This window comes from Plantactinospora endophytica (genome assembly GCF_016862915.1).
Classification (GTDB): domain Bacteria; phylum Actinomycetota; class Actinomycetes; order Mycobacteriales; family Micromonosporaceae; genus Plantactinospora; species Plantactinospora endophytica.
Window position 1 is genome coordinate 461,372 of record NZ_BONW01000016.1, and the last position, 56,443, is coordinate 517,814.

52 protein-coding genes (2 of these 52 cut by a window edge) are annotated in these 56,443 nt (G+C 72.1%); 29 read left to right on the forward strand and 23 right to left on the reverse strand.

Annotation, left to right across the window (positions count from 1 at the left end):
* The 5 genes from Pen02_RS17875 to Pen02_RS17895 form a co-directional block, all read left to right on the forward strand.
* Window positions 1-1,106 carry the 3' portion of a glycosyltransferase family 39 protein gene (locus Pen02_RS17875; RefSeq protein WP_203867178.1) on the forward strand. 454 nt of this gene lie to the left of the window's left edge, so the window shows 1,106 of its 1,560 coding nt (coding positions 455-1,560); its start codon lies off the left edge, out of view; it ends in the stop codon at window positions 1,104-1,106.
* Window positions 1,107-1,306: 200 nt separating this feature from the next.
* On the forward strand, window positions 1,307-2,329 hold the full coding sequence (locus Pen02_RS17880) for an efflux RND transporter periplasmic adaptor subunit (RefSeq protein ID WP_203867179.1): 1,023 nt from the start codon (window positions 1,307-1,309) through the stop codon (window positions 2,327-2,329).
* Complete coding sequence (locus Pen02_RS17885) at window positions 2,326-3,267, forward strand: ABC transporter ATP-binding protein (protein WP_203867180.1); 942 nt, start codon at window positions 2,326-2,328, stop codon at window positions 3,265-3,267. The genes Pen02_RS17880 and Pen02_RS17885 overlap by 4 nt, the downstream gene beginning before the upstream one ends.
* Window positions 3,267-4,583, forward strand: a complete 1,317-nt coding sequence (locus tag Pen02_RS17890) for an ABC transporter permease (protein ID WP_239140932.1) — start codon at window positions 3,267-3,269, stop codon at window positions 4,581-4,583. Before Pen02_RS17885 ends, Pen02_RS17890 begins: the two co-directional genes overlap by 1 nt.
* 298 nt (window positions 4,584-4,881) lie before the next feature.
* A complete protein-coding gene (locus Pen02_RS17895) occupies window positions 4,882-5,349 on the forward strand; it encodes a hypothetical protein (protein ID WP_239140900.1) in 468 nt (155 codons plus the stop codon).
* Window positions 5,350-5,387: 38 nt separating this feature from the next.
* Here the strand turns inward: Pen02_RS17895 and Pen02_RS17900 are convergent, their stop codons facing one another.
* The 5 genes from Pen02_RS17900 to Pen02_RS17920 all read right to left on the reverse strand — a co-directional run bounded on the left by Pen02_RS17900 (window position 5,388) and on the right by Pen02_RS17920 (window position 8,543).
* Window positions 5,388-5,600 carry a ferredoxin gene (locus Pen02_RS17900; protein ID WP_203867182.1) on the reverse strand — a complete coding sequence of 71 codons (213 nt, stop codon included), beginning with the start codon at window positions 5,598-5,600 and terminating at the stop codon, window positions 5,388-5,390.
* Window positions 5,601-5,608: 8 nt separating this feature from the next.
* A complete protein-coding gene (locus Pen02_RS17905) occupies window positions 5,609-6,787 on the reverse strand; it encodes a cytochrome P450 (RefSeq protein ID WP_203867183.1) in 1,179 nt (392 codons plus the stop codon).
* A gap of 114 nt (window positions 6,788-6,901) precedes the next feature.
* Window positions 6,902-7,891, reverse strand: coding sequence for an NAD(P)-dependent alcohol dehydrogenase (locus Pen02_RS17910; RefSeq protein ID WP_203867184.1), 990 nt, complete (start codon window positions 7,889-7,891; stop codon window positions 6,902-6,904).
* Window positions 7,888-8,121, reverse strand: coding sequence for a helix-turn-helix transcriptional regulator (locus Pen02_RS17915; RefSeq protein WP_203867185.1), 234 nt, complete (start codon window positions 8,119-8,121; stop codon window positions 7,888-7,890). Before Pen02_RS17915 ends, Pen02_RS17910 begins: the two co-directional genes overlap by 4 nt.
* A gap of 2 nt (window positions 8,122-8,123) precedes the next feature.
* The gene (locus Pen02_RS17920) at window positions 8,124-8,543 is read right to left on the reverse strand and encodes a hypothetical protein (RefSeq protein ID WP_203867186.1); all 420 of its coding nucleotides are present in this window, start codon (window positions 8,541-8,543) and stop codon (window positions 8,124-8,126) included.
* Between the two features lie 249 nt (window positions 8,544-8,792).
* Here Pen02_RS17920 and Pen02_RS17925 point away from each other — a divergent pair, with 249 nt between their 5' ends.
* The gene (locus Pen02_RS17925; RefSeq protein WP_203867187.1) at window positions 8,793-10,082 is read left to right on the forward strand and encodes a hypothetical protein; all 1,290 of its coding nucleotides are present in this window, start codon (window positions 8,793-8,795) and stop codon (window positions 10,080-10,082) included.
* 48 nt (window positions 10,083-10,130) lie between these two features.
* On the opposite strand, the gene Pen02_RS17930 is transcribed toward Pen02_RS17925, so the two are convergent.
* Together Pen02_RS17930 and Pen02_RS42575 are read right to left on the reverse strand one after the other, a co-directional pair.
* Window positions 10,131-10,721 carry an N-acetyltransferase gene (locus Pen02_RS17930; protein ID WP_203867188.1) on the reverse strand — a complete coding sequence of 197 codons (591 nt, stop codon included), beginning with the start codon at window positions 10,719-10,721 and terminating at the stop codon, window positions 10,131-10,133.
* Window positions 10,718-11,314 carry a class I SAM-dependent methyltransferase gene (locus Pen02_RS42575; RefSeq protein ID WP_203867189.1) on the reverse strand — a complete coding sequence of 199 codons (597 nt, stop codon included), beginning with the start codon at window positions 11,312-11,314 and terminating at the stop codon, window positions 10,718-10,720. The genes Pen02_RS17930 and Pen02_RS42575 overlap by 4 nt, the downstream gene beginning before the upstream one ends.
* A 21-nt stretch (window positions 11,315-11,335) precedes the next feature.
* Between Pen02_RS42575 and Pen02_RS17940 the strand changes: the two genes are divergently transcribed.
* Window positions 11,336-11,530 (forward strand): hypothetical protein, encoded by a 195-nt coding sequence (locus Pen02_RS17940; RefSeq protein ID WP_203867190.1) that lies wholly within the window; start codon window positions 11,336-11,338, stop codon window positions 11,528-11,530.
* A 258-nt stretch (window positions 11,531-11,788) separates the two neighbouring features.
* On the forward strand, window positions 11,789-12,760 hold the full coding sequence (locus tag Pen02_RS17945) for a sugar phosphate isomerase/epimerase family protein (RefSeq protein WP_203867191.1): 972 nt from the start codon (window positions 11,789-11,791) through the stop codon (window positions 12,758-12,760).
* A 110-nt stretch (window positions 12,761-12,870) separates the two neighbouring features.
* Here the strand turns inward: Pen02_RS17945 and Pen02_RS17950 are convergent, their stop codons facing one another.
* Window positions 12,871-13,698 (reverse strand): FkbM family methyltransferase, encoded by an 828-nt coding sequence (locus Pen02_RS17950; protein ID WP_203867192.1) that lies wholly within the window; start codon window positions 13,696-13,698, stop codon window positions 12,871-12,873.
* Between the two features lie 252 nt (window positions 13,699-13,950).
* On the opposite strand from Pen02_RS17950, the gene Pen02_RS41860 reads away from it, so the two are divergent.
* Entirely contained in the window at window positions 13,951-15,381 is a 1,431-nt protein-coding gene (locus Pen02_RS41860; RefSeq protein ID WP_239140901.1) for a hypothetical protein, read from the forward strand.
* A 56-nt stretch (window positions 15,382-15,437) separates the two neighbouring features.
* Window positions 15,438-15,815, forward strand: coding sequence for a hypothetical protein (locus tag Pen02_RS17960; RefSeq protein ID WP_203867193.1), 378 nt, complete (start codon window positions 15,438-15,440; stop codon window positions 15,813-15,815).
* A 16-nt stretch (window positions 15,816-15,831) separates the two neighbouring features.
* On the opposite strand, the gene Pen02_RS17965 is transcribed toward Pen02_RS17960, so the two are convergent.
* From Pen02_RS17965 to Pen02_RS17985, 5 genes are all read right to left on the reverse strand, one after another.
* A complete protein-coding gene (locus Pen02_RS17965) occupies window positions 15,832-16,887 on the reverse strand; it encodes a nucleotidyl transferase AbiEii/AbiGii toxin family protein (protein WP_203867194.1) in 1,056 nt (351 codons plus the stop codon).
* Window positions 16,888-16,964: 77 nt separating this feature from the next.
* Complete coding sequence (locus tag Pen02_RS17970; RefSeq protein WP_203867195.1) at window positions 16,965-17,615, reverse strand: LysE family translocator; 651 nt, start codon at window positions 17,613-17,615, stop codon at window positions 16,965-16,967.
* 75 nt (window positions 17,616-17,690) lie between these two features.
* Window positions 17,691-18,083: a DUF4180 domain-containing protein gene (locus Pen02_RS17975; RefSeq protein WP_203867196.1), complete on the reverse strand. Its 393-nt coding sequence runs from the start codon at window positions 18,081-18,083 to the stop codon at window positions 17,691-17,693.
* Complete coding sequence (locus Pen02_RS17980; protein ID WP_239140906.1) at window positions 18,076-18,531, reverse strand: helix-turn-helix domain-containing protein; 456 nt, start codon at window positions 18,529-18,531, stop codon at window positions 18,076-18,078. Before Pen02_RS17980 ends, Pen02_RS17975 begins: the two co-directional genes overlap by 8 nt.
* Before the next feature lie 161 nt (window positions 18,532-18,692).
* Window positions 18,693-19,715, reverse strand: a complete 1,023-nt coding sequence (locus Pen02_RS17985) for an SMP-30/gluconolactonase/LRE family protein (protein ID WP_203867197.1) — start codon at window positions 19,713-19,715, stop codon at window positions 18,693-18,695.
* Between the two features lie 132 nt (window positions 19,716-19,847).
* On the opposite strand from Pen02_RS17985, the gene Pen02_RS17990 reads away from it, so the two are divergent.
* From Pen02_RS17990 to Pen02_RS18000, 3 genes are all read left to right on the forward strand, one after another.
* Window positions 19,848-20,204 carry an ArsR/SmtB family transcription factor gene (locus tag Pen02_RS17990; RefSeq protein WP_203867198.1) on the forward strand — a complete coding sequence of 119 codons (357 nt, stop codon included), beginning with the start codon at window positions 19,848-19,850 and terminating at the stop codon, window positions 20,202-20,204.
* Complete coding sequence (locus Pen02_RS17995; protein ID WP_203867199.1) at window positions 20,201-20,689, forward strand: SRPBCC family protein; 489 nt, start codon at window positions 20,201-20,203, stop codon at window positions 20,687-20,689. Before Pen02_RS17990 ends, Pen02_RS17995 begins: the two co-directional genes overlap by 4 nt.
* 70 nt (window positions 20,690-20,759) lie before the next feature.
* Window positions 20,760-21,170 (forward strand): VOC family protein, encoded by a 411-nt coding sequence (locus Pen02_RS18000; RefSeq protein WP_203867200.1) that lies wholly within the window; start codon window positions 20,760-20,762, stop codon window positions 21,168-21,170.
* Between the two features lie 182 nt (window positions 21,171-21,352).
* On the opposite strand, the gene Pen02_RS18005 is transcribed toward Pen02_RS18000, so the two are convergent.
* Both Pen02_RS18005 and Pen02_RS18010 read right to left on the reverse strand, forming a co-directional pair.
* On the reverse strand, window positions 21,353-22,555 hold the full coding sequence (locus Pen02_RS18005; protein ID WP_203867201.1) for a putative manganese transporter: 1,203 nt from the start codon (window positions 22,553-22,555) through the stop codon (window positions 21,353-21,355).
* Between the two features lie 109 nt (window positions 22,556-22,664).
* Window positions 22,665-23,498, reverse strand: coding sequence for a manganese catalase (locus tag Pen02_RS18010; protein WP_203867202.1), 834 nt, complete (start codon window positions 23,496-23,498; stop codon window positions 22,665-22,667).
* A gap of 315 nt (window positions 23,499-23,813) precedes the next feature.
* Between Pen02_RS18010 and Pen02_RS18015 the strand changes: the two genes are divergently transcribed.
* From Pen02_RS18015 to Pen02_RS18025, 3 genes are all read left to right on the forward strand, one after another.
* Entirely contained in the window at window positions 23,814-24,698 is an 885-nt protein-coding gene (locus Pen02_RS18015) for a fructosamine kinase family protein (RefSeq protein WP_239140908.1), read from the forward strand.
* A 190-nt stretch (window positions 24,699-24,888) separates the two neighbouring features.
* On the forward strand, window positions 24,889-26,049 hold the full coding sequence (locus tag Pen02_RS18020; RefSeq protein ID WP_239140910.1) for an epoxide hydrolase family protein: 1,161 nt from the start codon (window positions 24,889-24,891) through the stop codon (window positions 26,047-26,049).
* A gap of 178 nt (window positions 26,050-26,227) precedes the next feature.
* Window positions 26,228-27,046 (forward strand): enoyl-CoA hydratase/isomerase family protein, encoded by an 819-nt coding sequence (locus tag Pen02_RS18025; protein WP_203867204.1) that lies wholly within the window; start codon window positions 26,228-26,230, stop codon window positions 27,044-27,046.
* Window positions 27,047-27,326: 280 nt separating this feature from the next.
* Here Pen02_RS18025 and Pen02_RS18030 read toward each other — a convergent pair whose 3' ends face one another.
* Complete coding sequence (locus Pen02_RS18030; protein WP_239140911.1) at window positions 27,327-28,274, reverse strand: sensor histidine kinase; 948 nt, start codon at window positions 28,272-28,274, stop codon at window positions 27,327-27,329.
* On the opposite strand from Pen02_RS18030, the gene Pen02_RS18035 reads away from it, so the two are divergent.
* The 3 genes from Pen02_RS18035 to Pen02_RS18045 all read left to right on the forward strand — a co-directional run bounded on the left by Pen02_RS18035 (window position 28,257) and on the right by Pen02_RS18045 (window position 33,001).
* A complete protein-coding gene (locus Pen02_RS18035) occupies window positions 28,257-28,874 on the forward strand; it encodes a response regulator (protein ID WP_239140913.1) in 618 nt (205 codons plus the stop codon). The genes Pen02_RS18030 and Pen02_RS18035 overlap by 18 nt on opposite strands.
* Before the next feature lie 198 nt (window positions 28,875-29,072).
* Window positions 29,073-30,410 (forward strand): SWIM zinc finger family protein, encoded by a 1,338-nt coding sequence (locus Pen02_RS18040; RefSeq protein ID WP_203867207.1) that lies wholly within the window; start codon window positions 29,073-29,075, stop codon window positions 30,408-30,410.
* Entirely contained in the window at window positions 30,407-33,001 is a 2,595-nt protein-coding gene (locus Pen02_RS18045; RefSeq protein WP_203867208.1) for a DUF6493 family protein, read from the forward strand. Before Pen02_RS18040 ends, Pen02_RS18045 begins: the two co-directional genes overlap by 4 nt.
* Window positions 33,002-33,232: 231 nt before the next feature.
* On the opposite strand, the gene Pen02_RS18050 is transcribed toward Pen02_RS18045, so the two are convergent.
* The 4 genes from Pen02_RS18050 to Pen02_RS18065 all read right to left on the reverse strand — a co-directional run bounded on the left by Pen02_RS18050 (window position 33,233) and on the right by Pen02_RS18065 (window position 40,554).
* Window positions 33,233-34,606, reverse strand: coding sequence for a TrpB-like pyridoxal phosphate-dependent enzyme (locus Pen02_RS18050; protein WP_203867209.1), 1,374 nt, complete (start codon window positions 34,604-34,606; stop codon window positions 33,233-33,235).
* Between the two features lie 165 nt (window positions 34,607-34,771).
* Window positions 34,772-37,717, reverse strand: a complete 2,946-nt coding sequence (locus tag Pen02_RS18055) for an AfsR/SARP family transcriptional regulator (RefSeq protein WP_203867210.1) — start codon at window positions 37,715-37,717, stop codon at window positions 34,772-34,774.
* Between the two features lie 419 nt (window positions 37,718-38,136).
* Window positions 38,137-39,015, reverse strand: a complete 879-nt coding sequence (locus Pen02_RS18060) for an AfsR/SARP family transcriptional regulator (protein ID WP_203867211.1) — start codon at window positions 39,013-39,015, stop codon at window positions 38,137-38,139.
* Window positions 39,016-39,216: 201 nt separating this feature from the next.
* Window positions 39,217-40,554, reverse strand: coding sequence for an asparaginase (locus tag Pen02_RS18065; RefSeq protein WP_203867212.1), 1,338 nt, complete (start codon window positions 40,552-40,554; stop codon window positions 39,217-39,219).
* A gap of 218 nt (window positions 40,555-40,772) precedes the next feature.
* On the opposite strand from Pen02_RS18065, the gene Pen02_RS18070 reads away from it, so the two are divergent.
* The 6 genes from Pen02_RS18070 to Pen02_RS18095 all read left to right on the forward strand — a co-directional run bounded on the left by Pen02_RS18070 (window position 40,773) and on the right by Pen02_RS18095 (window position 45,785).
* Window positions 40,773-41,348, forward strand: a complete 576-nt coding sequence (locus Pen02_RS18070; protein WP_203867213.1) for an RNA polymerase sigma factor — start codon at window positions 40,773-40,775, stop codon at window positions 41,346-41,348.
* Window positions 41,345-42,256, forward strand: a complete 912-nt coding sequence (locus tag Pen02_RS18075) for an anti-sigma factor family protein (RefSeq protein WP_203867214.1) — start codon at window positions 41,345-41,347, stop codon at window positions 42,254-42,256. Before Pen02_RS18070 ends, Pen02_RS18075 begins: the two co-directional genes overlap by 4 nt.
* Window positions 42,257-42,419: 163 nt before the next feature.
* Window positions 42,420-43,145 (forward strand): hypothetical protein, encoded by a 726-nt coding sequence (locus Pen02_RS18080; protein ID WP_203867215.1) that lies wholly within the window; start codon window positions 42,420-42,422, stop codon window positions 43,143-43,145.
* A gap of 2 nt (window positions 43,146-43,147) precedes the next feature.
* A complete protein-coding gene (locus Pen02_RS18085; RefSeq protein ID WP_203867216.1) occupies window positions 43,148-43,987 on the forward strand; it encodes an ABC transporter permease in 840 nt (279 codons plus the stop codon).
* A gap of 31 nt (window positions 43,988-44,018) precedes the next feature.
* Window positions 44,019-44,879 (forward strand): ABC transporter ATP-binding protein, encoded by an 861-nt coding sequence (locus Pen02_RS18090; RefSeq protein WP_203867217.1) that lies wholly within the window; start codon window positions 44,019-44,021, stop codon window positions 44,877-44,879.
* A 165-nt stretch (window positions 44,880-45,044) separates the two neighbouring features.
* On the forward strand, window positions 45,045-45,785 hold the full coding sequence (locus Pen02_RS18095; RefSeq protein WP_203867314.1) for a VOC family protein: 741 nt from the start codon (window positions 45,045-45,047) through the stop codon (window positions 45,783-45,785).
* Between the two features lie 91 nt (window positions 45,786-45,876).
* Here Pen02_RS18095 and Pen02_RS18100 read toward each other — a convergent pair whose 3' ends face one another.
* Both Pen02_RS18100 and Pen02_RS18105 read right to left on the reverse strand, forming a co-directional pair.
* On the reverse strand, window positions 45,877-46,428 hold the full coding sequence (locus tag Pen02_RS18100) for a GNAT family N-acetyltransferase (protein ID WP_203867218.1): 552 nt from the start codon (window positions 46,426-46,428) through the stop codon (window positions 45,877-45,879).
* The gene (locus Pen02_RS18105; RefSeq protein WP_504739744.1) at window positions 46,425-47,753 is read right to left on the reverse strand and encodes a helix-turn-helix transcriptional regulator; all 1,329 of its coding nucleotides are present in this window, start codon (window positions 47,751-47,753) and stop codon (window positions 46,425-46,427) included. The genes Pen02_RS18100 and Pen02_RS18105 overlap by 4 nt, the downstream gene beginning before the upstream one ends.
* Before the next feature lie 375 nt (window positions 47,754-48,128).
* Between Pen02_RS18105 and Pen02_RS18110 the strand changes: the two genes are divergently transcribed.
* Entirely contained in the window at window positions 48,129-48,386 is a 258-nt protein-coding gene (locus tag Pen02_RS18110) for a hypothetical protein (protein ID WP_203867220.1), read from the forward strand.
* A gap of 8 nt (window positions 48,387-48,394) precedes the next feature.
* On the forward strand, window positions 48,395-48,928 hold the full coding sequence (locus tag Pen02_RS42985; RefSeq protein WP_372445621.1) for an Imm1 family immunity protein: 534 nt from the start codon (window positions 48,395-48,397) through the stop codon (window positions 48,926-48,928).
* Here the strand turns inward: Pen02_RS42985 and Pen02_RS18120 are convergent.
* Window positions 48,835-49,404 carry a GNAT family N-acetyltransferase gene (locus Pen02_RS18120; RefSeq protein WP_203867222.1) on the reverse strand — a complete coding sequence of 190 codons (570 nt, stop codon included), beginning with the start codon at window positions 49,402-49,404 and terminating at the stop codon, window positions 48,835-48,837. The genes Pen02_RS42985 and Pen02_RS18120 overlap by 94 nt on opposite strands.
* 424 nt (window positions 49,405-49,828) lie before the next feature.
* Here Pen02_RS18120 and Pen02_RS18125 point away from each other — a divergent pair, with 424 nt between their 5' ends.
* On the forward strand, window positions 49,829-52,474 hold the full coding sequence (locus tag Pen02_RS18125; RefSeq protein WP_239140915.1) for a proprotein convertase P-domain-containing protein: 2,646 nt from the start codon (window positions 49,829-49,831) through the stop codon (window positions 52,472-52,474).
* Window positions 52,475-52,641: 167 nt separating this feature from the next.
* Window positions 52,642-56,443: the 5' portion of an RHS repeat-associated core domain-containing protein gene (locus Pen02_RS18130; RefSeq protein WP_203867223.1), read on the forward strand. 2,525 nt of this gene lie beyond the right edge of the window; the window shows 3,802 of its 6,327 coding nt (coding positions 1-3,802); its start codon is at window positions 52,642-52,644; the stop codon falls past the right edge of the window.

The following is a 56,443-nucleotide window of genomic DNA, read 5'->3' on the forward strand; positions in this document are numbered from 1 at the left end:
CCGGCCCCGACCTGGTGGTCTGGCTCGGCATCGTGCTCTGCGCCGCCCGGGCCCTGCTGCGCGACCAGCCGCGCTGGTGGCTGGCGGCCGGGGCGGTGCTCGGGGTCGGGCTCTACAACAAACTGCTCGTCGTACTGCTGCTGGTCGGCCTCGGCGCCGGCCTGCTCGCCGTCGGCCCGCGCCGGGTACTGGCCAGTCGCTGGCTCTGGGCCGGTGTGGCGCTCGCCCTGGTCGTCGGCGCGCCGAACCTCGTCTACCAGTTCACCCACGAACTGCCCCAGGCAGACATGGCCGGCGCGATCGCCGACAACAAGGGCGCCGAGTCCCGGAGCACCTTCGTGCCCTTCCAACTCCTGCTGATCGGGCCACCACTGGCGGCGGTCTGGCTCGCCGGCCTGGTCGGGCTGCTGCGCCGCCGGCCGTGGCGACCGGTACGCGCACTCGCCGTCGCGTACCTGACGGTCTGCGTACTGGTGCTGGTCAGCGGTGGTCAGCCGTACTACACGTACGGGCTGCTCGGCGCGCTCTTCGCCGCCGGCTGCGTACTGCTGGAGGGGTGGCTCGGGCGGGGGCGTCGGCGGCTCCGGGCCACCCTGACCGGTACGGCGTTCCTGGCCAACGTGCTGGCGAGTGCGGTGATCGCCCTGCCGCTGCTGCCGGTCGGGATGCTCGGCGACTCCCCGGTGCCCGGGATCAACGTCACCGCGGCGGACTCGGTCGGCTGGCCCCGCTACGTCGACCAGGTGGTCCGGGCGTACGACGAACTGCCGCCCGCCGACCGGGCCGCGGCGGTGGTGCTGACGGCCAACTACGGCGAGGCCGGTGCGCTCACCCGGCTCGGCGCCGACCGGCTCCCGGCCATCTACAGTGGACACAATGAGCTGGGTTACTACGGCCCGCCACCGGAGTCGGCAACGGTGCTGGTCGGAGTCGGAATAGGCGAGCCCGACGAACTCGTGCGGTACTTCGGCGGTTGCCGGCTCGCCGCACGACTGGACAACGGCGTCGGCGTCGACAACGAGGAACAGGGCGTACCCGTCGTGGTGTGCCACCAGCGCCGACTGTCCTGGGCCGAGATGTGGCCCCGCATCCGGCACTTCGACTGACCGTGGGCACGGCCCCGATGGCTCGGGACACTACCCGGGCGACGGTTCTGGTTTGATACGGCGGTAGCGGTGCGGATGCCACCGCACCGCCACCTTGCCGGTCGTTTGCCGCAAAGTCGTACCGTCCACATGGCAACCAGACAGCGGCAGGTCGCGTCTTGTCAGTTGTCGGTCCGGGATTGGGTCAGTGAGGGGTGCCGGTGCGAAGGCGACTACTGCTGCGTTCGTGCGTGCTCGTGATGGTCGCCGCCGCCGGTGCGGGTTGCAGCGCGTCGGATCCGGCGACGCAGACACCCGGTCTCGCTGCCCGGGACACCACCCTGACCACGACGAAGCCGACCCGGCAGGACCTCGACAACCGGTTGAGCCTGGTCGGGAGGGTCACCATCAACCCGGTCTTCGGGGTGGTCGCCCCGGTCGCCGGGCAGGTCCGCTACCGCGACGTCGACGTGCCGGAGAGCACCCCGACGAAGCCGACCCGGGTGGCCAGCATCTGGGCCAAGGGCAAGTCGCACCGCGTCGACGTACCGGCCGGTGCCGTCTTCGCCGGGCGACTCGTCGACGACCGGTCGAACGTCACCGTCGGGATGCCGGTGGTGTCGGCCAAGCGGATCGGGTACGGGCTGGTCGCCGAGATCGACGGCGCGCAGGCGTACCAGATCTCGGACTCGCTGGCGACCGTGCGGGCCCAGATCAAGAACGGGCCGGGGCCGTTCGCCTGCAAGGTCCTCGGCACCATCGCCGCGTTGCCGGCCGGGACGATCCCCGACCCGCCGGCCCCGGAGCCGTCGACCAACCCGTCCGCCGACCCGGCGGCGCAGGTCGCACCGGTCGGCCCGCCACCGGACCAGCGGCAGCCCGTCACGCCGTCGGAGCCGACCGGGATGCGTCTGGTCTGCACGGCCCCGTCGAGCGTCAAACTGATCAACGGTGCCACCGCCACCCTCGAGGTGGTGACCGCTCGGGCCGAGAAGGCGCTGGTGCTTCCGGTGGAGGCGGTCGCCGGCCGGCAGGGCAGCGGCAAGGTGGACGTGGTCGGCCCGGACGGCAGCCGGGAGACCCGGGACGTGGTCCTCGGACTCAGCGACGGCAAGGTCGTGCAGATCAAGTCCGGGCTGACCGGAGACGAGACGGTCGCCCTACCGGGGCCGAACCTGCCGCCCGGAAAACCGGCCGAGCCGGGACAGCCCGGTGGGCCCGCCGACCCGATGGGCGGGAAATGACGGCACTGCTGGAACTGCACGGCATCACCAAGACGTTGAAGGGACAGCGCACGCCCCGGACGATCCTCGACGGCGTCGACCTGACCGTCGAGCCGGGCGAGAGCGTGGCGATCCTCGGCCGGTCCGGCTCCGGCAAGAGCACCCTGCTCAGCCTGATCGGCCTCTTCGACCGTCCGGACGGCGGCCGGTACCTGCTCGGCGGCCGGGACATCACCCGGCTCTCCGAACGCCGGGCGGCGGCGCTGCGCAGCGCCGAGTTCGGCTTCGTCTTCCAACGGTTCTTCCTGCTCAAGCACCTCACCGCCGCGCAGAACGTGGCGATGGCGCTGGTCAACGGGCAGGGCTGGCTGCCCCGCCGCAAGCGCCGGGCCCGCACCATGGCGGCGCTCGACCAGGTCGGCATCGCCCACCTGGCAAAACACCGTCCGGCCCGGCTCTCCGGCGGCGAGCAGCAACGGGTGGCGGTGGCCCGGGCCCTGGTCCGGGAACCACGCCTGCTGCTCGCCGACGAGCCGACCGGCGCGCTGGACACCGAGACCGGAAACCTGGTGATCGAGGTGATGCGTGCGGCCACCGACCGGGGCTGCGGACTGATCCTGGTCACCCACGACCGGGACCACGCCAACAAGATGCAACGCGTGCTGCGGCTCACCGACGGGCTGCTCCAGCCGGTGGACGCCACTCCGGACGAGGCGTGGGCGCCGGCATCCGCGCCGGCCGGTGCCGTCGGATTCGAGGGGGACACCGAGTTGTCCGAAGGCGGTGCCGTCACCTCCGACGGCGACAGCGTTCCGACCACGATCGACACCGTTCCCGCTGCGAGCGGCAACGGTCCGCCGCGAAGTGCGGCCGTCCCGTCCGGGGGCGGTCCGCAGGCGAGCGTGGCCGCCCCGTCCGGCGGCGGAGCGGTTGCCGAGCCGGACGAGGTCGTCCGGTGATGCGGCTCTCCGGGCGGTTCCGGTCCGCGCTGATCATCGGTGTCCAGGGCATCCGGGCCCGCAAGATGCGTACCTTCCTGTCGATGGTCAGCCTCTTCCTCGGGGTACTCGCCGTGGTGGTGGTGCAGGCCGGGGCCGAGACCCTCGAACAGGCCCGGCTCGCCGACCTCGAACTCCAGGTGGGCAAGGACGGCACCCGACAGGCGTACCTGCCGGGGAGCGGGAACAGCGTCCAGGTCAGCAACGACACTCTGCTCGGCCGTACGGACGGCGTCGCGATCGCCACCCGCCAGGCGATCGTGGGCGAGCCGGGAGTCGCACCGCTCAACCCGGGCGGCGCCCCGTTCGACCAGCCCGGCGGGTACGGGCCGGGCAGCGGCGGGATGTACTGCGACCAGTACGGCTGCCGGCCGATGCCGCCGCCCGACGGCACCGAGGTGCCCGTACCCGGTCAGGCGATCGAACTGAGCCTGAGTTCGCTGACCGGTGACATCCGCCGGTTCAAACCCTTCCGGCGGGTCTCCGGAGAGTGGCTGGACTTCACCTCGGCGCCGTCCCTGGCCCCCCGACTGGTGCTCAACCTGGCGGCGGCGAAGGGCTTCAACCAGCACCAGGTGCCGGCCCGGCTACGGTTCGACGGGGCGACCGCCAACCCGACGCCGCAGATCATCGGCGTGGTCGACGACGGCATCCCGCATCCGACGGCGTACTCCCGGGCCGACGAACTCGCGAACTGGACGCCCCCGGCGGCCGGCACCGGCGACTACGGTCCGGGACTCCAGGTGATGATGGCCCCGGCGGCGGGCGAACTGGAGCGGTTGCTGGTGCTGCGGCTCGTCGCGACCGGAATACCGGAGGGCGAGATCCGGTTCGAGACGATCCAGGCCCGCAAGGACATCGCCCGGGACCTGGCGCTGATCCGCTGGATCTTCCTCGGGATGGCGAGTCTGGTCCTGCTGATCGGGGTCGCCGGAATCCTCAACGTCGGGCTGGCCACCGTGGGGGAGCGGGTCGAGGAGTTCGCGCTGCGCCGAGCGGTCGGCACCTCCCGGATGCTGCTGGCCGGAATCGTCCTCGCCGAGACCCTGCTGACCGGGCTGCTCACCGCCGCCGCCGCGATCGCGGTGTCGGCACTCGGGCTGAGCGCGGCCGGCAGCCTCTTCGCCGGCCAGGCGCCGTTCCTGGTGGACATGGTCTTCCCCTGGCGGGCGGGGGTCGCCGGTGTCATCGCCGGCCTGGTGGCCGGACTGCTCGGCGGTCTCATCCCGGCGATCCGGGCCGCCCGGATCCCGATCGCCACCGTCATGCGGGCCTGACCACTCCCCGCTACCAGACGAGGCCGCCACCGCCTGGCGTACGCCGATCCCGAAGCGGCCCTGCGCAACCGTTAGTCCGCTTCTTGTCCGCTCTCGCCCGGTTGCGACCCGTATCCGTGCGCTTCCGCCCCGGGGCGGACGGTCCGCCAACTGTCTACCCGACAGGGGCTCGACCGGGGAAGGAGAGATTCCTTCTCGCTCGGCGGCATGTCCGGCGCCCGGCCGGGAACGGCACACCCGCCGGTACCGGCCCAGCCCGGTCGACCGGCAGGACGACCCGTCGGCGAGGGTGGTGGGGATGAGCGCGAAGAAGCGACCGGTGGACCAGGACGCGGGTGCCCAACTCGGGCCGACCGGGCGACCGGACGGCGGTCCGACAGGGCCGGACGGGGCGAACCGTGGCCCGCAGTCGGTCCAGCCGTGGGGGACCACCGGCGGCACCGAGGACCGGGACGCGCCCTGGGGCGAGGCCGGGAACTCGCCGCTGGACGAGGGGAGCGAGGAGACCGGCCTCCCGCCCGCCCGCCGTGGTGAACGGCGTGCCGACGAGCAGCAGTCCCAACCGTGGACGCCCGGCGCGGGCAAGCACGGGTTCGGTCCGGTCGAGCCGACCCGTACCCCGGAAGCGGGCCCGGGTGGAGCGCCGTCGGACCCGGGTCCGGGCCGCCGGTTGTTCCCCGACGACACGGCGCTCGACGACCTCCGGAACAATCCGCTGGAGGAGGAGACAGGCATGCACTCCGAAGGTGTCAGCCGGCACGAGTAACGCCCCCGGCGCCGCGATCCGCCCCGGTTGCCGGAGGATCAGGGCGTCGAGGTGGGCTCGGCGAGGGTCAGGGCCCGGCTGGGGCAGAGGTGCACCGCCTCGCGTACCCGGTCGATCGTCTCCTCGTCCTCCGGAGCGCCGTCGATGACGACCACCGTGCCGTCGTCGTCGCTCTGGTCGAACACGGCGGGCTCGGTGAGCACGCACTGGCCGGCCCCGACACAGCGGTCCAGGTCCGCCGTTATCCGCATCGCGTCTCCTACCAGGTGACCGGAAGGGAGTGCAGGCCGTAGACGTCGGAGTCGTCCTTGAAGGACAGCTCGTCGGCCGTCACGGCCAGCCTGAGTTCCGGGATTCGGCCGAAGAGGGTGTCGAAGACGATCTGGAGTTCGACCCGGGCAAGGTTCTGGCCCAGGCACTGGTGGGCGCCGAAGCCGAACGCGACGTGGTGCCGGGCGGCACGCCCGATGTCGAAGGTGTCGCCGTCGGTGAACGCGGCCGGGTCGCGGTTCGCCACGTTGGCGAGGGTGATGACGCCCTCGCCGGCCCGGATCAGCACCCCGCCGAGCTCGACGTCCGCCACGGCGATCCGGGAGGTGACGTACTCGGCGATCGTGAAGTATCGCAGCAGTTCCTCGACGACCTGTGGCGTGACCGTCGGATCGGCCTTCAGCCCTGCCAGCGCCTCCGGCCGCTCCAGCAGCGTCATCGTGCCGAGGGAGATCATGTTTCCGGTGGTCTCGTGCCCGGCGAGCAGCAGCAGGAAGCCGAGTCCCGCCAGTTCCTCCTGATCGGCCCCCTTGGCCAACTGCCGGCTCAGCAGGTCCTCGGCCGGGTTCTTCGCCTTCTCCGCGATCAGTGTGGCCATGTATTCGCGGATGTCGTTGGCCGCCGCGAATCGTTCCTGCGGCGGGACCGAGCGGAGCAGCAGCCTGGCCGAGCGGTCCTGGAAGAAGTCGTGCTCGGCGTACGGCACGCCGAGCAGTTCACAGATGACCAGCGACGGCACCGGCAGGGCCAACGCCGATACGAGGTCGGCCGGGCGCGGTCCGGCGAGCATGGCGTCGACGCGCTCGTCCACGATCTGCTGGATCCGGGGGCGTAGCGCGTTCATCTGCTTGATGGTGAACTCGCCGACGACGGCACGCCGGGCCGCACCGTGCTCCGGTGGGTCGAGGCCGATCAGCGTCGGCCGTTCCGTGGCCCGGCGCGGCGGTCCGGGCGTCTGCAACGGGTAGCCCTCGCGTCGCCGGTCGGAACTGAACCGAGGGTCGGTGAGCATGGTACGGATGTCGTCGAGGCGGCTCAGCGCCCAGGCCGACGAGCCGTCCGGGAGCCTCACCCGGGTCACCCGCTCCTGCCGTTGCAGTGCGACGTGCTCTGCCGGCGGCGCGTACGGGCAGGTGCGCTTCAGGGGAAGGGTCGGAGAAGCGGTCATCGTGCCATCTCCCATCGCGAAGGATGACTAAGCAGACGAAGGTCTCCCAACCGGCAAGCGTACCGTGGTGGTGGCATACGACCGTCCACTTTGGCCAGTGCTGGAGCGGCCGGGTCAACTGGCCGGCGGATCGGCCGGGCCGGGGATGGTGAGGATGATGTTGCCGTACTTGCCGCGATCCAGGTGACGGTGCGCCTCGGCGATCCGCTCCAGCGGATAGCGGTCGGCGATGACCGGCCGGATCCGACCGGCCGTCGCGAGTTCGGTGACGAGGGCGAGGTCACGACCCTTCTCCGCCGGCTTCCGCAGCCCGGTGAACGCGATGACGGCCTTCCGGCGACCGAACGCCGCCGTCCAGGGCATCTGGAACAGGATCGCCGCCGACGGCACGGTGCTGAGATAGATCCCATCCGGGTTGAGCACCCGCCGGCAGCGGCCGAACGAACTCTTCCCGGCGGCGTCGAAGACGACGTCGTAGGTCTGACCGGCGCGGGTGAAGTCGTCCGTGGTGTGGTCGAGGACGGTGTCCGCGCCGAGGCTTCGGACCAGGTCGAGGTTGGCGGTGCCGCACACCCCGGTGACCCGCGCGCCGAAGTGCTTGGCGAGTTGCACGGCGGCGCTGCCGACACTGCCGGAGGCGCCGTTCACCAGGATCGTCTGGCCGGCGCCCAGCCTGGCCTTGTCGCGCAGGAACGCCAGCGCCGTCCCGTCGGCGAGGGCGACGACCTCGGCGAAGTCCAGATCGGCCGGCTTGGCGGCGAGGGCGGCGTCCTGGTGCACCCGGACGTACTCGGCGTGTGCGCCGAAGTCGGGCCCGGTGACGCCGACGACCTCGTCGCCGACCCGCAGCCGGGTCACGGCCGGCCCGACCGCCTCGACCACGCCGGCAAACTCGGATCCCAGCACCGGCCACTTCGGGCGGCGCAGGCCGAAGAAGAGTCGGGAGAATGCGGGCGAGCCGCGCCGGGCGGTGGCGTCGGTGACGCTGACGGTCGCGGCGTGTACCCGGATCAACACGTCCTCGGCGTCGGGGGTGGGTGTCGGGACGTCCTCGACCCGGACGACCTCGGCCGGACCGAACGTGCGGTAGACGGCGGCTCTCATGGCTGCACACCTCCGGGGTTGGGGTACTGGAACACGTCGTCGAGCGGTACCCCGAAGACGTGGGCGATCTGGAAGGCCATCTCGAGCGAGGGGCTGTAACGCCCCTGCTCGATCGCGATGATCGTCTGGCGGGTCACCCCGATCCGCTCGGCGAGCTGCGCCTGGGTCATCTCGCCGGTGGCGAACCGGAGGGCGCGGATCGAGTTGGTGACCCTGGTTGGTTTGACCACGGCTAGAGACCCCTGCGGTAGGCGACGAGCTTGACCACCGAGCCGACCACCGAGGAGGCGACGAACCCGAGGTAGAGCAGGTTCGCGATCCAGAAGTGGTCGGCCTCGAACAGGGCCAGGCCGAGCGCCGCCAGCGCGCTGGCCACCAGCAGTTGCTGGCCGATGCGCTCACCGAGTCGGTGGATCTCCCGGTCCCGGACGTCGCCGGAGTGGCTCTCGCTCGGCCGGGCGATCTCCACCGCGATGCGGGCGACGATCGACACGACGATCGAGATGCCGATGGTCAGCAGCAGCGTCGACACGTAGTGCACGTCGGAGACGGGTGTGCCGGCCAGTCGACCCAGCACGACCGCGAGGTAGCCGAGGTAGACCGCGACGGCGACCACCAGGGCGACCCAGGTGCCCTTTTCCTCGTACGACATTGGCGTCACCTTCGAGAGGTAAAGAATTCTTGACATGTAGAGAGTAAAGAACCCCAGACACCGTGTCAAGTTTTCTAGACATGGCGACGGTGTCTCCGTCGTCGATGCCGGACATCGACTTTGGTCCACCGGAAATCGCCCAAGGACGGCTACCCGCAGGGCACCCGACCCGGAACCGTGGTCGGTGCGGCCACGCCGTGCCCCCGCCCCCGCCCCAAGCCGGCAGGTCCGGCAACGAGGAGCCCAGATATGCCCGACGAGCAAGCAGTTCCGGCCACCGGCGCCCCGGCGGTACCACCCGCCTCGGCGGAACCGGCCGCCCCGGACCCGCCGCCTACTCCGGCTGGTCTGGAGGCGGAACTCCCCGGCGCGGGACCGGATTGTCCCGCGAGGTCGTCCCGGTGGCGCCGGATCGGGCCGGTCGTCGCGCTCTGGCTGCTCGCCCCGTGGGCCGCCGAATGCTCCTGGGGCGGCTTCACCGTCGACGACTACCTGATGGTCGTGGTCTTCCTTGGCCCGCTGTACGGCGGGGCCGCGCTGCTGATCCGGGAGACCGCCCGGCGGACCGGTGGCGGATGGCCGGCGATGGTGCTGCTCGGCGCGGCGTTCGGGATGGTCCAGGCCGGCCTGGTCGACCAGTCGCTGTTCAACGACGCCTTCCTCGACGACACCGAGTTCGCCGAGGCGGCCGCCTCCGCCCGGGCGACGATGCTGCCCGGCCTCGACTTCAGCGCCCAACAGGCACTCTCGTACCTCAGCGGCCACGTCGTGCTGAGCATCTGCGTCCCGATCGCGATCGTCGAGTCGTTCGTTCGACGGGACCGGCGGCACCAACCGTGGCTGGGACCGGTCGGCCTGGTCGTGACGGGCATCCTCTACCTGCTCGGCAGCCTCCTGATCTTCTCCGACGACAGTGGCCGGAAGGACTTCCTGGCCAGTCCACTCCAGTTGTCGTTCGCGGCGTCGACCGTGCTCGTCCTGGTGGGCGCCGCTCTGCTGCCCCGATGGCGGCGACGGCGCCGGGCGCTGGCCGTCCGGGCGCCGCATCCGGTCTGGGCCGGGCTGGTGGTGCTCGGCGCCCGGCTGGCCGTCGACGTCTCGCCCACCTGGTTCGGCGTGGCGCTGGGCGTCGTGGCCAGTGCGCTGGCCGGAGTACTGATCGTGAGGTGGTCCCGGCGTACCGGCTGGGGCCAGCGGCACGTACTGGCCGCCTGGGGGGTCGGGCTGGTCGTGGCGGCGGTCGGGGCGTACCTGTCGCCGAGTTACGTCGCCGCCTCACCGACCGCGGCGCTGGTCGGCGACGTGACGGTCAGCCTGCTCACGCTGGCGTTGCTCGGCGGGGCGTTCTGGCGGCTGCGCACCGAACGTCCCGAACCGGCGACCTCGCAGCCCGCCGGGGTCGCGCCGCAGTCCGGTCCGGCGGCATCGCAGTCGGTCGGAGTGCCGCCGCAGTCCGGCCCGGCGGAGCCCCGGTCCGGTGGGCTGACACCACGGTCCGACCCGGCGGCACCGCGCTCCGGTGACGGGTCAGCGCGGTAGGGGCCGGTTGGTGTAGACGGTGATCCCGTAGCCCGTGCCGGTGACGGGTCAGCGCGATAGGGGCCGGTTGGTGTAGATGGTGATCCCGTAGCCCGTGCCGTGCCGGATCCAGCCGGCGGCGTCGTAGAAGTCGGTGGTGCCGGCGACCGTCGGGACGGTCAGCAGCCACGCCGGTCGGTCGGCGGTCAGCTCGGCCAGCAGCCGCCGACCGAGCCCCGCCCGCCGAGCGACTGGATGAACGGCCAGTTCGGCGACCTCCAGCCAGTCGGAGAGCGTCTCGACGGCCGGCCCGAGAAGTCGACGTACCTGCCCGTAGGCGCGGTCGGCGGGGAACGGGGCGGGGGTGGGCAGGCCGAGCGCGAAGCCGGTGACCGGGGCACCGTCGGCGCCGGTCCCCCTGCCTGCGGCGTCGGTCTCCCTGCCTGCGTCGTCGGCCAGTACGGCGACGAAGCCCGGTTGCCGGGCCCACCCGTCGAGCAACTCGGCGAACCGGACGGCTCGTGCGGGGGAGTCGTCCCACGGCGGCGCGCAGAACACCGCCGTGTACGTCTCGACCAGCCGGTCGCGTACCGCGGGCACCTCCGCCCCGCCGAGCCGGCGCAGCACGGGTACGCCTCCGGCCAGGTCCCGTCCGGTCACGCGGCCGGCCGATGGGCCCGGACCAGGGTGTCGATCGCCTCGCGGTCGGTGCCGGCGACCTGGCGGCGTACCCGCTCGGCCCGGTCCACCCACAGCCCCGGCAGCCGGTCGACGATGCCCTCCGGGGTGTACAGCACGGCCGGGTCCTGCGGCCCGCCGACGCCGTGCCGGAGGTTCTCCGCGTCGTGCCCGACCACCAGCAGCACCCCACCCGGGGTGAGCGCCCGGCGGGCCCGCTCCAGCACGGTGTCGAGCTGCTCGGGCGGCAGTTGCAGGTACGCCATCAGCACCAGGTCGAACCAACCCGGCTCCGGTGCGTGGTCCAGCAGGTCCGCCACCATCCAGGTCACCCCGACCCCTGCCGACTCGGCCAGCCGGCGCCCCTTGTCGATGGCGACGGCGGAGAAGTCGACGGCGGTGACCCGCCAGCCCCGGTCCGCCAGCCAGATGGCGTTGCGGCCCTCACCGGCGGCGAGGTCGATGGCCCGGCCCGGTGGCAGGTCGGCCAGCTCGTCGTGCACGAACAGGTTCGGCGTGGCGCTCCAGAGCAGCTCTGCCGCGGCGTAGCGGCGGTCCCAGTCCGAGGCGTCCACGATCCGGCAGCCTACCGGCCGGTGCTGCCGGCGTCCGGCCAGACCGCCGGATCGGATCTTCGGGCGGTCCGGCGGGCGTCCTCGCTCGGCCCGAGCATCCGCCCCCGCCAGCAGCGCGATGGCGGCAGGGGATCCACCGGCATTCGTGCGACCGCGAACGAAACGTTCGATGCCGAAGATCGGAAGAAGGTTTACAGCTTTGAAAAGCTTCGATAGCTTAGGCATAACTTTCGGTTCGGCGGCCAAAAGTTGCCAGGAGACGGGCCAGGCGAGGGCGCAACGGGCGCCCCGACCCCTCGCCAGCCGGCTCGACCTCGGGATGACCACCGTGGCACCAGCGAGGTGATCAGTTTCCGCAGCACCCGGATGCCGAACGACGCCGCCGCTGCCCAGGACGGCGATCCCGGCCCCCGCGTCCGTCGTTGAACGGACCTGCTGTCGAGACGGATTCGCTGTTCAGAAGGGATCGGAACGATGGGTAAGCACAGCATCGACCGCCGGGCGTTCCTGCGCGGGCTGGCCGGCACCACCGTCGCGGTCGGCGCCGCGACCCTGACCGAGGCACCGGCGCTGGCCGCCGGCGACGGCCGGGGTGGCGGGGGACGGCTCATCCCGAAGGGGCGGACCGGCATCCAGCTCTACAGTGTGCGGGACAAGATCGCGGAGTACGGCTTCGCCCGGGTGTTCGAAGAGCTGTCCCGGATCGGCTACCGCGAGGTCGAGTTCGCCGGCTACACCCAGGGCAGCGTGGGCGCCATCACCCCGCAGCAGATCCGGCGGCTGCTCGACTGCAACGGCCTGCGCGCCTCCGGCAGCCACCGGGGACTCGGCGACTTCCGGACCAACCTCGACCAGGAGTTGGACATCGCCCGCACCCTCGGCATGCGCTACCTCGGCACCGCCCAGGCACCGACCGAGGACCGCACTGTGGACGGTTACCGGGCCGCCGCCGAGGAGTTCAACGGCTGGGGCGAGCGGGCTGCCCGCCGAGGCATCACGATCTACCAGCACAACCACACCATCGAGTTCAGCTTCGCCACCGACCAGCCGGCCGTACGCCTTTACGACGTCTTCCTGGAGCACACCGACCCGCGACTGGTCGCGCTGGAGATGGACATCCTCTGGGCGTACGGCGGGGCGCGGAAGTATCCCGGGTTCCGGCCGGTCGACTACGTCAACGCCCACCCGCACCGTTATCCGCTGTTCCACGTCAAGGACGGGGTGCCGCTGCCCGACCCGCAGCAGGGCAACTCCTACGCCGACGTGGAGTTCGGTCTCGGCGAGATCCCGTTCGCCGAGTTCTTCGGCGCGCTGCGCGGGCACGGCCGGCACGGGTACCTCTGGGAGCAGGACACCGCGCCGAACGTACAGCCGAATCCGCCCGGCTCGATCGGCGCGGCCGAGCGCAGCTACCGACGCATGGGTGAGCTGCGCAGACGTCGGTGAACGACCCGGCGCGAGCGGGACGAGTCGCGCCGCTCCCGGAGTCCCACGCCGGTATGTCACGCTGACCGGGCTCGTCCCGACCGGCGCAACGGCGCGGTCGTCGAGGGCGGCTAGGCCGTCGAGGGCGAGGGCGTCAAGGGCGGTGATGGCGGTGAGGGTGGACTCTCACCGCCATCGCGGTCCGTCGTGACCGGCAGGTACGCGTAGACGTCGCCGGAGCGGCCCAGCGGCCGGAACCGGTCGAGCAGCCGTACCAGGTCGGCGGCGCCGAGCCAACGGCGGCTCGCGAACCGCATGGTCTCGACGGGCGAGTAGTTGTAGCGGTAGCCGCCGGCCGGCGAGCCGAGCCGGTCCACGACGTCGAGTACCCCCAGCGTGGCGTCGTGCGCGGACGGGACGTACTCGAAGGAGAGTGCGGTCAGCGGCCGACTGAGCCCGGCGAGCACGTGCGCCTCGAAACCCTCGACGTCGATCTTGCAGAACGCCGGTACGCCGTAGGCCGCGATCAGTCGGTCGAGGGTGGTCACCTCCACCTCCACCGCGCGATCCCATCTCACCTGCGCGAAACTGCGGTCCGTCGCCACGGACCGGATCCAGTCGGCCGACATCGTGGAGACCGTCGGGGTGGCGGTGGAGAGCGCCAGCGTCGCCCGTCCCGGCCGGGCGCCGAGCGCCGCCGGCACGATGGTGACGCTCCGGTCCCGCCGGAACGCCCAGCGCAGGATGCGCAGGCAGTCCGGCTGCGGCTCGACGGCGATCACCTGTGCGCCGAGGCGCCGCCAGGTGCGTACCCGACTACCCACGTGCGCCCCGATGTCGAAGCCCACGTCTCCGGGACGCAGGAACTGTCCGTAGAGCCGTGCGGCCCGGCGCTGTGCGCCCGGTCGGCAGTGGTAGATCAGCAGGGACCGGGCGATGCCTCGGGCCCGGGTGAACATGGATTCACGCTAACAGCGCTGCTCACCCGGCACTTCGGGTTCCGAGTTCGCGGCCTCCGACAGGCGCGGCAGTCAGTGATCCTATGCTGCCGAGAAAGCCTCCAGCGAGTTCCGGGCGGCGCGGGGCGGCGCTCCGCGACCCCGGAACCAGGTGTGGTCGACCCGCTGACGCAGCCGGGACGCAGCGAGCGACGCGACCTCGCGCCGGCATGTCACGCTGGACGGACTGGATCCCCGACCCGAGGGGCGACCATGGACTTCGATGACTGGCCGGACGAGCAGTGGACCGGCTCACCGGCGCAGGCCAGCCACCAACTCGGCCGGCCCGCCCCGGCGCCCGAGCTGTCGATCAGTCCGATCCCGCCCAGTACCGTGGAGATCGACCGACCCAGGCCGCGCTCCGACATGTGGTGGCATCGCAGCGGACCGGCGGAGCGCCCTGGCGAGGCAGGCCGAGATCCCGCCCTCAGCTACCGGGTCGAGACTCCGGACGGCCGGGCGTACCAGGTCAGCCCGAAGGTACGGGCGGTCCGGATGGAGATCTACGCCCCGCTGCACGGGCGCATCCACACCACCGCTCTCACGCGGTTCTTTCCGGCCCACACCATCCACACCGACCGGGCGACCACCGTGGTACGCGGCGACGACTGCCGCCTGAAACAGGTCGACCACTACCACGTCAACCGGGTCACGCTCTCGCTCGACGGGGTGGCCGGGACACCCGCCTTCGCGGAACTGCTCGCCGATCCCACCGATGCGGCGCGGATCCGTGCGTTCCAAGGCTCCCTGCGTGCCGTCGCCGCCACACCGGAACCGCCCGGGCAGACCGAGCTGAGCGTGGCCGCCCGCTCGAACCCGATCGTCGGCACCAACGACGCCGCCGTGGTGGTGCAGGCCGACGGATCGCGTACCACGGTCAACAGCCGGTACGTCGTGGACGAGTCGGTGCTGCCGGTGGCGGAGTTGCTGATCGGGGACGGGCGACTCGTCCGATTCCTCGCCGAAGCCGTACTCGAACCTGTCGCCGGCGACCAGACGGCCGAGTTCCTACGGGCGGCGCTGCGGGCCGGCGGCCGGTTCGGCGAACTGGCGCTGCTTGAGCACGCGATCGACCTGCCGCAGCGGCAGACGAAGGTGTTCAGCCTCTTCGGCGCGTACGACGTCGGCGACGCGGCCACCGTGATGATCGGTGCGGGCAACACCCGCGAGGCGGTAACCCGGGTCAACCGGGCGGTGCCCAAGAAGCAGAACCTCCTCGCCGAGCTCGCCGAACTGCGCAGCTTCGCGCCGCAGCCGGTCCAGGAGCCGGAGCCCGTCCTGGAGCCCGTCCCAGAGCCAGAACCAATCCCGGAGCCACTCCTGGAATCCGTGCCAGAGCCGGAAACAATTTCAGAGCCGGAGCCAGTCCCGGAGCCGGTCGTGGAGTTGGAGCCCGTTCCGGAGTTGAAGCCGGTCCCGGAGTTGGAGCCCGTCGCGGAGCCGGAGCCGGTGCTCGACCCGTGGGAGGAGGCAGAACCGCCGACACCGACAGCGTGGTCTCCAGTCGCTGCTCTGCCGCCGGTGGTCCAGGTCCCCGGTCCCGTGCGGCGAGTCGATCTCACCGCCGGTCTGGGCGGCTTCCGGCGGCGTCCGGACCGGCACGCCCCGCCCGCTCCGAGCCTGGACTTCCCCACCATGGAGTGACCGTCCCCGGCACGGCGACGGTCGCCCCGGGATCAGTCGATCGACAGGAGGTGAGCATGAGACTCCGGATGCTTGGTGCCGTTCTCGTCGCGGCGGTCGGGCTGGTCGGTGCGTTCGTCTTCCTCGCCCGACAGGATCTAGAGCACGCGGACCGGTACGCGAGTGTGGCGGCCTTCCTGCTGGCACTGCTGGTCGCGAGCGTCACCGCCGTCGCCGCGCTGCGCAGGCGGGCCGGCTCGGCGACGACCGGCCCCGAAGGTGCAGCCGAGCGAAACGGGCCCGAGGAGTCCGCCCCGGCCGGTGCACCGGCCGCCGGTCGAGCCGGATGGTCCTTCTCACCACTGTTCGCCTGGCGCAACGGCGTGGTCATCAAGGGCGGCCAGGGATACACCCACACCGTGGTCAACGTGCGGGACGACGACCTCCCGGATTAGTCCACCGGGAATGGGGTCACCCGACGGTGGTGTCCCGGACCTCGCCGCCGGACAGCAGGTCGGACCGTAACGTGGCGGCCAGCCGGTCGAGCCAGGGCGCGGGATCGGGCCCGACGGACGGATGCCCGCGCCGGAAGGCCGGCCAGTCGACCGTCCAGCCCTGGATCGCCGCCGGTCGCAGCAGCTCCGGATCGGGTACCCGGCGCAGCAGCGTGCGGCGCAGCCGGGCCGACAGGCGTACGTCGGGCAGTTCGGCGAGCAGCACCGCGTCGTAGAGGTCTTTGCCGGCGGAGCGTCCGTCGGCCGCCTGGTCGGTGCAGAGCCACTGGAGTTTCCAGGCCAGTGAGAGTTCCCGGGTCGCCGCCCACACCACCGTCGGCGGATCGCCGCCGTCCTGCCGGGGCACCGCGAGTAGTTCGGGCGGCTCGGGCAGCCGCTCGTCGTGCGCGAAGTCGAGCTGGACCGTGCCGGCGAGCGAGTCGCCGACCCGCCAGGGCACGACCAGTCGAGTCCCGCCGGGGCCGTCGCCGTCCGGCTGGCCGAAGAAGTATCCGGAGTCGTAGGAGTAGCTCCAGGTGTTGTCCACGGTGATGGCGTCCGGGTCGACGCGGATGCCGCCGGGAATCTCGGGATGCCGGTGCAGCAGCTCGACGACGTCCTGGTGCGGCGACGGCAGCGCTGCGGTCTCCTCGGCGTCGACCCAGTTCAGCCCCTCGGGCGGCAGCCGCACCGGCAGGCCGCCGGTGTCGAAGTCCTCGAACATCCACGGTTCGTCCCGGGGCACCCCGTGCACCGCCTCCGGCCAGAGCCGGACCTGGTCGAGGCGGTTCAGGTACGGGTGCGGGTCGAGGTCGTCGAGCGGGACGGGTGCACCGGGCAGCACCACCCAGTCGAGGTCGCCGGGCTCGCGTGCCTGGTCACCGACCCAGGACCGCATCGTCATGCTGCCCCGGAGCACCAGGCTGTCGCCGCACGCCGCCGCCCCGACCAGCGCGAGTACGTGGTCGAGGACGGCACGCCGGGCCGCCCGTTCGTCGCACACCCCGACGTCGGCCCCCGCTGGGCTGTTCACGCCGGGCAGGCTACCGGGCCGGTACGACGGCACCGGTGCGCGGCGCCGCCACCTGTGGCCGTTGCTGCCGGCCGGGGTCAGGCGTTGCGGGCGTCGAGCAGCAGACGTACGGCCAGGCCGCCGAAGATGAGTGCGGAGATCCGTTCCAGCCGGCGCCGGAACGACGGCCACCGGAACAGCCGCTCGGCGAGGCTGCCGGCGGTCAGCCCGACCACGGCGTCGACGGGCAGCCCGACACCGATGAACACGGCACCCAGGACCAGCAGTTGGGTCCAGACCGGCCAGGCAGCCGGATCGGAGGTGGTCAGGAACTGCGGCAGGAACGCCAGGTAGAAGAGCACGATCTTCGGGTTGCCGACGTTGGTGAGGGTGGCCAGCAGGTAGACCTTGCGCAGTGGTCGCCGGGGCGCCGGCACCGTGGCGGCCGTCGGTCCGTCGGCGGTGCGGGCGGACCGCCACGAGTTGACCGCGAGGTAGACCAGGAAGGCCGCGCCGAGCAGGCGTACGGCGTCCAGGGCCTGCGGGGCGGCGGCGAGCAGCGCGCTCAGCCCGAGCGCGGCGGCGAAGGTGTGCAGGGCCAGGCCGGTGGACATGCCGAGTGCGGCGACCAGCCCGGCCCGGCGCCCGCCGGCCAGGGCGTTGGCCACCACGAAGAGCATGTCCGGCCCTGGCGCGACGGTGAGCAGGAAGACGGCGACGACGAACGCGCCGACGAGCGCGAGATCCATCGCGTCAGTATCACACCGGGCAGCGCGTCCGGGACGGCCCGGCGGGCCCGGCGGGGCGGCGCCGGGATGTTCCGGTCAGCCCGGTCGACGGCCGGACTGCTCGGCCGAGGCGCGCAGCCGCTCGTCGAGCGCGTCGAGGTCGGCGACGAACCAGACGTGCTCGGCCTGGTTCGACTCGTGGACCAGGGCGCGCAGCGCCGAACTGGCGGCGAGGTGTCGGGAGATGTCGCCGAGCACGGCAAGCCGCAGCCGGTAGTTGACGAACTTCTGCATGACCTCGCCGGCGAACCGGGTACCGAGGGAGAAGAAGTCGTCGGCCAGTCGGCTCGCCGGCACCGCGACCACCTGGGCACCGAGGAACGCCGCGCCGATCAGGTCGAGCGCGTCCTGCACGGTGGCCACCGGCGGGCCGGCCGGATCGCAGACCAGTACCGTCACCCCGGCCCGCTCCTCGATCACGTCAGGCATCGCCGATTTCCTTTCCGAGCAGGCTGTCGTCGCCGTCGAGTACGCCGTGCAGCAGGTGCAGCAGTTCGGCGGTGGCGGCGACGCCACCGATGATGACGACCTTCATCCGGCTTCGTTCCTCGTCGTGGAGGGTCTGCACCCGCAACGGGTTCGCGGGGTCGTGGTTGGTGTTCGCGGCGGCCAGCAGGAGGGTGCCGAGCCGGTCGGCGCCGTGCCGATGGATGCCGTCGACCTGCACGATGCTCGACACCTCCGCCGCCACGGGAACGTCGGGCCGGGCCGGGTCCGGCGTACCGGTCAGCGCGTCGAGATCGGCCCGGGCGACCCGGTACTGCTTGCCGATCCGTACCGCCCTGAGCCGGCCGGAGCGGATGTAGCCGCGCACGGTCCGGACATGCAGGCCGAGCCGGTCGGCGACCTGCTCGACCGAATACATGTCATTACCCATCAGCACCTAACCTACCCCGAACAGGGGACTGATAGGGAAGTTTATTGCCGGCGTCACTCCGTGCGGCGACGACCTCTCGGTGAACAGCGTCGTCTCCGTGACCAGCGTCCCGGCGACGTGCCGGGCCGGGAAACGGGCAGGTGGCCCCTGTCGAAGCTGGCTCAGTCCCGCCGGGACGGCAGGTCGAACGAGGCGACCGCTCCGCCGTGCAGGCTGCCGAGCCAGACGGTGTCGCCGTGTCGGCGTACCCCGGTGACCATCGAGAAGCCCGGCACGGTGGCCTGGAAGTCGTACCGGACCTGGCCGTCGGCGTCCACGGCCTGCACCCAGGCGGTGTTCGCCGGCTTGGGTTGCAGCAGGTCCGGCAGTGCCCAGACCGCCCGGCGCACGGCCGGATGCCACGGCGAGACCCGGTCCAGCAGCGCGTTCCGGGGCGACCCCATCGCGATCCAGAGCAGCCCGGCGTCGTCGCGGGCGAGGTTGTCCGGAAAGGCCGGCAGGTTCTCCGCCAACCGGTCCACCTCGCCGGTACGCGGCCCGCTGCGCCACACCCGGGTCAACCGGTACGCCCCGGTCTCGGCCACCACCACGTACGACTCGTCGGCGGCCAGTGCCACCCCGTTGGCGAACTGCAACCCGGTCAGTACCTCCTCGGTGTGCCCGTCCGGGTGCCACCGGAGCAGGCGGCCGGTGCCGGAGTGTTCCAGCAGGTCCGCCTTCCAGTACGGCAACTCGAAGCGCTGCGACGAGTCGCTGAACCAGATCGAGCCGTCGGCGCCCACCGCCGCGTTGTTGCACAGTCGCAGCGGCGCCGACCCGACCGGGGTGCCAGCGGCCACCAGCGTCCGCACCCGGGACGCGTCGGGCTCGACCCGGAGCAGCCCGCGTACGGCGTCGCAGACCACCAGGTGGTCGTCCCGGTCCACCTCGATGCCGAGCGGCCGGCCGCCGGTCTCGGCGACCACCTGCGGGTGCGTCCCGTCCGCCGACAGTCGCACCAGCCGGCCGTCGGCGAGCCCGGTGTAGGGCCGGCCGGCGGAGTCGATCGCCACGTCCTCGGGCCCCGGGCCGGGCACGGCGTGCCGGAGGACCGGGGGCATCGGGTCGGCGCCGTGGCCCTGGCGGGACCGGGCCGGTGCCTGCGGCGGTCGCCACACGACGGGATCGATCCGTGGTCTGGCCATGTCCCATGGTATCCGTCCGGAAGGTCGTGACCCGGTTCGTCCATGCTGGACGCACCGGTGGGTCGGCTTGACGGTGTCGACCGACCGACGATATAAACCACATGGTTATAGAACTGAGGGGTTACCAAAGAGATGCCTGCTGACCTGCTCGACGCGACCTTCGCGGCCCTGGCCGACCCGACCCGCCGGGCGATCCTCGCCCGGCTGACCGTCGGCGAGGCCACCGTGACCGAGCTGGCCGCGCCGTTCCGGATGAGCCAGCCCGCCGTCTCCAAGCACCTCAAGGTGCTGGAGCGGGCCGGGCTGATCTCCCGGGGTCGGGACGCGCAACGCCGGCCCTGCCGGCTGGAGGCGCAACCCCTCAAGGCCGCCCTGGACTGGCTGGAGAACTACCGCGCCTACTGGGCGGAGAGCTACCAGCGACTCGACGGGCTGCTCGCCGAACTCCAGGCCGAGGGCGACGAGGGCCGGACCGGGGAACGGCGATGAGCGGCCGGGAGCTGACCGTGACCACCCCGTCGGACCGGGAGATCGTGCTGACCCGGGCCTTCAACGCCCCGGCCGGGTTGGTCTTCGACGCGCTGACCCGCCCCGAGCTGCTCCGCCGCTGGTTCGGAGCACAGGGCTGGCAACTCGTCGAATGCGAGACGGACCTGCGGGTCGGTGGCGCCTGGCGGTTCGTCTCCCAGGGCCCCGGCGGCGCCGAGCAGGCGCACGGTGGGACGTACCAGGTGATCCAGCCGCCCCGGCAGCTCGTCTACACCGAGCGGTACGACGACCAGTCGTACCCCGGCGACACCCTGATCAGTCACCGGCTCGTCGAGCACGCCGGAGTCACCACCCTGACCAGCACGATCCGGTACGCCACCCCGGAGGGCCGGGACCGGGTGCTCCGCTATCCGATGCGGCGGGGCGTGACCCAGGGCTACCGCCGGCTGGACGAACTGCTCGTGGAGCTGGCCGACGCCCGCTGAGAACCCGTTCGACCCGACGCCGCGCAGGGCGGTACCGGGACACCGATGTCGAAACAGAGAGGCAGTCACCGTGAACTGGACCCTGGAAGTGGTGGTCGTCCCGGTCTCCGACGTGGACCGGGCGAAGACCTTCTACGCAGACCAGCTCGGCTTCCACGTCGACCACGACACCCGGATCAACGACGAGGTACGCATCGTCCAACTCACCCCGCCGGGTTCGGGCTGCTCGGTGGTGATCGGCACCGGGGTCGTCCGGGACCTGCCGCCGCCCGGGTCGCTGCGCGGCCTGCAACTCGTCGTCGCCGACCTGGTCAAGGCCCGCGACCAACTCGTCGAGCGGGGCGTCGACGTCAGCGAGATCCAGGTGCTGGGCGAGAATCCGTCGCCGACCGGGGAGCCGTTGGACAACGTCGGATTCGTCTTCTTCAACGACCCGGACGGCAACGGCTGGGCGGTGCAGCAGATCTCGGCCCGGGGGTAGCGGTGCGTTGACCTTCTGGGCCTGACCGCCCAACGCGGTGACCGCGCCGGTGCAGGCCGGCCCCCGGCCGAGGGCTGCTGGCAGCGGCGGGCGAGGGCGAGGGCCGGCCGGCGTGGCCCGCCGGGAGGGACGGCGAGAGGGGGGGAGCCGAGAGGTCGTGGCAGCGAACGGATGTTCCCCGTTCAGCCGAGCAGGGCGAGGAGCGCCAGCCCGACCAGGATGGCCGGGATGGTGGTGATCACGGTTGCCGTCGCGGCGGCCCGGCGGCGCAGTGCCGCCAGCGGGATCAGGGCGTCCCCGTCCTGGCTGATCGCGTTCGCCACCAGTGTCGTCACTGGCAGGCCGCCGCTGACGAAGATGCCGGTGAAGACGATCTGTACGGCGCAGCCGGGTACGAGTCCGATCAGCGCGCCGACGAGTACCCCGGCCGCTCCGGCGAGCGCCAGTTGGGAGCCGTCGAAGCCGGTGGTGCTGCTGAGCACCTGCCAGCCGAGGTAGGCGACCGCGACCCAGACGGTGATGAACGAGGCTTCGTGCGCGCTGTGCCGCATCGCCTCCCGCCGGCTGGCCGGGGTGGCGGTGGCGACCGTGTCGTCGGCGAACCGACCCTTTCCGGCGGCGAAGATGAGCAGCGCGACCAGCGTTCCGCAGCAGCCGAGCGCGAGGTACGGGTCGATTCCGCCGAGCGCGCCGGTGAGGCGTTGCGGGTCGACGGCGTGGAACACGACCGGTACCGACACCAGGAAGGCCGGCGTGGAGAGGCCCCAGAAGGCCAGGGACATCCGGGCGGAGCGTCCGGGGGCCGCGTCCGGGGCCGTCGGCACGGCCAGCGTCGCCGACACCGGGTGGTTGCCGAGCGGCTCCGGTCGGCTGTCGGCACCACCCGGGGCAACGGGGCACGGTTGCCTGGCTCCGGTCGGCAGGCTCGCGCTGGGCACCGGGGTCTCGGCACGCCGCCACGCCGATCGCCACGTCCGGCCCGCTACGGCGTTGGCCGGGTCTATGCCGAGCAGGTCGACGGCGTACCCGGTGGCCAGCCCGACGGTGAAGAGCAGTGCGTGGATCTTGAGCGCGAATTCGGGGTTCGCGGCGATGACGACCCAGGACGAGTCGCCCATGGTCGCCGCGAGGGCGGCCACGACCGTCCCGAAGGAGACCTTTCCGCGCGCGTACAGCGGCATGAGGATGATCGCCCCGCCGCAGCCGGGGCTGACGCCGAGGAGCGCGCCGACCAGCGGGCCGAGCCGGGGCCGGCGGGTGAGCCCGTCGGTGACCCGGTCGCCGTACCGCCAGCGCAGCCAGCCGAAGAGCGCGACCATGACGGCGACGTAGACCCCGACCTGCATGAACGCGTCCGCCAACGGACGAACCAGCAATTCGATCATGTACTCGTCCTCCGGGTTGGCCCGTGCCGGTCCGGCACCGTGAGGACGGACCGACGTGGCGGGACTGGACAGGCGTGGTGGGACTGGACAGGGCAGTCGGTTACCGCCGTCAGGCGTCGGGCGGCGGTGTGCCGTGCAGGCGCGGATCGCCCGGTGGCAGTTCGGGCGCGGGCGCGTACGGCGTCGGGCTCGCCTGGTAGTTGAACTGACCCTTGCCGTCGGGGCTCGGGCCAGCGGCCCACCGTCCCTCGGCGGCCTCCTCCCCGGCGGAGAAGTTGAGGTACTGGTACGCGAACCTGTTCTCCTGCTCGGCGTCGGGGAACGCCTCCGGGACCGGCATCTCCTCGATGCCGTCCTCCTTGAGCTGCTCGATCGCGGCGAGCCACATGTTCTGGTGCATGGTGTCCCGGGCCAGCAGGAACCGCAGCATCTGCTTGACGCCGGGATCGTCGGTCATGTGGAACAGCCGGGCGACCTGGAGCCGCCCCTGTGCCTCGGCGGTGACGTTGAGGTGGAAGTCGGCGAGCAGGTTGCCGCTGGCGGTGATGAAGGAGCCGTTCCACGGCACCCCGTTGCTGTCGACCGGCAGTGGACCGCCGCCGGAGTGGATGAAGTGCGCCGGGTTCGAGCCGGAGTAGATCGCCGTGAGCATCGGGTTGTCCTCGGCCGCCGCCTCCTGGAGGGACAGCGGGGCACTGTCCAGCAGCCGGGCGATCATGGTGCAGATCATCTCGACGTGCCCCATCTCCTCGGTGCCGACGTCGAGCAGCAGGTCCTTGTACTTGCCGGGCAGGCGGCAGCTCCAGCCCTGGAAGAGGTACTGGGTGGCGACCGTCATCTCGCCCCACTTGCCGCCGAGCACCTCCTGGAGGCGTCGGGCGAAGGCGGCGTCGGGAGCATCCGGCTTGGCTTCGAACTGAAGGTCCTTGACGTGACTGAACACGACGCCTCCTGACGGAAGTGGAAATCCGTGCCCGGCTACCCGTCCTGCTGGCCCGCCGGGGTCAGCAGGCGGCCCCGACGGGTCAGCCGGCGTCCCTCGACGTCCGGGGCTGGTCCGTGTCCCTCGACGTCTGGGGCTGGTCCGTGTTCCTCGACGTCTGGGGCTGGTCCGTGTTTCTCGCCGTCCGGGGCCGGTCTGTGTCCCTCGACGTCTGGGGCCAGGTCGCCGCACCCGGAGGTCGTTCCTGCGGCGATGATCGACTGCCGGTCACATAAGATCCTGCGCGAACAAGCACCGGACGAGGAGGAGCCTGTCGTGCCGCACTCGACGACGTTCCTGCTGGAGTGCCTGCTCCGGGCGGGGATGCGCGATGTCGTCACGGTGGAGCCGGCGACGGGCGGAGTCGCCGCGCTCGCCGGGATAGCCACCCGCCGCGACGCGCCGTCGGTGTTCGTCAAGGCGTTCGTCGAGGCGCCGGCCGACGACGTCTTCGTCGCGGAGGCCGAAGGGCTGGCCGCCCTGCGCGAGCTCGGCGGCGTGACGACACCCGAGGTGATCCTGGCCGGCCCGGAACTGCTGGTGTTGTCGGTACTGCGACCGAGGCCGGGTGGCGAGACCTTCTGGGAGCGGTTCGCGCACATGCTCGCCGGCCTGCACACGAGCACGACCCACCCTCGCTTCGGATGGCACCGCGACAACTGGCTCGGCCGCCGCCGGCAGTTCAACACCTGGGACGACGACGGCTTTACCTTCTTCGCGCAGCACCGGCTGCTTCGGTGGCTGGGAGAGCCCCGCGTCGAGGCGGCACTCGACTCCGCAGACCGGGCGGCACTGGAGCGCCTGTGTCATCGGCTGCCCGACCTGCTGCCGGACCGGCCGGCCTGCCTGACGCACGGCGACCTGTGGGCACAGAACATCCTGGCCAGTACGGACGGGCAGCCCGCGCTGATCGATCCGGCGGTGTCCTACCTGTGGGCCGAGGTCGACCTCGCCCACGTCTGGTCCACCTCACCACCGCCCGAGGCGCAACGGTTCTTCGACGTTTACGCGGAGCTGACCTCACTGGACAGCGGCTGGCAGACCCGCATGCCGATTCTCCAACTGCGACAACACCTCGCCGTGCTGGCCCAGTTCGACGACGACTGGGGCGCGGCCGACCAGATCCGTGCCACCCTTGCGCCATTCCGGACGCGAACCTGAGCCCGAGGCGCCACGGTTGACCGGGGCTACCGAACGGACGTTGGGCCGTTGCGGGTGAGGCGCGGCAAGCCGGCTATGCGATCTAGCATCGGCGCCAGGGCTATGTGACGGTCGCGGCGAACGGTCGCTGGTCGGCGTCAGCCAGCCAGCCGTTTCCGTACCGGCGGCAGCACGAACGGAGAGCAGAACGGTGACCGAGGAGATGACTCCGTACCGGATCGACGTTCCGGAGGCCGAGCTGGTGGAACTGCGGCGGCGGTTGGCCGCGACCCGCTGGCCGGAGCCGGAGACCGTGCCGGACTGGTCCCAGGGAGTGCCGATCCGGTACCTGCGGGAGCTGTGCCGGTACTGGGCGGAGGAGTACGACTGGCGGGTCACCGAGGCGCGGCTGAACGCCCTGCCGCAGTACCGGACGGTGATCGACGGGCTCGGCATCCACGTCGTGCACGTGCCCTCGCCGCACCCCGAGGCGTTACCGCTGGTCCTCACCAACGGCTGGCCGGGTTCACTCGCCGAATACCTCAAGGTGGTCGGCCCGTTGACCGATCCGGTGCGGTACGGCGGTGACGCGGCGGACGCCTTTCACCTCGTACTGCCGACCCTGCCGGGGTACGGGTTCAGCGACAAGCCGACCGGCCCCGGTTGGGGAGTGTCACGGATCGCCGGTGCCTGGGCCGAACTGATGGCCCGGCTCGGCTACCGGCGGTACGGCGCGCACGGGACCGACTGGGGCAACAGCATCACCACCGCCGTCGGCCAGCAGGATCCGGAACACGTCGTCGGGATCCACCCCGTACCGCCGATCGCGGCCCCGGACCCGGCCACCTTCGACACTCTCACCCAGGTCGAGCGGGAGAGCCTGGCGGCGCTGCGCGACGCGCAGGATCGGGAATCCGGCTACTCGGCAGAGCAGGCGACCAAACCGCAGACGATCGGCTACGCCCTGGTCGACTCGCCCGCCGCGCTCTGTGGCTGGATCGCCGAAAAGTACTGGTCGTGGACCGACCACGATGGTGACCTGACGACCGTGGTCAGCATGGACGAACTCCTCGACGCGGTCATGCTCTACTGGCTGCCCGCCACCGGTGCCTCTGCCGCCCGCCTCTACTGGGAGAGCTTCGAACAGGTCGCCGAATGGTTCCGGTCGGCCACGACGGACACCGTGACCGTGCCCACCGGGTGCTCCGTCTTCCCGAGGGACGTACCGCGCCCGTCGCGTCGCTGGGCGGCCCGCCGGTACACCGACATCCGGTACTGGAACGAACTCGACCGGGGCGGTCATTTCCCCGCCCTCGAACAGCCCGACACCTTCGTCCGTGAGCTACGGGCATTCTTCCGGCTGGTCCGCTGAAGGAACAGCCGCACCCGAAAGACCGTCCACCCGACGGCTGCTACGCGCCCGCCACGGTCGGGCGCACATCTCCCTGTTGCGGTCGGACCGCAGTCTTCATGGCGTACCCCCACACTCTTCTGGCTTGCTGTAAACAATTCAGCCTAATTTGACCGTTGTTTTGCAACATACTTCGTGCATGGCACAGGTCAACCTCACGAAAAAGTCGCCGTCGTTCTGGTGCGTCTCGCTCGACAATCCACCGGTCAACGTCTTCGGCGCACAGATGGTCATCGAAATGCGCGCACTTCTCGACGCCGCCGAAAACGACCCCGAGCTGACCGTCATCGTGTTCGAAAGCGCAAACCCCGACTATTTCATCGCGCACTGGGATCTTGCCGACGACCTGTCGGCGCTGGCCGACCAGCCGCCACCGGTCACCGGACAGCAGCCCTTCGTCGACATCATGGTGCGACTGAGCAGGCTTCCCGTCCTGACGATCAGCAAGATCCGCGGCCGGGCGCGTGGGGCCGGCAGCGAGTTCCTGCTCGCGACCGACATCCGGTTCGCCAGCCGGGAGCGTACCCTGATCGGCCAGTTCGAGATGGGCGCCGGCAGCGTTCCGCCGGGCGGCGGAGCCCCGGCCCGCCTGCCGCGTCTCGTCGGCCGAGGCCGCGCCCTCGAAATCCTCGTCGGCGCCGAGGACTTCGACGGCGACCTCGCCGAACGCTACGGCTACGTCAACCGCGCCGTCCCGGACGTACAACTCGACGAGTTCGTCACCGCGTTCGCCAGCCGGGTCGCCACAGTCGACCGCTCGGCACTGGCCGACCTGAAGGGTTGGGTAAACGCGATCACCCTCCCCGACGACAGCGAGTTCCCACCTCAGTCCGACTCCTTCGCGGCCCGGCTCGGCACGCCGCGGTACCAGAACTGGGCGAAGAGCGCCTTCGCGGCCGGCCTACAGCAGTCAGGCGACCTCGAGGAGCGCCTCGGAACCCGCTCCGTCGAGCTCTAGCCCCTGACCGAGTTCGGCCGGCCTGTCGGGCGCCGACCGGACGGATACCGGCGGCCAGGGGGTGCCGCCGGCGGCAGGGGACCGCTGCCACCGGTAAGCGGGTGGGGTCAGGAGGAAACGGTGTCCGTCTGTACCCCCGGGGCGGCCTGCCTCGACGACGAAGCTGGCCTGGGTGCTGACCGGCACGTCCGGGCGAGTGACGTACGGCAGACGCGGTACTCGGTGTGGACGAGATCAGTCGCGGTGGGCAGGTCGTACGGATCACTGCCGTACCCGGACGTCAGTCGACGTCGGTGTTTGCCGCGCGGGTGCGGCGGTGCGGCGCGGGCAGGCATACCCGTACCGCGATCCCGTCGGTGCTGCGGTAGGCGGTGATCGTGCCGTGCTCGGCGGCGACCAGGTGTCGCACGATCCAGAGCCCGAGTCCGCCGATCCCGGGCGGCGGCGCGGACCGGCGCAACGCGGCCAGCAGGGGACCGCAGGACCGTCCCTGGTCGGCGACGGTCAGGACCAGCAGCCCGGCCCGGACCGAGGCGCAGACGCGTACCCGGCCGTCCGGCGGGCCGTGCCGCAGGGCGTTGCCCACCAGGTTGACCAGGATCTGGCGGACCCGGTGGGCGGGCACGAGCCGGTCACCGGCATTGCGGGACAGCCGGACCGTCAACCGGTGCGGCGGCGCGGTCGCGGTCGCGATCGGCAGCACCTGACGCAGTGGAACGGGTCGGTCGACCGGCTCCGCCAGGCTCCGCACCACCGACACCGTCTGCTGCCACAGGTCGGCCAGGTGTGTCGCATGCTCCTGTGCGAGTGCGGCGATGTCCCGTCGTCCGGCCGGGCCGAGCGGCTGCGGCTCCTCGGCGAGGGCTCGGGTCAACGCGCGCAACGACTCGATCGGGGTACGCAGTTCGTGGCAGAACATCCGCAGCAGCAGCGACTGTTCGTCCCCGGCGGAGAATCGTGGCGGCTCGGCCGGCCGGTACCGGGGATCGATCGAGTCCCACACCCGGCGGACGACGCGGCCATCGGCGAACCGGGACAACCGAGCGGTGCCGACGACGCCGGACGGCCGCCGGCCGGGGTGGACGGCTCCGGGGCGGCGGGCCCGTCGGGTCCGGATACCGGCGAGATGGGTGGTCTGCTGCCGGACGGGCATGATCGGGCGCGGAACGGGAAACGCGACCGGGTGTCCGGATCCGCAGCCCTCCGCCTCGTGGTGGTTGATGACCATCCCCTATTCGTCCGTGGTCTCGAACTCCTGCTTCCGGGCAGCACCCAGGGGCGGGCGCGGATCGTCGGTTCGACCGGGGACGCCTCGGCAGCCGCCGCCGTGGTCCGGCGGAGCGTGCCCGATCTGGCGCTGGTCGACCTCCACATGCCGCCGCCGGGCGGTGTTCGGGCGATCGCCGCGATCCGGCGAACCTCGCCACGGGTACGGATCGTCGCGATCTCCGGTCTCGACGAGACCGAGCTGATGGTGCAGGCCCTGCGTGCAGGCGCGGAGGGCTACCTGCCCAAGAGCAGCGAGCCCGACGAACTGCTGCCACCGCTCCTGGCGATCCTGGACGGGTGGGCGGTGCTTCCTGCCGGCCTGCTCGCCGCCCTGCTCCGTCCGGCACACAACGGACCACCGGCGACGGCCGTACTCGACGAGGAGGAACGCCGTCTTCTGCAGCTTATTGCGAAGGGCCGTCGCACGGTGGAGATTGCCGAAGAGCTGAACTTCTCCGAACGTACGGTGAAGCGGTTGACGGCGTCCCTGCTGCGCAAGCTGCGGGTGTCGAGCCGTACCGAGGCCGCCGCCGTGGCCGGCAACGCCGGTCTGTTGTGAAGCCGCTCCGCAGCGCATCGACAACGAGCCGGTCTGTTGTGAGGCCGCTCCGCGAAGCATCGACGACGAGCCGGCTGGCCGGTGTCGAGCGCTGCCCACACCACCCAGCCGCCCTCGACGGGCACGGTGCCCCAGGGTTCGACCGACGGCACCGAGCCACCGGTCCGATGTCGGTACGGCCACGTAGCATCCGCTGCCGTGACCGCCGTCCAGACGTACCGGTATCTCGGCCCCTCCGTGCTCCGACCCGACGGTCTCGCCCTACAGACCAGCGGCGGGCCGGTGGCGAATCCCCGGTTCTTCTCCGGGTTCCTGACCACGCCCCGGGCCGCCGCCGCCGGCCTGCTGGCGGTGGCCGAGGTCGCCCGCAGCCGCTACTACCGGCCGGCCGACCCGGCGAGCCTCGACCCGGTGGTGACCGGCAGCCGGGACCGGCTGCGCTTCGAGTCCTTCTCCGGCTGTGCCGGCGTCTACGCCCGGCTCGACGCGCTGCCGGCCGGGATCGACGGGGAGATCGTCGCGCACGGCACCACGAACGTCGACGTCAACCCGCCGCTGCGGGCCGCGCTGGCCCGGGTCGGCGGACTCGACCCGCTGCACCTGTCGGTCGGGCCGGACGATCTCACCGTCTCCACTCTGGACGGTCCGGTGGTGGAGAAGAAGGTCCCGCTGCCAGGCCGCTGGCTGCGCGGCTTCGCCGAGGTGCACGTCCTGGCGGCGACCTTCGAGCCGAGGGCCGAGATCCCGGTCGCCGAGGCGACCGCGTTCCTGCGCCGCCTCCCCGGTGCCGGAACCCGGTCGGTGCTCTGGGCGGTGCCGGCCGGGCGGTCGATGCGGCTGACCGGGCGGCCGGTGCCGGGCGCGGTCTGCCTGGCCGGGGCCGACCGGCTGGGCACGCTGCACGGGCTGCTGCGCTACGCGAAGACCCTCAGGGCGTACGGCCCGACCGTCGCGGCCGGCTCCCCGCCGCTGCCCAGCACCTGGGAGCTGGACACCGGTGAGCTGCGGCTGTCACTGACCCTCTCGCCGGAGCCGTACCGTGGCTTCTCCGGCGAGGGGGCGAGCCTTGCCGCGCTGACCGGTGACGACGTCGTCGACGATGCCGAGCTGATCGGTACCCTGCTCGCCTGGGATCCGACGATCGAGGTCGACACCCTCGCCGAGGCGGCCGGCCTCGACGCCGCCCGGGTGCGGGCCGCCCTGGTGCAGCTCGGCACCGCCGGCCGGGTGGGCTTCGACGTGTCGCGGGCGGCGTACTTCCACCGGGTGCTGCCGTACGACGCCGGCCGGGCCGAGCGGGACAACCCTCGGCTGGTCGGCGCTCGGGCGCTGGTCGAGGCGGGCGCGGTCGAACTCGACGCGACGGCCGCGACGGTACGCAGCGGTGCCGAGGTCTACCGGGTACGCAGTTCCCCGGACGGCCGGTACACCTGCTCCTGTCCCTGGTGGGTCCGGCACCGGGGGCAGCGCGGGCCGTGCCGGCACGCCCTGGCCGTGTCGATGACGGCCGGCGCCCAGCCGGAGGTGCCGGCGTGACCGGGAGCATCTTCGACCTCATCCTTCGGCGTGAGGTCGAGTCGGTCGCCAACGCGCTCGCCGGGCTGCCCGAGCCGGCGCGGCGGCAGCTCGGCGTCGAGCTGGTCGCCTTCGTCCGGCGGCTCCGGGACAACTCGTGGTCGGGCCGGGAGGCGGCGGCGCTCGCGGTGGCGGCGGTGGGCTGCCTGCCCAGCGCGGCGAAGGCGGCCGAGGTGCTGGGCCGGCGCACGGTCGACGTCGACATGGCGGCCGGACCGCCGGTGGTGGCGACCGCCCGGCAGCGGGGCATCGACTGGCTTCCCGACCTCGCCCGACGGTTGGCCGACCGACTCAGCGGGACTCCGCCGCAGAGCTGGGGCCTGGTCGCCTATCTGTTCGCCGAGGAGAAGCTGCCTCCGCCGGCCGGAGACCGGTTCGTCGAGGGGTGGCTCGCCGAGATGTCCTGGCCGACCGAGTGGGCGCGGGCGGCGCCGCTGGTCGACCGGCTGCGGGCCGACCCGTTCCTCGACCCGCTGCTGCCCCGACTCTTCGAGGTCGACGGGCTGGGCGGCCGGCTCGGCTTCGAGGACCACCGGACCCGTACGCCGATGGCCCTGCCACACGCCCTGGTCCGGCTCGCCGCCGAGGGCCGGATAGACCGGGCGGTGCTGCTCGGCGGCTGCGTCGACCGGCTGGTCCGGGGCGACCGGGCCGCCGCGCTGCGCCCGTTCGTCGTACTGCACGACCTGCTCGCACCGACTCCGGCGGAGCGCGCCGAACGGTCCGGCGACTATCTGCGGCTGCTCGCCGACGGCCCGGGACCGGTCGCGTCGATGGCGCAGAAGGCGCTGCGCGTCGACATCGACCTCGAACTGGACGAGCTGCTCGACACCTCCCGAGCCGTGCTGACCCGCCCGGAGAAGGGACTGGTACGCACCCAGCTCGGCTGGCTGGACCAGCTCGCCCGGCAACATCCCGCGCGGGCGGCGGAGATCGTCGACGTACTCGGCACGGCGGCCGGGCACCCGGCGGTCGACTTGCGGGACCGGGCCGCCGCGCTCGCAGCGAAGCACGGGACGACATCGACATCGACATCGACATCGACATCGGCACCGACATCGGCATCGGCATCGGCCGGTGTGGTCGTGCGGTCCGGCGACGATCTGCCGCCCGTCCCGGCACCGCCGCCGCTTCCGCCGCCGATCACCGACCCGGACGAACTGGCCGAGGAGGTCGCCGGCCTGCTCGGCACGGGCCTGCGCGCGCTGCCGTTGGAGCGGGTGCTCGACGCGGTGACCCGGCTGACCGGCACCGACCAGCCCCGAGTGACCCGGGCCCTGACGCCGGTACTCGCACGGCATGGCGCCGCCGAACACCGCTGGTCGCCGTCCTGCCTGCACGGTCCGGTCGACGACCTGCTGCGCGCCGCCGCCGGTCCGGTCCGGACCAGTGCGCTGCGCGCCTGGTGGGCCAACCTGCTCGCGGCAGCACACAAGTCCCAACTGGCCAGTGACCCACGGGTCGCCCCGGCACACCGGCTGCTCCGGGTCCGGATCGCCGAGATCGGCACCTACCTCGGGAAGTCCCGGGGGGCGGGCCTGCTCGCGGCGCCCACCGCGACGAACGGCGCCCTCGACCCGTCCGTGCTGTACGACCGGCTGGCCGCGCTCGGCGACCAGCACCCGTGGCGTTGGGATCTGACCCAGGCGCTGCTGCGGCTGCCGCCCGGCGTCGACGAGGACCTGGCCGGACGCGCCTCGGCGCTGCGCACCCCGGGCGGGGACCGGCTCGCCGCCTGGCTCCGCTCGGGCGGGCTGCCGCAGCCGACGTTCCGGACCGTCACGGTCAGGTTCAGGCACGTGAGTTCCTACCACTCCCGCGACTACCGGATGCCGACCCAGCGGGTGCAGGTCGAGGTCGGCGCGGCGGGCTCCGGCGCCGGGTCGTTCGACGATCCACTCGGCCTGCTCACCGGCCGGGTGGTCCGGTTCGACAACCACTGCGCGAGCTGGTCCCCGCTCTGGCCGACGGTGCTGCCCGGTTACCGGGGACTGGTCGCCGCGTACGCGCTGACCGCCGTCGCCAGCGCCGCCGACCAGGACATCCGGGGCGGCGCCGAGGTGCTGCCGCTGCTCGCCGAGGCGACCGGTACCGGCGGAGTGGCGTTCGACCTCGCTCTGGCGTACGGGCTCGCCGCCCGGCACCCGGTCGACCGGGTAGCCGCCGTCGACGCCCTGCTGACCCTCGCCGCCGCCGGTGAGCTGGACGCCGCGTCCGTCGGCCGGCAGCTCGGCGAACTGGCGGTGGGCGGGACGGTCACCCTGGCCCGCGTGGTCGAGCCGCTCCGGGATCTGGTGCTGGCCGGTGCCCGGCTCAGTGCCTGGCGACTGCTCGCCGCCGCGCTGCCGGCGCTGCTGGCCGCGTCGAAGCCACCCCGTGGCACACCCGACCTGCTGACCCTGGCGGCGGAGACGGCGACCGCCACCGGGGTGCCGATCACCGTCCCCGGGCTGACCGAGCTGGCCGCCCGTCGGGGATCGAGCCGGCTGCTCACCGAGGCCCGCCGCCTCGCCACCGTGCTCGACCATCCGGCCGTACCGGCGACCGGCTAGCCGCCCGACACCCGGACGGCCGAACACGGCCGCCGACACCTCCGGACGCCGGGCACGGCCCGCTCCGCCTCGGCCCGGGCACGGCCCGCTCCGCCTCGGCCCGGGCACGGCCCGCTCCGCCTCGGCTCGGGACCGGCGGAGTGTTGCCGACACCTCCGGACGCCTGGGCTGCCGGGGCAGCGACATCGGACAGGGCCGGGGAAGCGCGGCCGGCACGGGTCCGTTGACGGGCTACGCCGAGGGGGCGGGTACCGCCGGCAACGTGCTGGTCGCGGCATGCAGGTCCGTCTCGGAAAGCTCGTGGTCGACCAGCTCACCCGCGAGATAGGCGCCGTACGCGGCGAGGTCCAGGTGCCCGTGCCCGCACAACGCGGTGAGGATGACCTTCTCCTCGCCGGTCTCCTTGCACCGCAACGCCTCCTCGATGCAGGCGGCCAGCGCGTGGGTGGGTTCGGGGGCCGGCACGATGCCCTCGGTACGGGCGAACCGCACCCCCGCCTCGAAGCACTCCCGCTGACCCTTCGCCACCGCCTCGATCAGCCCCAGCTCGTAGACGTGCGAGATCAGCGGCGACATCCCGTGGTAGCGCAGTCCACCGGCGTGGATCGGGTCGGGGATGAAGTCGTGTCCGAGGGTGTGCATCTTCATCAGCGGGGTCCGGCCGATGGTGTCGCCGAAGTCGTACGCGTAGACGCCCCTGGTCAACGACGGACAGCTCGCCGGCTCGACGGCCCGGATCGTCACGTCCATCCGGCCGGCCAGCTTCTCCCGCAGGAACGGGAACGCGAGCCCGCCGAAGTTGGAACCCCCGCCGGTGCAGCCCACGATCACGTCCGGCGTCAGCCCGACCTTACCGAACTGGGCGATCGCCTCCTCGCCGATCACCGTCTGGTGCAGGAGTACGTGGTTGAGCACGCTGCCCAGCGCGTAGTTGGTGTCCGGGCTGCCGGCGGCCATCTCGACCGCCTCGGAGATCGCGATGCCGAGCGAGCCGGGTGAGTCGGGGTACCGGCCCAGCACCGCCCGGCCGGCCCCGGTGAGCTCGGACGGCGACGGATGGACGACCCCGCCGAACGTCTCGATCATGATTTTCCGGTACGGCTTCTGGTCGTAGGAGGCGCGCACCTGCCACACCTCGCAGTCCAACCCGTACTGCGCACAGGCGAAGGCGAGCGCGGTGCCCCACTGGCCGGCGCCGGTCTCGGTGGTCAGCCGACGGATCCCGGCCGCCGCGTTGTAGTACGCCTGCGGCACCGCCGTGTTCGGCTTGTGCGACCCGGCCGGCGAGACACCCTCGTACTTGTAGAAGATCTTCGCCGGGGTGCCGAGCGCCCGTTCTAACCGGTGCGCCCGGTACAGCGGGGACGGCCGCCACAACCGGTAGACGTCGAGTACGTCCTCCGGAATGTCCACATAGCGCTCGGTGGTGACCTCCTGCCGGATGAGTTCCATCGGGAACAGGATTGCCAGGTCGTCCGGACCGACCGGGGCCATCGTGCCCGGATGCAGCACCGGCGGCGGTGCGGCGGGCAGGTCGGCCACGATGTTGTACCAGCGGCGCGGCATCTCCGACTCGTCCAGCAGAATCTTGCTCGGCTCACCCATGGTCACGAATTGAACCCGCCGGGCCCGACGATGTCCATCACCGTCCTACCGGCACCGTCCTACCGGGCCGAGTCGCCCGAGGCGCCGGTCGGGACGTCGGACGGTATCGGTCCACGGGTACGGGCCGGTGCACCCGCCACGGTGGTGCGGCGGGTCGCCGGGTGGTCACGACCGGTCCGGCGCCACCGCGAGCCGGTTTCCGCCGTACGGGGAGTTGTACGTGAAGGCGGCGGAATTGACCTGTCGTAGCCGGGCCCGCACCCGAGCGGCGTCCGGACGGCGGAGGTCGTCGAGGATGTCCACCGCCTCCAGCCAGGCGCGGCGGGCCGTCTCGGACCGGCCGCTGGAATACCGCGCGTCGCCGAGCCAGACCAGTGTGTCGGCCATGGCGGGGCGGTTGCCGAGCCGGCGGAACAGGTCGAGAGCCCGCCGGTAGCAGGCGATCGCCTCGGTGAACTGGCCGAGATGCCGGTGGGCGTACCCGAGACTGTTCCAGGTGTGCGCCTCGGCGGGCCGGTCACCCCGCTCCTGCTGCTCGGCCAGGGCCAGATAGCAGGAGGTCAGCGCCGGCTCGTAGTCGCCGAGCTGGGCCTGGCACCAACCCACCGAGCTGAGCGCCCGGGCCTGGCCGATCCGGTGTCCCGCCGCCCGGAACAGCTCCAGCGCCCGGAGGGCGTGCCGCAGCGAGTCCCGGTGCCGCGACTGCTGCTCCGCCACCAGGGCCAGGTTGTGCTGGACCTGTGCCTGGCCGACGGGGTCGTCCAACTCGGCGAAGAGCGCCAGGGCGCGGCGCAGATGCGTGTGTCCGTCCTCGTGCCGGTCGAGCCGGACGTAGGCGATGCCGAGATAGCGCAGCGCGTACGCCTGGTTCGGCCGGTCGCCGAGCCGGCTGACGGTGGCCAGCGCACCCTCCAGTACGGTCACCAGATCGTGCCAGTGGCCGTGCTCGTCGAGGAAGGGCGCCAGCGTCCAGGCCAGGGTCCAGGCGTGCGACGAGTCCACCCCGAGGTCCACCCCGACGTCCCGGCCGAGCAGGGCGAGCAGCACCGGATGCTCGGTGGCGAACCAGGCACGCGCCTGCTCGGGATCGGCGAACGCCTCGACGGTCACCCCCGGCAGCCGAGGACCGGTGGCGATCTCGTCCCGGTGCGGATGGGTCAGCCGGGCGGCGGCGTACGCGGCGTGCAGGTAGTGGTCGAGCAGCCGCCGTACCGCCTGCTGCCGCTCCGGCTCGGTCTCCCGGTCCCGGACCAGTTCGGCGGCGTAGGCGCGGAGCAGGTCGTGGCAGCCGTACCTGCCCGGGGAGCGTTCGACCAGCAGGTTTGCCCGGGCCAGCTCGGCCAGTGCCGGCTGTACCGCCGCGACCGGCTCGCCGAGCAGGCTGGCCGCCGCGCTGACACCGATCTCCGCGCCGAGGTGCAGGCCGAACAGTCGGAAGAGTCGTGCCGCCCGAGCCGTCAGGGTGTGGTACGAGCCGGCGAAGACGGCCCGGACGTCCGTACCCGGATCGCCGTCGCCGAATCCGTCGAGCCGGCCGTCGGCCGTGCGCAGTTCCCGGGCCAGCGCCCGGAGCGGAAACCCGGGCTGGGTGGTGCCGCGCGCGGCGGCGAGGGCGAGGGCGAGCGGCAGCCGGGCACACCGGGAGATGATCTCGTCGACCGCCTCCGGCTCGGCGGCCACCCGGTCGGCGCCGATCCGGCGCGCCAACAACTGCCGGGCCTCGGCGACCTGCGGCAGGTCGAGGGCGAGCGGGGTGGCGCCCACCGTGGCCACCAGACCGCTCATCCGGTTGCGGCTGGTCACCAGCACGCCGCAGCCGGGGGAGCCGGGCAGCAGCGGTTGGACCTGGTCGGCGTCGGCGGCGTTGTCCAGCACCACCAGCAACCGCCGCCCGGCGACCAGGGTGCGGTACAGCGCCACCTGCTCGGCCGGGTCCGCCGGGATACGCTGCGGCGGAACCCCGAGCCCGCCCAGGAAGCCGCGGACCGCCTGGTCCGGCCGCAGCGGCAGCGATCCGGTCGGCGCGAAGCCGCTCAGGTCGACGTACAACTGACCGTCGGGGAACCGTTCGGCGCGGCGGTGCGCCCACTGCACCGCCAGCGCGGTCTTGCCCACTCCGGCGGTACCGGAGACGACCGCGACCGGAAGTCCGGACGGCGGGTCGGCGGCCGGCAGCAGCACGGCGTCGAGCCGGTCGAGTTCGGCGTGCCGGCCGACGAACACCGGCAGGCTCAGCGGCAGTTGCGCCGGCACCACCGGCCGGGACGGCGGTACCCGGGCGTACGGGCCTGCCCGCAGGTCACCTCGGGACGGCGGGAACCCGGCATCGTCGTCCCGACCGGCCGGGGCGTCCTCGTCGGCGGGGTCCAGGTCCAGCACGGGGTCGCCGCGCAGGATGGCCCGGGCCAGGTCGCTGAGCTGGGCTCCCGGGTCCAGGCCCAACTCGTCCGCGAGCCGCTGCCGAGCCCGGTGGTACGTCTGGAGCGCGTCCTGGCGACGCCCGGCGCGGTAGAGCGCGACCATCAGGTGACCGGCGAGAACCTCGTCCGACGGATCGCGCTCGACCAGTTCGGTCAGTTCGCCGAGCAACTCCTCGTGACCGCCCATTGCCAGGTCCGTCTCGATCCGCAACAGGGTGGCCGACCCGCGCAGCCGCTCCAGCCCGGCGCAGACCCGGTCCCGCAGCGGTTCCGGCGCGTCGGCCAGCGGAGTGCCGCGCCACAGGCCGAGCGCCTGACGGAGCAGGTCGGCCCGGCCGGCGCCGCTGACCGAGCGGGCCTGCTCGACCAACCGGCTGAACCGGTGCGCGTCGACGGCCTCGGCGTCGACCTCGATCGCGTACCCGTCGCCGCGCCGGACGAGCACCTCACCGCTGCCGTCGCCGGCGGCGTTGAGCGCGGTGCGGAGCCGGGAGACGTAGGTGCTGAGCACGGCCGGCGCGGTGTCGGGCGGATCGCCGGCCCACAGCAGGTCGACCAGCCGGTGGATCGGCACGGGCCGGCCCGCTTCCAGGAGCAGCAGCCCGAGTAGGCACCGCTCCCGGCGCCGGCCCACGGCCACCGGGCGGCCGTCGTGCTCCACCTGCACCGGGCCCAGAATTTGGAAGCGCATCTCGTGTCCCGTCGATCATGGTGTATTCGCCAGACATGGCCGGTGTATGTGTACGCCGTACCGTTCGGGGCAGCGCATGGGAGGGGGGTGGCGGCCGGGCCGGACCGAGGAGAGCTGCCCGCTTTGGTCGGACGGCCTGCCATGCCCCCTCCGCATCTCGGGTCCCGATGGTGCAGGTGTGCCGCACCGCGCCGTCGGGTTCGCTGGATCGGCCCGACGTACTGTCCACAATTAGCGCGAACCAAAGGTTGCGTTCCCGGCGTACCTCTTCTGGCGCATCTCGGCAACCCACGCCCCGACGCGGGGCCGCCCGCCGGCACGCGCCGACAGCCTGCGGCCGGATGGGCCGCAGGCTGCGGTATGTCTGGTACGGGTCGGCTCCGGTGACATCACCGGTCCAGCGGCGCCTCCGGCGCGGATCAGGTGGGCCGGGCGGGCTCGACCGGCCGGTGACAGTGTGCGCAGTGCGGACCGTCCGACGTGGTCCACGGCAACCAGTGCGGCGAGGAGCCGAGCCGGGGATCGCGGTTCAGGATGGCCCGGTGCAGGGCGGTCAGCTCCGGTCCGGGCTCCACGCCCAACTGGTCCCGCAGCGCGGCCCGCGCCCGGCCGTACGCGGCCAGCGCCGGTGCCACGTCGCCACGCCGGTACAGCGCCAGCATGAGCTGCGCCCACAAGGTCTCCCGGGTGGGATACACCAGGGTCAGCCGGCGCAGGTCGCCGACGAGTTCCTCGCTGCTGCCTATCCCGAGACGTGCCCGCAGGTGCCATTCGATCGCGAGCTGCCGCGCCTCCTCCACGGCGCCCAGCCGGGCGGCCAGCACCGGACTGCGGGGTACGTCGCTCGCGGCGTCGCCGCGCCACAGCGACAACGCGGCCGACAACTGCGTCACCGCCTGCGCCGGGTCGCCACCGGCGAGCGCCGCACGTCCCAGCCGGAGCCGTTCGGTGAACACCTGGAGGTCCAGTTCGTCCGGGCCCACCCGGAGCAGGTAACCGCCGCTGGTGGTGGTGAGGCGGCTGCGTCCGGCCTCCGGCGAGCCGCCCAGGCTGGTCCGCAGCCGGGTGGCGTAGGTCCGCAGGTTGGCGATGGCCGAGGCCGGCGGCGTACCGTCCCACATCAGTTCGGTGAGGTGGTCGAGGGAGACCGACCGGTTCGGTTCGAGCAGCAGGGCGGTGAGCAGGGTCCGTGGTCGGGCGCCGTGCACGCGTACCGGCCTGCCGTCCCGCCACACGCGGACGGGGCCGAGTAGGGCGAATCGCAGCCGCAGGCCGGTCCGGCTGACTGGCAGTGACATGCGACCGAGCCTGCGCCAGCACGCTTTCCGCCCGCCTTCCGTCGATCTTCCGACCGGTCCGGCCACCGGCCAGGGAGTCGGCACGGCAACGGGTGTGAGCCTGGCCGCCATGACCGGGATGGTGGACCGGCCAGGTCGCGATCGACGCCGGCTCCGGTGCCGGGCGGAGCGCACTGTCCACCCGGCACCGCCGTACCCCGGTCAGTTCTTCGGGCTGCCCTTGGGCGTGGTGTTCCACTCGGGATTGCCCAGCGTGGTGACCCAGGTGCGGACCTGGGCCACGTCGGTCGGGGCGAAGGCGAGGCCGAGCATCAGCAGCAGGCGCGCCTTCTGCGGCAGCAGGTCGTCCCCGGCGATGATCGGCGCGCTGGTGCTGCCGCCGTAGACCGAGCCGGAGCCGGTCCGGGTGGTGCTGACGAAGACGACCCCCTTCGCCGCGGCGGCGGTCCGGGCGCTGCTCTGCGCCGAGGAGATGCCACCGGCACCGGTACCGGCGGTGACGATGCCCTTGACCCCGGCGTCCGCGAAGGCGGTGATTGCCTCGCCGCCGGCCTGCTGGTACCCGTAGACGATCTCCACCCTGGGTACGGCGGTCGGGGCGACCTTCGACAGGTCGAACGGCGTCAGCCAGCGCTTCTTCGCGTCGCAGTCCTCGACCCGGGCCGGTGCCCGGCCGACCTTGATGTTCGGTCCGTCGACCCAGCCGAGTACGCCCAGTTCCCGGGTCTGGAAGGTGTCCATCCGGTAGGAGCTGGTCTTGGTCACGTCCCGGGCGGCGTGGAACTCGTCGCCGAGCAGCAGCACGGTGCCGTAGCAGTAGGTGGACTGGCTGGCCGCCAGCACGATCGAGTTGTAGAGGTTGGCCGGCCCGTCGGCGCCGATCACCTGTGGCCCGTCCGGGGTGACCGCCGCCCAGGGACGCATGGCACCCGTGATCACCACCGGCTTGCGGCTCTGCACGGTCAGGTCCAGCCAGTACGCGAACTCCTCCATGGTGTCGGTGCCGCTGGTCACCACCACCGCGTCGGCCTTGTCGAGTGCCGTCTCGACGGCCAGGGTGAGGGCGTGGAACTCGGCGATGGTGTAGCCGCCGGAGCCCTTGTTGCCGAACTGCACCGTGGAGACGTCGGCGACCTGCCCGATCTCCGGCTGGAGCCGGGCGACCATGTCACCGATGGCGATCCGGCCGGACTGGTAGTCGGTGAAGCTGCTCCGGGAGGTGGCGACGCCGGAGATGGTGCCGCCGGTGCCGATCACGGTGACCTTGGGCTTCTTCGCCTTCGCCGCCGCCACCGCCTGGGTGTACGCGACGCTGCGGATCTCGGTCGCTCCGGTGACGCCGGAGACCGCGCCGCTGATCGGCGGCAGCGCCACCGCCGTCGGTTCGGAGGACCGGTCGACGACGGAGACGATGGTGGCGGCGAGGGCTGCGGTGAGGACCGGAACGAGTACGGCGGAGAGGCGCCGGGGTGTCGGCCGGAGCCGATCGGAAAGGCTGGACAACGTGACCTCCGGTTCGGGGATGGGAGTACCGGGCATCGTCCGAGTCCGGGTTTTCCTCGGCATTACAAGATCATTTCCTGTTGCCGCCTTCCGGAACGCGCACGATCCATCGTCGGTATTCGATCAATGATGCGTGGCGGTAGCTGCCGGTTTGATCGTTTCTTGATCACGGATCAGCCGACCCGGCTGTGAGCAGCGACACATCCGGCCCCGGAAGGTGAACCCGGCCGGTCCGGCGGGCTACCCAGGACGGGATGGACGACGTCGACCGCGAGCTGCTGCACCGGGTGGCCGCCGGGGACCAGCGGGCCTTCGAGGACCTGTACGCCCGGCACGGCCAGCCGCTGCTGGCGTACGCCGAGGGGCTGCTCGCCGACCGTGGGCGGGCCGAGGAGACGCTCCAGGACACCTTCCTGGCCACCTGGCGCGGCGCCGGCTCGTTCGAGGGGCGGTCCACGGTGCGTACCTGGCTGTTCGGCATCTGCCGCCGGCAGGCGCTGAGCCGGATGACGGCACAGCGGCCGGTTCCGCTGCCGATGGAGGCCGCCGCCGAGGTGCCGGCCGGCGAGCCCGGCCCGGAGGCGGTGGCGTTGGCCCGGGCCGACGCGCACGCGGTCGCCGCCGCGCTGGCCGAACTCGCTCCCGCGCACCGGGAGGTGCTGGACCTGGCCTTCGGGGCCGGGCTGGCGCACGCCGAGATCGCCGAAGTGCTCGGCATCCCGGTCGGCACCGTGAAGAGTCGACTGTTCCATGCCCGGGCCGGGCTCGCCCGGGCACTGCCCGACGACGTACCGGCGGTCGGGGTTTCCGGACGGGAGGCGGGACGATGACCCACCCCAGTGACCTGCTGGCGGCGTATGCCGCCGACACCATTTCCGCCGACCGGGCCGATTCGGTCGCCCGGCACCTGGCGGAGTGCTCCGGCTGCACCGCCGAACTGGCGGCCTGGCGGCGGGTGGCCGACGCCGTCGGCGACCGGGTCGCGGCGTTCGCCGCACCGCCGGCCAGACTGCGCGACACGCTGCTGGCCCGGCTCGCGTCGGTCCGGGGGGCGGCCGGTGCGCCGGTCGTACCCCGGTATGCGGCTCCGCTCGGTGGCGCCGCGTGGCGGCGGGCGGTGCGGATCCTGGCCGCGCAACGCCGCCTGGTCGACCGGCGGACCTGGCTGGTCGCCGCCGTGGTGCTGGCGGTCGGCGCCGCCGTCGCCGGCTGGTCGCCGCCAGGAACATCCGAGCAGGTACTGGCCATCGTGGTACCGCTGGTCGCGGCGCTGGGCGTGGCCGGCGCCTGCGGCAACGGCACCGATCCGGCCGACGAACTCGTCGCGGCGAGCCTCACCGGGGTACGCGCGGTGCTGTTGGCCCGGCTCACCCTGGTCCTCGGCGCGATCCTGGGCGCAGCCTCGGTCGCCTCCCTCGGCCTGGCCTGGGTCGACGCCGGTGCACCGCTCGGGCTCTTCGCCGCCTGGCTCGGGCCGATGGCGCTGCTCTCGGCGGTCAGCTTCGCCCTGTCGGTGCTGTGGCGGCCGGCGGTCGGCATCGGGGTCGCGATGGCCCTGTGGGTACTCCGGCTGCTGGCCGGCGGCAACGCCCTGGACGGCACGGTGGACCGGCTGGTCGAGCCGCTCTGGCGGACCAGCGGGCCCCTGCTGCTGACGGCGGCACTGCTGATGGCCGGCACGGTCCTGCTGCTGCCACACCTGCCGGCCGCCGTCGGCCGCCGCGCCTACGGCCGCTGACCCGCCCCGGTCGCCCGGTTCAGGCTGCTGTAAATGTGGCGCCGCCGTCGCTACGGACGCTGACCTCGCGCGGGGTCGCCCGGTTCGCGCCGCCGTGGATGTGGCCCGGGTCACCGGCGCCGGCGGTGAACCTCGACGGCCGACCGGCCCACCCAGTCCCGTGATGGTCCAAACTTCGTGGCGGGTCCCCCTGCGGGCCGACGGGTCCCGCCTCCTCTGGCGGTACGAGGCACGCCGCGCCGGCCAGACGGCCGGCATCTCACCTCCGGTGGCCCTGCTGGTCGCGCTCGCGACGGCCCTGCTCGCCGGCAACGGCGGCGCCGGCCGCCAGCAGATCGGCGACCTGCTGCTCACCGGCCTGGAGGCACTGCTGCCGCTGGCGGTGGCGATGACCGCGGTGACCCTGGTGGCCCGGGACGGCTGCCGGGAACTGCAACTCTCGCTACCGACCCGGTACGCCCGCACGCTCGGCCGGCGGCTCGGGGTACTGGCCCTGGCCGCCGCGCTCTCCGCGCTGCTCTACACCGCCGGCCTCTGGCTCGCCGGCTGGTGGACCGGGCCGGATCTGCTCGCCTCGCCACTGGTCTGGGCACCGCCGACGATCTGGCTCACCGCCCTGGCCGTGCTGCTGGGCGTACTCGGCCGCAGTGTCGTGCTGACCACCAGTGGGATCGCCGCGCTCTGGCTGAGCGAGCAGTTGTTCGCCCCGATGCTGGTCGGCCACGACTGGACCCGGCCGCTCTACCTGTTCACCACCAGCCGGGTGGGGACCGGGGACGGCTGGCTGACGAACCGGCTGGTGTTGACCCTCACCGGGCTGCTGCTCGTCGCGGCGGTCGTACTGCTGCTGCGCCGGCCCCATCTGCTGTTGTCCGAAGAAGAGGAGTGAAGGTGTCCGAAGAGGAGGGTGAGCGTGTCCGGGGCAGCGGAGTGAGCGGCATGTCGGAACTGCTCGCGGTCGGCCGGTACGAGTTCCGGATGCAGGCCCGCAAGCGCTCCCTGTGGCTGGCAACGGCGGTGCTGGCCACGGTGATCGGGGTGTTCCAGGGTCCGCGCGGACCCCGCTACCTGCCGGCGGACGCCCCGGCGCCGGAGGTGATGGCCGGCTGGGCGATGCTGTTCGGCATCGTCGTGCCGCTCGCCTTCGGCATGGTGCTGGCGGACCGGCTGATCCGGGACCGCCGGCTGGGCACCGCTCCGCTGCTGGAGAGCCTGCCGGTCCGGCCGGGCCTGCTGCTGGCCGGGAAGTATCTCGGCGGGGTGGCCGCCACCGGACTGCCGGCGCTGCTGCTGATGCTGGTGGCCGGCGGCTACGAGACCGTGCACCGGGGCGACCCGCTGATACTCGGCTGGGCGGTGCTGGCGTTCGCCCTGGTCATGCTGCCCGGCCTGGCGTTCGTGGCCGGTTTCGCCCTGACCTGCCCGCTGGCCGTCTCCGCGCCCCTGTTCCGGGTGCTCTTCGTCGGCTACTGGTTCTGGGGCAACATGCTCACCCCGGACTTCCTGCCCTCGCTGACCGGCACGCTGGTCACGCCGATCGGCGACTACCAGGCAAGTTGGCTGTCGGGCGAGCTGGCGCTGTTTGCGGGCGTACCCGGCTGGCTCAACTTCCTGCGCCCCGAACCCGGCGCCGGCAGCGCGTTGCTCAGCATCGCCCTGCTGCTCCTGCTCGGCCTGCTCCCGCTGCTGGTCACGCACACCGTCCTGGCCCGCCGCCGGCACGCCGCCTGACGCCCCGCTTCCTGGAAAGGCTCTGTTTCGTATGGACATCCAGACCACCGGCCTGACCCGCCGGTTCGGCAAGGTAACCGCGCTGCACTCGGTCGACCTGGCCATCCCCGGCGGCATGTACGGCCTGCTCGGCGCGAACGGCGCCGGCAAGACCACGCTGATGCGGATCCTGGCCGGCGTGCTGCCGCCCAGCGGCGGGCAGGTCCGGGTCGGCGGGCACGACCTGGCCACCGGGGCTGGCCGGTTGGCGGTACAGCGCCGGCTCGGCTACCTGCCGCAGGATCTCGGCCTCTATCCCGACCTGTCGCCAAGGGAGTTCCTGGACTACGTCGGCCTGCTCAAGGGCCTCGACGACACCCGGGCCCGCCGCCGCCAGGTCGACGAACTGTTGGAGCTGGTGGCGTTGACCGAGGTCGCCGGCCGGCGGATGAAGGGCTTCTCCGGTGGCATGCGGCGGCGGGTCGGCATCGCGCAGGCGCTGCTCGGCGACCCGGCCCTGATCGTGGTGGACGAGCCGACCGCCGGCCTCGACCCCGAGGAGCGGGTACGCTTCCGCACCCTGCTGTCCGGGCTGGCCGGGAACCGTACGGTGCTGCTGAGTACGCACATCGTTGAGGACGTGGCGCAGACCTGCCAGTACGCGGCGGTGATGGCTGGCGGTCGGGTGGTCTACACCGGGATGGTCACCGAACTGGTCCGGGTCGGCGAGGGCGCCACCTGGGAGGTGGTGACCGGCGTCGGGGTCGCACCGCCGGCCGGCGTGGTCGTGTCGGCGATCAGCCGGACCGACGGTACCCACTACCGGGTGGTCAGCCCGACCCGACCGAGCGCGGACGCGGTGCCGGTCACACCGTCCCTTGAGGACGGCTACGTCGCGCTGATGCAACGCTGACGGAGGCGGGGGGCAGAGACGGGTACCGGGAAGGCCCTCGTCGTTATGCCCGAGGGTATGGACCGGTGAGAATGGCGACGGCGTCGGTCGGTTGGTGTGGCAGACCCCGTGCCGCGCGCGGCGGGGTCGGCTGTCGTCGCAAGGCGGATGCATAGGATCGTCGGCATGGGACTGAGACCTGTCCAGGTGAACATGAAGTCTGTTGATGCCTCGGCAGTCGGCCGGTTCTGGGCGGAGGCGCTCGGCTGGAATGCCTACAGCCCCGGCGTGACCACCTACGTCGGACCCGCCGGCGGCCTCGTCTGGCCGGACCCGGTCGCCGTCTGCATCGACGTCGTTCCCGTTGCGGAAGCCAAGACGACGACGAAGAACCGTGTGCACCTCGATCTTGCCACCAACTCTGCGGCCCATCAGGCGGAGTTGGTGGCGCGCCTCCAGGCTCTCGGTGCGACGCCCGCTGACGTGGGCCAGGGCGAAGTGCCGTGGACGGTCCTCGCCGACCCTGAGGGCAACGAGTTCTGTGTCCTGGAGCCTCGGGAGGTCTACCGGGACACCGGGCCGATTGCCGCAGTGGTGGTCGACTGCATGGATCCGCCGGCCATGGCCCGGTTCTGGGGTGAGGCGACAGGCTGGACCCTGCATGAGGTGACGGGCGACCAGGCGGCGTTGCGCTCCGTCCATGGCGTCGGCCCGTACCTCGAGTTCCTGCGTACCGCCGACGCGAAGACCGTTCCGGACCGTGTCCATCTCGATCTGCTGCCATATCCCGGTGACGACAAAGCAGCGGAGGTGACCCGGCTGCGGGCTCTCGGCGCCACCGACCTCGACCTCGGCCAGGGCGATGTCTCGTGGACGTGCCTGACCGACCCGGAGGGCCACGAGTTCTGCGTCCTCGCCCCGTCCTGACGGGGAGCAGGCGGCGGCTGGGATCGTGGACGCCTTGGACGCCCGACAGCCACCCAGTCGACCACCAGCAATGTTCCGAGCGCAAGAGGGTTCAGAGCTGGGGTGCGACGCCCTTCACGAGCACTTCGTAGAGTGGGGCGTTGTCCCAGCGCGGACGCAGAACGGCAACCTTGTCCCAACCCCAGGCCGCGTACGCGGCCTGGGCCGGAAAATTGTCGGGCTCGGCGAGAAGGGTTGCGCGTGGCTCGGGTCGGCCGGCAAGTAATGTGTCGTGCAGACTGCGACCGATGCCCTTCCGCCGCCAAGCGGTTCGAACCATGATCTCGCTGACAGCGAAGGTGCGACGGCCGTCTTCCTCGGTGAACCCGCTGTCCAGTGGGGTCTGCAAACCTCGCCACCACCGCGTTGTGGGCGGGAGGGGGAATCCGTAGGCATAGCCGATGATCTCGTCATCCGTGCCTGCGGTCACGAGTTTCCAGCCCGGCGTCGCCATATGGCCGGCGAGTTGGATGCGGTAGCGCTGCTCCCCGTGAAAGGCGTCCGTCGAGTCGTCGTAAACCTCAACGTAGATCGCCACCAACTCTTCGAGGACCGGTCCAGCCTGATCCGCGTTGAACGTCCGCAACCGGATCTCGGCAGTCAACTACGGACCGCCCGGTCGTAGGCGGCCGTGAACTCGGCTGCGCGGGACACTCGTGAGACGTGCGCGCCCAGCTCGGTCCGGAGCGTACGGAAGATCTCCGTGACCCGTCGGGAGCGCAGGCCATCGGTCAGGGGCAGCGCGGCGAGCGCGGTCTCACTCGCCCCACTGATGTCGCCGCGCCGATGGTATGCGTCGGCGAGCTTCAGCGTGTAGTAGCCGTGGTTGCGACGGTAGGTCGGATCCGGCGTGTCGACGATCCGGCGGAACGCGGAGACGGCACGGTCAGGTCGACCGAGGGCGAGGTGCGAGAGTCCTTCGATGCCGGTCAACTCCAGCGGTGTCACGAATCTGATGTAGGACGGATCCTCCTCGCTGGAGCCGCGATCCATTTCGGTCCTGGCTCTCGCGAGCGCACTGGAGAACCCGGACACATCGCCGGCCGCCGCGCAGGCCCGTGCCGTGCGAAGGTGCAGAAGGGTCGCCAGCCGGGGGGTGGCCCAGGAGGCGGCGATCCGATGCGCAGCCTCGGCACACTGCCGCGATTCGTGTGGGTCCGGCTCGCGGACGAGCAGCAGGGCAAGCGAGGCCATTGCGCGGACCTCAAGTCGAGGATCATCCCGTACGCGGGCACGCAGGATCGCCTCGTGAAGATAGCGTCGGGACACGTCCCGACGCTCCGCATCGAGCGCCAACCATCCGATCCATGCCTCCAGATCACCGACTGCGTTCTGGAGACCGTCACCGACGGTCCGGCTGTACGCGGAGTGCCGCAGCCAGGAACAGATCTGCGCGTGAACCGTGATCGCCATGTCGCAGAAGAGGTCTCCTCCGATCGCCGCGTCGCCCTGCTCGAAGCGGTCGATGATCGCGGTGATCATTCGCAGGTGATCGCTTCCGATCCGTGCGGGAACGTCTGGGGATGTGAGCCAGTCCGGCAGCGGTGCCGCGATCCCGAGAGCTGCCAGAGCTGTGTTGACGGTGAATCTTCGCCGGTCCAAGGTGGCACCTCCCTCGTCGATCTCTACTGTCACACCACTCGCGACAGGTGGGATCTTGTCCGGAACGGCGTGGACGGCATCTGAGATCAAATCTTCCAACTCTGTCAATGAGACGTCGAGGGCGGCCGCGAGCCGTTGGCGGAACCACGGCTGCGGCTCGGTCTCACCGCGCTCCCAGCGAACGACGGTCGTCCGGTCCACTTCGAGCTTGTGCGCCAAAGACTCCTGGGTGTGGCCGACGATTTTACGCCGCTGAGCAAGCCGCTTCCGCTTAGAAGCCACCCCGCGCTCCCTTGTCGCTGGTGGTAATGAATCGGTTCTAAACAGTTAGCAGCTGGTGAAGGCGGACGCAACACCCATGCACCCATTCTTCGTCTCGCTCGCCCTGTCCACGACCATGCCGCCTGACGAGGCTGGTCGTACGGCCCGGGGCGGGTGCTGCGGCCAACGGTTTCCGCCAGGTCGGCGTGGCGGGATGCCGACCCCGCCCGCCTCGGTGCCGATCCACGGGACAGGGTTCGGAACGTCGGGAGGGGTGTCGATGTCTTCGGCTGCGGGAGCCGCCCGGAGGGCGGGGTGGGGTGGTGGTGCGTCTGGGGAGTTGGTGTGCGTACCCGGATCGGTTGGCGGTGGGTCGGCCGGCGCGGCTCGTCCTAGGTTGACCTCGACGGACCTCCGGACCGCTCGGTTCGGGCGGCGACGGTGACGGGGCGACCGGGCGAGCGGCCCTCGGCGGCGGTCGAGGTGTCCGACGAGATGGCCGCGCACTTCCGGGACACCATGCTGACCCACGCCAACGATCCGGTGACCGGGGTGTGCGTCCGGTGCGGGCGGAGCCGGTGTGACGAGTGGCGATGGGCCTACGAACGCCTTGTCCTGGCTGGCCGGCTCGACGATCTGCCACGACATCGCGCGGCGGGCGGCGGCAAGTCCACGGCGGATCCCGGGGTGGCCGGGTGATCGTGGCGATGGTCTGGGGGCGGGGCCGGTGGCGCGCCGTGCACGGCATCGCCGAACTGGAAGCCCTGCTGGCTCGCCTGGCGCTGATCTCGACGGGGCCGCACGTGGTAGGGCTGTATCCACCCAGGTTCCTGGAGCCTGACTTCCGTCCCGTAAACGTGCGCACGTCGCCGTCGTTACAACTCGGGATCGGGCATCCGGTGCGCGGGTTCCTCTACTGGACCGGTCCCGTGAGCAGCCTCGGTTACGAGCCGGAGCTGCCGCCGTGGCCGGACGGAGAGTCGATGATCGAGTTCGACTACGGCGGTGATCCACTCGTCTGTGGTCCGACCCTGACCCGCGTGACAGCAGGTGCCGTCCGCGATTCCGCCCTGGAGTACGCCGCCACGGGCGAGCGCCCCACCCGGGTCCGCTGGCGGGACGACCAGCCTGCGAAGCCTCGGCCGGATCAGGCGTTGCCGGCGTCCGCCTTGCCGGCCCGCCACTCCGGGGCGAGGACCGACCAGACCTCCATGTCGTGCCGCTTCCCCCGGTACGGATAGCTCTCCCGCAACACGCCGTCCCTGGTCATGCCGAGCCGTCGGGCCACCGCGATGCTGGGCTCGTTCGCCGACGAGACCACCCACTCCACCCGATGGATGCCGCGCTCCTCGATCGCCCAGTCGATGATGACGCGTGCCGCCCGGGTCACCAGCCCTCGGCCCACCGCCGACGGTTCCAGCCAGCAGCCCGCCTCGGCGAGGCCGTGCGTCACGTCCATCGTCCGGAACAGCACGCCGCCGACGAGCACGCCGTCCGCCCAGATGCCGTAGATCCGCCCGGTGTCGGCGGCGGCCCGCTCCGCGTACCGCTGGAGGAAGGCGCGGGTCGACTCCAGGTCGGTCACGACGTCCGGCAGGGCGATGTGCTGCCCGACGAACTCCCGGCCCCGCTCCATGTGGGTCAGGAACTCCTCGGCCTGCCAGGGTTCGATCGGGCGCAACTGCGCGCCGTCGTCACCCAGGGCTACCGCGTACATCCCGTCCTCCTCGTCGTGAACCCGCGAACAACCGGCAGAGATCATGTCACGGCGGGTGGCGACCGCGTCGCACCGTCGGCCGGTACACCCATCTCGGCCCTTTCGCTGCTCGTCTCGGTTCGGTTGTCACACCTCGTCCCTCCCTCGGCCGGGCCGGAGGTAGCGGGCCGGCCGACTGGGGCGACTTCACCGGCTCGGTCCCGGTATGGGCGATCCGCGCCCGGATGCCACGAACGGAAACGTGCGCGCGGAGGTGGGCGTATACCGGGCAGCACATGCGCCGTATACAGGGGATTTTCCGCCTGGTTACCCGCCGTCCTTCGGTCGTCACCTCACCTAGCATCGCCGTTAGTCGATCTCGGGTCCGACGCCGGCGGCAGCCGCCCGCGCGGGCCCGTCTCGGCGCGAGGGGAGGAGGCAGGCAATGAGACATCCGATCGAGCCGGTCGGCCGGTGGAGGACGCGCGGGATGCTGGCCGGAGCGGCTGCGGTACTTGCCGTGGTGCTGGCGGCGGCGATGGCGGCACCCGCGTCCGGGGCGCCGAGCCAGGCCGACGAGGGCGTGATCCGGCACGCCGGTGGGGCGACGGCGGTGGCGGACAGCTACATCGTCGTGTTCAGGGACTCCGTCGTCGCCGCGCGTGCCGTGGCCGACCGGGCCGGCGCGGTGGCCGGCCGGGTCGGCGGCCAGGTCGCCCGTACCTACCAGCACGCGCTGCGCGGATTCGAGTTCACCGGTACGGCCGAGCAGGCGCGACAGCTCGCGGCCGACCCGTCGGTGGCGTACGTGGAGCAGAACCACCGGGCGCGCAAGAGTGACACCCAGTCGCCGACGCCGTCGTGGGGGCTGGACCGGATCGACCAGCGACCATTGGCGCTGGACAACAGTTACACCTATCCGACGACCGCCTCCGGGGTCCGCGTCTACGTCGTGGACACCGGTATCCGGTTCTCGCACAGCACCTTCGGTGGCCGGGCGGTCTCCGGCTTCGACGCCATCGACGGCGGGACGGCCGACGACTGCGACGGCCACGGTACGCACGTCGCCGGCACGGCCGGTGGCCGCGAGTACGGGGTGGCCAAGGCGGTGACCCTGGTCGCGGTACGGGTGCTGGACTGCGAGGGTAGTGGTACGTACGGGCAGGTCATCGCCGGCATCGACTGGGTCACCGGTGACCACGATCCGGGCGAGCTGGCGGTCGCGAACATGAGCCTCGGCGGCCCGGCGGCGGACACGGTCAACACGGCGGTGCAGAACGCGATCGCCGACGGGGTGAGCTTCGCGGTGGCGGCCGGCAACGAGAACAGCGACGCCTGCGACAGCTCACCGGCCAGCGCGCCGAACGCGATCACGGTCGGTGCCACCGGGGGCTTCCAGGGCGGTTCCGGGCGCAGCGATGCGCGGGCGTCGTTCTCCAACTACGGCACCTGCCTGGACATCTTCGCGCCGGGCGTGGCGATCACGTCGTCGACGATGGACAGCAACACGTCCAGCGACGCGTGGGACGGCACCTCGATGGCGTCGCCGCACGTGGCGGGTGCCGCCGCGCTGGTGCTGGCGCAGAACCCGACGTTCACCCCACGGCAGGTGCGGGACCACCTGGTCGGCACCGGCACCACCGGGGTGGTGACCAGCCCGGGAACCGGCTCGCCGAACGTCCTGCTCTACGTCGAGAGTGCCGCGCCGCCGGAGCACGACTTCAGCGTCTCGGTCTCGCCGGCCGCCGGTTCCACCCAGCCGGGCGGCTCGCTGACGACGACGGTGAACACGGCGGTCACGGCCGGCGACCCGCAGTCGGTGGCGTTGACCGCGAGCGGCCTGCCGGCCGGCGCCACGGCGTCGTTCACGCCGGCCTCGATCACCTCCGGCGGGTCGTCCACCCTGACGATCAGTGTGGGGGCGTCGACTCCGTCGGGCAGTTACCCGGTGACGGTCACCGGTACCGGGACGGCGGCGACCCGTACGGCGACGTACTCGCTGACCGTGGAGGGAGCGCCGGGCTGTTCGGGGTCGAACGACACCGACGCGACCATCCCGGACTCGTCGAGCGTGGAGAGCAGCATCACGATCTCCGGCTGTGCCGCCACCCCGTCGGCGAACAGCGCCGTCGAGGTGCACATCGTGCACACCTACCGGGGTGACCTGGTGGTGAGCCTGGTGGCGCCGGACGGCAGCGCGTACGTGCTGCACAACCGGACCGGCGGCGAGGCCGACAACCTCGACCAGACGTTCGGGGTCGACCTCTCCGGCGAGGCGCCGAACGGTACCTGGCGGCTGCGGGTGCAGGACGCCGCCGCCCAGGACGTCGGCTACCTCAACTCGTGGCGGCTCGACCTGGGCGGCGGCGGTGGCGGCGGGCCGCAGGTCTGCTCGGCCAGCAACGGCAGCGACGTGACGATCCCGGACGGCTCCACCGTGGAGAGCACGATCAGCATCTCCGGCTGCGCCGGCAACGCCTCGGCGTCTAGCACCGTCGCGGTACGGATCGTGCACACCTACCGGGGTGACCTGGTGGTGACCCTCGTCGCTCCGGACGGCAGCGCGTACGTGCTGCACAACCGGACCGGTGGGGACGCCGACAACCTGGACGAGGTCTACAGCGTGAACCTGGCCGGCGAGGCGGCGAACGGCGTGTGGCGGCTGCGGGTGCAGGACGCCGCGCTGCTCGACACGGGTCATCTCGACACCTGGTCGCTCGACCTGGGCGGCGGCGGTGGCGGGCCGACGGTCTGCTCCGGCAGCAACGGCACGGACGTGACGATCTCCGACCTGTCGACCGTGCAGTCCGCGATCAGCCTGTCGGGGTGCTCCGGCAACGCGTCGACGGCCAGCGAGGTCGAGGTGCACATCGTGCACACCTGGATCGGTGACCTGGTGGTGAGCCTGGTCGCGCCGGACGGCAGCGCGTACGTGCTGCACAACAAGACCGGCGGGGAGGCGGACAACATCGACCAGACCTACACCGTGGACCTGTCCGGGGAGGGCCGCAACGGCACCTGGCGGCTGCGGGTGCAGGACACCATCATCGGCGACAGCGGCTATCTCAACGGCTGGTCGCTGACCCTCTGATCCGACCGACCCTGTGACCCCGGCGCGTTCGGCGCGCGCCGGGGTCACGGCTGTCCGAACCCGCGCACGACCGTCCGGGTCGATGTGCGCCGCGATGTGCACCGCCCTGGACGGGGGCGCTCCTAGCGTTGCGGGTGTCGATGTCTCCCGAGGCGTGGAGGACGGACATGGCGCGTATCCGGGTGATGGCCGTGGCCCTGACGGTGGCCGTGGCAACCCCTCTGGTCGTACCCGCCGGAAGTGTCGGTGCGGCGGCCCGGCCGCCCGCCGACCAGCGGGCCGGTGACGCGGCCCGGCCGGCGGTCGAGCAAATGAAATCGGTGCCGGTCAAGGCGGTGCCGGTGCGCGGGGCCGAGGTCGACCCGGCCACCCTGGCCGACTCGCGGGAGCCGGTCACCGTGCGCTGGCCGGCGGCGGGCGTCGCCGAGGTGGCCCGGCCGGCACCGCAGACCGGCCGGGCCGCCGAGCGGGAACCCCGCCGGGTCCGCGCCGGCACCCTGCCCGTCCGGGTGGGCGCGCCGACCGGGGGTGCGGGCCCGGATCGGGTACGCGTGGAGGTGCTGGACCAGGCCGCCTCCCGCGCGATCGGCCTTTCCGGGGTACTGCTGAAGCTGCGCCGCGCCGACGGGGTGGCGGCGCCCGGCCGGGCCACCGTGGAGGTCGACTACTCCGGTTTCGCGGCGGCGGCCGGCGGCAGCTTCGGCGCCCGGCTACGCCTGCTCCGGCTCCCGGACTGCGCCGCACCGGCCGACGGCGCCCCGGACTCCGGCGCGGAGGGTTCCCGTGCGGCGGACTCCGGTGCGGCGAACGGGCGTGCGGCGGGTTCCCGTGCGGCGGGTTCCCGTGCGGCGGCCGACGGCGACGCGAACGGCACGGCGGCGTGCACCGGGGCGGCGGTACCAGTGACCGGCCGCAACCAGGTCGCGGACCGGCGGCTGGTCGCCGAGGTGGAGCTGTCCGGCAGCTCGGACGCGGTCTACGCGGTGGCGGCGGCGCCGGAAGGCAGCACCGGCTCGTTCGCCGCGACCAAGCTGGCGCCGTCGGCGACCTGGCAGGTCGGGCTCCAGTCCGGCGACTTCGCCTGGAACTATCCGCTCCAGGCGCCCAAGGTGCCCGGCCCGACGCCGGAACTCGCGCTCACCTACTCGGCCTCCAGTGTGGATGGCCGGGCCGGTTCGTCGAACAACCAGCCGTCCTGGGTCGGCGAGGGCTTCGACCTTTCCACCGGCTACATCGAGCGGGCCTACCGGACCTGCCGGGACGACACCGGCGGCTCGGTCGACGCCAGCGACCTGTGCTGGGTCTCCGACAACGCCGTCGCATCCTTCCCCGGCGTCGGCGGCGCCCTGGTCCGGGACGACAGCACCGGCACCTGGCGGGCGCAGAACGACAGCGGCTGGAAGATCGAGAAGCTGACCGGGGCGAACAACGGCGACAACGACGGCGAACACTGGCGGCTCACCTCACCCGACGGCACGCAGTACTACTTCGGGCTGAACCGGCCCACCGGCTGGGCGTCGGGGCGGCCGGAGACCAACTCGACGCAGACCGCGCCGGTCTTCGGCAACCACGCGGGCGAGCCGTGCCGGACGTCCAGCGCGGCCACCTCCTGGTGCCAGCAGGCGTACCGGTGGAACCTCGACTACGTGGTCGACCGCAACGGCGACGCGATGTCGTACTGGTACCAGCGGGAGACCAACAACTACGGGCGCTACAACGGCATGCCGTACTTTGGCGAGACCACCTCCTACGTCCGGGGCGCCTACCTGGCCCGGATCGACTACGGACAGCGGGACGGCACCGTCTACTCCACGACTCCGGGGGCCCGGGTCAACTTCACCGCCGCCGACCGGTGCCGTACCGCCGGCTCCACCTGCACCTCCGCCTCCGGTAACTGGTCCAACTGGCCGGACGTGCCGTGGGACCAGAACTGCGCCAGCTCCTGCACCTACTACTGGACGCCCACCTTCTGGACCAGCAAGCGGCTCGGCGCGGTCAGCACGCAGGTCCGGGTAGACGGCACGCTGCGCGACGTCGACTCGTGGGCACTGCGGCAGTCGTACCCGGACCCGTATCCGGCGGACGAGCCGTGGGGCGAGGAGAACGACGCCTCCCGGTCGCTGTGGTTGAACGGCATCACCCGGACCGGCCGCTCCGGCGGTACCGCGATCGCGCTGCCCGAGGTGACGTTCGCGGGCGTGTCGATGAAGAACCGGCACAACGGCAACTCCGACTTCCCGTCGCTCTACAAGTGGCGGGTCGCCCGGATCAACACCGAGACCGGCGGACAGATCGGGATCTCGTACTCGGCCGCGCAGTGCGGCGGCGAGCCGTACATCGTCCCGGACCAGAACGTGAGCAGGTGTTACCCGAACGGGCGGATGCCCAGCCCGTACGCCGGCCCGGACGTCTTCTACAAGTACGTCGTCACCCAGGTCGCCGAGGCGGACCTGGTCGGCGGCGGCCCGACCCGGCTCACCCAGTACGAGTACGTCGACGGTGCCGCCTGGCACTACGACGACTCGGAGACCACCCCGACCGACCAGCGGAACTGGAACCACTGGCGCGGCTACCAGAAGGTGCGGGTACGCACCGGCAACGCCTCGGCCGGCGTGCAGGGGCTCACCGAGCACCTGTTCCTGCGCGGCATGGACGACGACCCGCGCGTGGGCGGCGGGCGGCGCGACGTACGGGTCACCGACTCGACGGGAGTGCAGGTCGAGGACCATCCCCGGCTGAGCGGCTTCACCCGGGAGACGACCGTCTTCGACGGCGTCGGCGGGCCGATGGTGACCACCACGATCAACGACCCCTACCTGAGCGCGGCGCTGGCCACCCGGACCCGCAGCGGCAACGACCCGTTGCGGGCGTACCAGCTCGACACGGCAGTGGTGCGCAAGCGGGCGGCGCTGGCCGGCGGCGGTGTCCGGGTCGCCGAGGAGCACCGCAGCTTCGACGCGCAGGGCCGGATCCGGCAGGTGAACGACCTCGGCGACGTGGCCGACAGCACCGACGACCGGTGCACCCAGACCAGCTACGCGACCAGCCCGGACCGGCACCTGACGAACCTGCCGTCCCGGGTGCTGAAGCTGAGCAGGTCGTGCGACGCGATACCCCGGTACCCGGCCGACCTGATCTCCGACGAGCGGCTCTACTACGACGGTGCCGCGACGACCGGCACCATCCCGGCGGCCGGCCACGCCACCCGGCACGACAAGACGTCCTCGTGGGGTGCCACCGGGCAGGCGTTCGTCACCAACGTGCGGGCGACCTACGACAGCCACGGCCGGGCGGTGGAGACCCTCGACTCGGGCGGCAACCGGTCGACCACCACCTACACCCCGGCCAGCGGCGGCCCGCTGACCCAGCTCGTCCGGACCAACCCGCTCGGGCAGACCGAGACCACCGTGCTCGACCCGGCCCGCGCCCAGCCGCTCGCCCAGGTCGACGCGGCCGGCCGGCGCACCGACGCCAGCTACGACGCACTGGGCCGGCTGAGCTGCGTGTGGGAGCCGGGCCGGCCGCGTACCTCGTGCGCCACCGCCAGCCGGCGGTACACCTACCAGGTGAGTACCGGCGGGCCGAGCGTGGTGAGCACCGCCACGCTGCGCGGCGACGGCGGCTACACCACCGGGTACCTGCTGTTGGACGGGTTGCTGCGGGAACGGCAGACCCAGGAGCCGTCGCCGTCCGGGGGCCGGATCGTCACCGACGTGCTCTACGACACGCACGGTCGGGTGGTCCGGAAGAACGGTCCGTTCTACAACTCGTCCCCGCCGGCCGGCACCCTGTTGTCGGCGGCCGACGCGACCGTTTCGGCGGCGACGACGTACGGCTTCGACGGGGCGGGCCGGCCGACGGTGGAGGCGCTGCGGTCGTACGGGGTGGAGCAGTGGCGCACCACGACCACGTACGGCGGGGACCGGGTCTCGGTCGACCCGCCGGACGGCGAGACGGCGACCACCCGGA

What these genes read in the sequence shown, in the direction of transcription:
- Pen02_RS17885 (WP_203867180.1), top strand. Translation starts at nt 2,326, where the DNA reads ATGACGGCACTGCTGGAACTGCACGGCATCACCAAGACGTTGAAGGGA.
- Pen02_RS17890 (WP_239140932.1), top strand. Translation starts at nt 3,267, where the DNA reads ATGCGGCTCTCCGGGCGGTTCCGGTCCGCGCTGATCATCGGTGTCCAG.
- Pen02_RS17895 (WP_239140900.1), top strand. Translation starts at nt 4,882, where the DNA reads ATGAGCGCGAAGAAGCGACCGGTGGACCAGGACGCGGGTGCCCAACTC.
- Pen02_RS17900 (WP_203867182.1), bottom strand. Translation starts at nt 5,600, where the DNA reads ATGCGGATAACGGCGGACCTGGACCGCTGTGTCGGGGCCGGCCAGTGC.
- Pen02_RS17905 (WP_203867183.1), bottom strand. Translation starts at nt 6,787, where the DNA reads ATGACCGCTTCTCCGACCCTTCCCCTGAAGCGCACCTGCCCGTACGCG.
- Pen02_RS17910 (WP_203867184.1), bottom strand. Translation starts at nt 7,891, where the DNA reads ATGAGAGCCGCCGTCTACCGCACGTTCGGTCCGGCCGAGGTCGTCCGG.
- Pen02_RS17920 (WP_203867186.1), bottom strand. Translation starts at nt 8,543, where the DNA reads ATGTCGTACGAGGAAAAGGGCACCTGGGTCGCCCTGGTGGTCGCCGTC.
- Pen02_RS17925 (WP_203867187.1), top strand. Translation starts at nt 8,793, where the DNA reads ATGCCCGACGAGCAAGCAGTTCCGGCCACCGGCGCCCCGGCGGTACCA.
- Pen02_RS17945 (WP_203867191.1), top strand. Translation starts at nt 11,789, where the DNA reads ATGGGTAAGCACAGCATCGACCGCCGGGCGTTCCTGCGCGGGCTGGCC.
- Pen02_RS17950 (WP_203867192.1), bottom strand. Translation starts at nt 13,698, where the DNA reads ATGTTCACCCGGGCCCGAGGCATCGCCCGGTCCCTGCTGATCTACCAC.
- Pen02_RS41860 (WP_239140901.1), top strand. Translation starts at nt 13,951, where the DNA reads ATGGACTTCGATGACTGGCCGGACGAGCAGTGGACCGGCTCACCGGCG.
- Pen02_RS17960 (WP_203867193.1), top strand. Translation starts at nt 15,438, where the DNA reads ATGAGACTCCGGATGCTTGGTGCCGTTCTCGTCGCGGCGGTCGGGCTG.
- Pen02_RS17970 (WP_203867195.1), bottom strand. Translation starts at nt 17,615, where the DNA reads ATGGATCTCGCGCTCGTCGGCGCGTTCGTCGTCGCCGTCTTCCTGCTC.
- Pen02_RS17975 (WP_203867196.1), bottom strand. Translation starts at nt 18,083, where the DNA reads ATGCCTGACGTGATCGAGGAGCGGGCCGGGGTGACGGTACTGGTCTGC.
- Pen02_RS17980 (WP_239140906.1), bottom strand. Translation starts at nt 18,531, where the DNA reads ATGGGTAATGACATGTATTCGGTCGAGCAGGTCGCCGACCGGCTCGGC.
- Pen02_RS17985 (WP_203867197.1), bottom strand. Translation starts at nt 19,715, where the DNA reads ATGGCCAGACCACGGATCGATCCCGTCGTGTGGCGACCGCCGCAGGCA.
- Pen02_RS17990 (WP_203867198.1), top strand. Translation starts at nt 19,848, where the DNA reads ATGCCTGCTGACCTGCTCGACGCGACCTTCGCGGCCCTGGCCGACCCG.
- Pen02_RS17995 (WP_203867199.1), top strand. Translation starts at nt 20,201, where the DNA reads ATGAGCGGCCGGGAGCTGACCGTGACCACCCCGTCGGACCGGGAGATC.
- Pen02_RS18005 (WP_203867201.1), bottom strand. Translation starts at nt 22,555, where the DNA reads ATGATCGAATTGCTGGTTCGTCCGTTGGCGGACGCGTTCATGCAGGTC.
- Pen02_RS18025 (WP_203867204.1), top strand. Translation starts at nt 26,228, where the DNA reads ATGGCACAGGTCAACCTCACGAAAAAGTCGCCGTCGTTCTGGTGCGTC.
- Pen02_RS18030 (WP_239140911.1), bottom strand. Translation starts at nt 28,274, where the DNA reads ATGGTCATCAACCACCACGAGGCGGAGGGCTGCGGATCCGGACACCCG.
- Pen02_RS18050 (WP_203867209.1), bottom strand. Translation starts at nt 34,606, where the DNA reads ATGGGTGAGCCGAGCAAGATTCTGCTGGACGAGTCGGAGATGCCGCGC.
- Pen02_RS18055 (WP_203867210.1), bottom strand. Translation starts at nt 37,717, where the DNA reads ATGCGCTTCCAAATTCTGGGCCCGGTGCAGGTGGAGCACGACGGCCGC.
- Pen02_RS18060 (WP_203867211.1), bottom strand. Translation starts at nt 39,015, where the DNA reads ATGTCACTGCCAGTCAGCCGGACCGGCCTGCGGCTGCGATTCGCCCTA.
- Pen02_RS18065 (WP_203867212.1), bottom strand. Translation starts at nt 40,554, where the DNA reads ATGCCCGGTACTCCCATCCCCGAACCGGAGGTCACGTTGTCCAGCCTT.
- Pen02_RS18070 (WP_203867213.1), top strand. Translation starts at nt 40,773, where the DNA reads ATGGACGACGTCGACCGCGAGCTGCTGCACCGGGTGGCCGCCGGGGAC.
- Pen02_RS18075 (WP_203867214.1), top strand. Translation starts at nt 41,345, where the DNA reads ATGACCCACCCCAGTGACCTGCTGGCGGCGTATGCCGCCGACACCATT.
- Pen02_RS18080 (WP_203867215.1), top strand. Translation starts at nt 42,420, where the DNA reads ATGGTCCAAACTTCGTGGCGGGTCCCCCTGCGGGCCGACGGGTCCCGC.
- Pen02_RS18090 (WP_203867217.1), top strand. Translation starts at nt 44,019, where the DNA reads ATGGACATCCAGACCACCGGCCTGACCCGCCGGTTCGGCAAGGTAACC.
- Pen02_RS18095 (WP_203867314.1), top strand. Translation starts at nt 45,045, where the DNA reads ATGGGACTGAGACCTGTCCAGGTGAACATGAAGTCTGTTGATGCCTCG.
- Pen02_RS42985 (WP_372445621.1), top strand. Translation starts at nt 48,395, where the DNA reads ATGGTCTGGGGGCGGGGCCGGTGGCGCGCCGTGCACGGCATCGCCGAA.
- Pen02_RS18120 (WP_203867222.1), bottom strand. Translation starts at nt 49,404, where the DNA reads ATGTACGCGGTAGCCCTGGGTGACGACGGCGCGCAGTTGCGCCCGATC.
- Pen02_RS18125 (WP_239140915.1), top strand. Translation starts at nt 49,829, where the DNA reads ATGAGACATCCGATCGAGCCGGTCGGCCGGTGGAGGACGCGCGGGATG.